Annotated in this window: 56 protein-coding genes and 1 pseudogene (1 of these 57 cut by a window edge); 33 read left to right on the top strand and 24 right to left on the bottom strand. The window is 63.4% G+C overall.

Going from position 1 to position 55,025, the window contains the following annotated elements; all coding sequences use genetic code 11:
- A protein-coding gene (locus U5A65_RS01565; protein WP_321945229.1) for an ATP-binding protein crosses the window boundary here: on the bottom strand, positions 1-967 show its 5' portion. 482 nt of this gene lie to the left of the window's left edge; the window shows 967 of its 1,449 coding nt (coding positions 1-967); the start codon lies at positions 965-967; the stop codon falls past the left edge of the window.
- A complete protein-coding gene (locus tag U5A65_RS01560) occupies positions 964-1,677 on the bottom strand; it encodes a response regulator (RefSeq protein WP_321938117.1) in 714 nt (237 codons plus the stop codon). Before U5A65_RS01560 ends, U5A65_RS01565 begins: the two co-directional genes overlap by 4 nt.
- Before the next feature lie 141 nt (positions 1,678-1,818).
- Here U5A65_RS01560 and U5A65_RS01555 point away from each other — a divergent pair, with 141 nt between their 5' ends.
- The 4 genes from U5A65_RS01555 (at position 1,819) to U5A65_RS01540 (ending at position 6,273) form a co-directional block, all read left to right on the top strand.
- Positions 1,819-3,057 (top strand): ABC transporter substrate-binding protein, encoded by a 1,239-nt coding sequence (locus U5A65_RS01555; protein ID WP_321917108.1) that lies wholly within the window; start codon positions 1,819-1,821, stop codon positions 3,055-3,057.
- A 44-nt stretch (positions 3,058-3,101) separates the two neighbouring features.
- Positions 3,102-4,160: a FecCD family ABC transporter permease gene (locus U5A65_RS01550; RefSeq protein ID WP_415764281.1), complete on the top strand. Its 1,059-nt coding sequence runs from the start codon at positions 3,102-3,104 to the stop codon at positions 4,158-4,160.
- Positions 4,157-4,984 carry an ABC transporter ATP-binding protein gene (locus tag U5A65_RS01545; protein ID WP_321917107.1) on the top strand — a complete coding sequence of 276 codons (828 nt, stop codon included), beginning with the start codon at positions 4,157-4,159 and terminating at the stop codon, positions 4,982-4,984. Before U5A65_RS01550 ends, U5A65_RS01545 begins: the two co-directional genes overlap by 4 nt.
- 149 nt (positions 4,985-5,133) lie before the next feature.
- On the top strand, positions 5,134-6,273 hold the full coding sequence (locus U5A65_RS01540; RefSeq protein ID WP_321945228.1) for a porin: 1,140 nt from the start codon (positions 5,134-5,136) through the stop codon (positions 6,271-6,273).
- A gap of 22 nt (positions 6,274-6,295) precedes the next feature.
- Here U5A65_RS01540 and U5A65_RS01535 read toward each other — a convergent pair whose 3' ends face one another.
- Positions 6,296-6,796: an SET domain-containing protein gene (locus U5A65_RS01535; protein ID WP_321945227.1), complete on the bottom strand. Its 501-nt coding sequence runs from the start codon at positions 6,794-6,796 to the stop codon at positions 6,296-6,298.
- Between the two features lie 249 nt (positions 6,797-7,045).
- Between U5A65_RS01535 and U5A65_RS01530 the strand changes: the two genes are divergently transcribed.
- The 3 genes from U5A65_RS01530 (at position 7,046) to U5A65_RS01520 (ending at position 8,423) form a co-directional block, all read left to right on the top strand.
- Positions 7,046-7,501, top strand: coding sequence for a MarR family winged helix-turn-helix transcriptional regulator (locus U5A65_RS01530; RefSeq protein ID WP_321917102.1), 456 nt, complete (start codon positions 7,046-7,048; stop codon positions 7,499-7,501).
- Positions 7,502-7,765: 264 nt separating this feature from the next.
- Positions 7,766-7,957, top strand: coding sequence for a hypothetical protein (locus tag U5A65_RS01525; protein WP_321945226.1), 192 nt, complete (start codon positions 7,766-7,768; stop codon positions 7,955-7,957).
- A 151-nt stretch (positions 7,958-8,108) separates the two neighbouring features.
- Positions 8,109-8,423 carry a hypothetical protein gene (locus U5A65_RS01520; RefSeq protein ID WP_321917098.1) on the top strand — a complete coding sequence of 105 codons (315 nt, stop codon included), beginning with the start codon at positions 8,109-8,111 and terminating at the stop codon, positions 8,421-8,423.
- 60 nt (positions 8,424-8,483) lie between these two features.
- Here U5A65_RS01520 and U5A65_RS01515 read toward each other — a convergent pair whose 3' ends face one another.
- The 7 genes from U5A65_RS01515 to U5A65_RS01485 form a co-directional block, all read right to left on the bottom strand.
- The gene (locus U5A65_RS01515) at positions 8,484-8,897 is read right to left on the bottom strand and encodes a VOC family protein (protein ID WP_321945225.1); all 414 of its coding nucleotides are present in this window, start codon (positions 8,895-8,897) and stop codon (positions 8,484-8,486) included.
- Positions 8,894-9,427 carry an AraC family transcriptional regulator gene (locus tag U5A65_RS01510; protein WP_321945224.1) on the bottom strand — a complete coding sequence of 178 codons (534 nt, stop codon included), beginning with the start codon at positions 9,425-9,427 and terminating at the stop codon, positions 8,894-8,896. The genes U5A65_RS01515 and U5A65_RS01510 overlap by 4 nt, the downstream gene beginning before the upstream one ends.
- A 99-nt stretch (positions 9,428-9,526) precedes the next feature.
- The gene (locus U5A65_RS01505; RefSeq protein ID WP_321917094.1) at positions 9,527-9,892 is read right to left on the bottom strand and encodes a hypothetical protein; all 366 of its coding nucleotides are present in this window, start codon (positions 9,890-9,892) and stop codon (positions 9,527-9,529) included.
- A 263-nt stretch (positions 9,893-10,155) separates the two neighbouring features.
- Positions 10,156-10,923 carry an ABC transporter ATP-binding protein gene (locus U5A65_RS01500; protein ID WP_321945223.1) on the bottom strand — a complete coding sequence of 256 codons (768 nt, stop codon included), beginning with the start codon at positions 10,921-10,923 and terminating at the stop codon, positions 10,156-10,158.
- A 35-nt stretch (positions 10,924-10,958) separates the two neighbouring features.
- Positions 10,959-11,672: an ABC transporter permease gene (locus U5A65_RS01495; protein ID WP_321938104.1), complete on the bottom strand. Its 714-nt coding sequence runs from the start codon at positions 11,670-11,672 to the stop codon at positions 10,959-10,961.
- Positions 11,669-12,358: an ABC transporter permease gene (locus U5A65_RS01490; RefSeq protein WP_321917089.1), complete on the bottom strand. Its 690-nt coding sequence runs from the start codon at positions 12,356-12,358 to the stop codon at positions 11,669-11,671. The genes U5A65_RS01495 and U5A65_RS01490 overlap by 4 nt, the downstream gene beginning before the upstream one ends.
- 65 nt (positions 12,359-12,423) lie before the next feature.
- Positions 12,424-13,182 (bottom strand): ABC transporter substrate-binding protein, encoded by a 759-nt coding sequence (locus tag U5A65_RS01485; RefSeq protein WP_321945222.1) that lies wholly within the window; start codon positions 13,180-13,182, stop codon positions 12,424-12,426.
- 266 nt (positions 13,183-13,448) lie between these two features.
- On the opposite strand from U5A65_RS01485, the gene hutH reads away from it, so the two are divergent.
- Positions 13,449-14,987 carry a histidine ammonia-lyase gene (gene hutH / locus U5A65_RS01480; protein WP_321945221.1) on the top strand — a complete coding sequence of 513 codons (1,539 nt, stop codon included), beginning with the start codon at positions 13,449-13,451 and terminating at the stop codon, positions 14,985-14,987.
- Positions 14,988-15,052: 65 nt separating this feature from the next.
- Positions 15,053-16,741 (top strand): urocanate hydratase, encoded by a 1,689-nt coding sequence (gene hutU / locus U5A65_RS01475; RefSeq protein WP_321945220.1) that lies wholly within the window; start codon positions 15,053-15,055, stop codon positions 16,739-16,741.
- A gap of 43 nt (positions 16,742-16,784) precedes the next feature.
- On the opposite strand, the gene U5A65_RS01470 is transcribed toward hutU, so the two are convergent.
- A complete protein-coding gene (locus tag U5A65_RS01470; protein WP_321945219.1) occupies positions 16,785-17,426 on the bottom strand; it encodes an XRE family transcriptional regulator in 642 nt (213 codons plus the stop codon).
- Between the two features lie 102 nt (positions 17,427-17,528).
- On the opposite strand from U5A65_RS01470, the gene U5A65_RS01465 reads away from it, so the two are divergent.
- The 4 genes from U5A65_RS01465 to U5A65_RS01450 are packed head-to-tail and all read left to right on the top strand — an operon-like array spanning position 17,529 to position 21,984.
- Positions 17,529-18,815: an MFS transporter gene (locus U5A65_RS01465; RefSeq protein ID WP_321915234.1), complete on the top strand. Its 1,287-nt coding sequence runs from the start codon at positions 17,529-17,531 to the stop codon at positions 18,813-18,815.
- Between the two features lie 26 nt (positions 18,816-18,841).
- The gene (locus U5A65_RS01460; RefSeq protein WP_321945218.1) at positions 18,842-20,368 is read left to right on the top strand and encodes an amidase; all 1,527 of its coding nucleotides are present in this window, start codon (positions 18,842-18,844) and stop codon (positions 20,366-20,368) included.
- A gap of 2 nt (positions 20,369-20,370) precedes the next feature.
- Positions 20,371-20,724, top strand: coding sequence for a RidA family protein (locus tag U5A65_RS01455; protein WP_321915231.1), 354 nt, complete (start codon positions 20,371-20,373; stop codon positions 20,722-20,724).
- Between the two features lie 27 nt (positions 20,725-20,751).
- Positions 20,752-21,984: an FAD-dependent oxidoreductase gene (locus U5A65_RS01450; RefSeq protein WP_321945217.1), complete on the top strand. Its 1,233-nt coding sequence runs from the start codon at positions 20,752-20,754 to the stop codon at positions 21,982-21,984.
- Positions 21,985-22,018: 34 nt separating this feature from the next.
- On the opposite strand, the gene U5A65_RS01445 is transcribed toward U5A65_RS01450, so the two are convergent.
- The 3 genes from U5A65_RS01445 to U5A65_RS01435 are packed head-to-tail and all read right to left on the bottom strand — an operon-like array spanning position 22,019 to position 24,505.
- Positions 22,019-22,807 (bottom strand): MipA/OmpV family protein, encoded by a 789-nt coding sequence (locus tag U5A65_RS01445; RefSeq protein WP_321939539.1) that lies wholly within the window; start codon positions 22,805-22,807, stop codon positions 22,019-22,021.
- Positions 22,807-23,712, bottom strand: a complete 906-nt coding sequence (locus U5A65_RS01440) for an alpha/beta hydrolase (protein ID WP_321915251.1) — start codon at positions 23,710-23,712, stop codon at positions 22,807-22,809. The genes U5A65_RS01445 and U5A65_RS01440 overlap by 1 nt, the downstream gene beginning before the upstream one ends.
- A 16-nt stretch (positions 23,713-23,728) precedes the next feature.
- A complete protein-coding gene (locus tag U5A65_RS01435) occupies positions 23,729-24,505 on the bottom strand; it encodes a DUF4118 domain-containing protein (protein ID WP_321915228.1) in 777 nt (258 codons plus the stop codon).
- A gap of 566 nt (positions 24,506-25,071) precedes the next feature.
- On the opposite strand from U5A65_RS01435, the gene U5A65_RS01430 reads away from it, so the two are divergent.
- Positions 25,072-25,578, top strand: coding sequence for a hypothetical protein (locus U5A65_RS01430; RefSeq protein WP_321945216.1), 507 nt, complete (start codon positions 25,072-25,074; stop codon positions 25,576-25,578).
- Positions 25,579-25,729: 151 nt separating this feature from the next.
- Positions 25,730-25,927: a hypothetical protein gene (locus U5A65_RS01425; protein WP_321915225.1), complete on the top strand. Its 198-nt coding sequence runs from the start codon at positions 25,730-25,732 to the stop codon at positions 25,925-25,927.
- Between the two features lie 7 nt (positions 25,928-25,934).
- Here the strand turns inward: U5A65_RS01425 and U5A65_RS01420 are convergent, their stop codons facing one another.
- A complete protein-coding gene (locus U5A65_RS01420) occupies positions 25,935-26,957 on the bottom strand; it encodes a hypothetical protein (protein WP_321945215.1) in 1,023 nt (340 codons plus the stop codon).
- A 345-nt stretch (positions 26,958-27,302) separates the two neighbouring features.
- Here U5A65_RS01420 and U5A65_RS01415 point away from each other — a divergent pair, with 345 nt between their 5' ends.
- Positions 27,303-28,088: an HpcH/HpaI aldolase family protein gene (locus tag U5A65_RS01415; protein ID WP_321945214.1), complete on the top strand. Its 786-nt coding sequence runs from the start codon at positions 27,303-27,305 to the stop codon at positions 28,086-28,088.
- A 151-nt stretch (positions 28,089-28,239) separates the two neighbouring features.
- On the opposite strand, the gene U5A65_RS01410 is transcribed toward U5A65_RS01415, so the two are convergent.
- From U5A65_RS01410 to U5A65_RS01400, 3 genes and pseudogenes are all read right to left on the bottom strand, one after another.
- Positions 28,240-28,827 carry a YSC84-related protein gene (locus U5A65_RS01410; RefSeq protein ID WP_321945213.1) on the bottom strand — a complete coding sequence of 196 codons (588 nt, stop codon included), beginning with the start codon at positions 28,825-28,827 and terminating at the stop codon, positions 28,240-28,242.
- Positions 28,828-29,243: 416 nt separating this feature from the next.
- Positions 29,244-29,567, bottom strand: a complete 324-nt coding sequence (locus tag U5A65_RS01405) for an HdeA/HdeB family chaperone (protein WP_321915221.1) — start codon at positions 29,565-29,567, stop codon at positions 29,244-29,246.
- A 259-nt stretch (positions 29,568-29,826) separates the two neighbouring features.
- Positions 29,827-29,946 (bottom strand): annotated as a pseudogene (locus U5A65_RS01400) (DUF3300 domain-containing protein); the annotation flags it as partial.
- A gap of 310 nt (positions 29,947-30,256) precedes the next feature.
- Between U5A65_RS01400 and U5A65_RS01395 the strand changes: the two are divergent.
- The 7 genes from U5A65_RS01395 to U5A65_RS01365 all read left to right on the top strand — a co-directional run bounded on the left by U5A65_RS01395 (position 30,257) and on the right by U5A65_RS01365 (position 38,378).
- On the top strand, positions 30,257-31,429 hold the full coding sequence (locus U5A65_RS01395) for a patatin-like phospholipase family protein (protein WP_321945212.1): 1,173 nt from the start codon (positions 30,257-30,259) through the stop codon (positions 31,427-31,429).
- Entirely contained in the window at positions 31,426-32,166 is a 741-nt protein-coding gene (locus tag U5A65_RS01390) for an acetoacetate decarboxylase (RefSeq protein WP_321915218.1), read from the top strand. The genes U5A65_RS01395 and U5A65_RS01390 overlap by 4 nt, the downstream gene beginning before the upstream one ends.
- A 116-nt stretch (positions 32,167-32,282) precedes the next feature.
- Positions 32,283-35,024, top strand: coding sequence for an MGH1-like glycoside hydrolase domain-containing protein (locus U5A65_RS01385; RefSeq protein WP_321945211.1), 2,742 nt, complete (start codon positions 32,283-32,285; stop codon positions 35,022-35,024).
- Positions 35,025-35,230: 206 nt separating this feature from the next.
- Positions 35,231-36,136 (top strand): S1C family serine protease, encoded by a 906-nt coding sequence (locus tag U5A65_RS01380; protein ID WP_321939556.1) that lies wholly within the window; start codon positions 35,231-35,233, stop codon positions 36,134-36,136.
- Between the two features lie 18 nt (positions 36,137-36,154).
- Positions 36,155-36,823: a response regulator transcription factor gene (locus U5A65_RS01375; RefSeq protein ID WP_321939531.1), complete on the top strand. Its 669-nt coding sequence runs from the start codon at positions 36,155-36,157 to the stop codon at positions 36,821-36,823.
- Between the two features lie 342 nt (positions 36,824-37,165).
- Entirely contained in the window at positions 37,166-37,450 is a 285-nt protein-coding gene (locus tag U5A65_RS01370; RefSeq protein WP_321915214.1) for a DUF3303 domain-containing protein, read from the top strand.
- Between the two features lie 115 nt (positions 37,451-37,565).
- Positions 37,566-38,378, top strand: a complete 813-nt coding sequence (locus U5A65_RS01365; RefSeq protein WP_321945869.1) for a class I SAM-dependent methyltransferase — start codon at positions 37,566-37,568, stop codon at positions 38,376-38,378.
- Positions 38,379-38,476: 98 nt separating this feature from the next.
- Here U5A65_RS01365 and U5A65_RS01360 read toward each other — a convergent pair whose 3' ends face one another.
- The 4 genes from U5A65_RS01360 to U5A65_RS01345 all read right to left on the bottom strand — a co-directional run bounded on the left by U5A65_RS01360 (position 38,477) and on the right by U5A65_RS01345 (position 42,872).
- A complete protein-coding gene (locus U5A65_RS01360; RefSeq protein ID WP_321945210.1) occupies positions 38,477-39,613 on the bottom strand; it encodes a branched-chain amino acid ABC transporter substrate-binding protein in 1,137 nt (378 codons plus the stop codon).
- Between the two features lie 181 nt (positions 39,614-39,794).
- Positions 39,795-40,727 (bottom strand): ornithine cyclodeaminase, encoded by a 933-nt coding sequence (locus U5A65_RS01355; RefSeq protein ID WP_321945209.1) that lies wholly within the window; start codon positions 40,725-40,727, stop codon positions 39,795-39,797.
- 11 nt (positions 40,728-40,738) lie between these two features.
- A complete protein-coding gene (locus U5A65_RS01350) occupies positions 40,739-41,797 on the bottom strand; it encodes a proline racemase family protein (RefSeq protein ID WP_321915210.1) in 1,059 nt (352 codons plus the stop codon).
- A 100-nt stretch (positions 41,798-41,897) separates the two neighbouring features.
- On the bottom strand, positions 41,898-42,872 hold the full coding sequence (locus U5A65_RS01345; protein ID WP_321915209.1) for a LysR substrate-binding domain-containing protein: 975 nt from the start codon (positions 42,870-42,872) through the stop codon (positions 41,898-41,900).
- A 249-nt stretch (positions 42,873-43,121) separates the two neighbouring features.
- On the opposite strand from U5A65_RS01345, the gene U5A65_RS01340 reads away from it, so the two are divergent.
- The 6 genes from U5A65_RS01340 to U5A65_RS01315 all read left to right on the top strand — a co-directional run bounded on the left by U5A65_RS01340 (position 43,122) and on the right by U5A65_RS01315 (position 47,020).
- Positions 43,122-43,922 (top strand): helix-turn-helix transcriptional regulator, encoded by an 801-nt coding sequence (locus U5A65_RS01340; RefSeq protein WP_321945208.1) that lies wholly within the window; start codon positions 43,122-43,124, stop codon positions 43,920-43,922.
- A 351-nt stretch (positions 43,923-44,273) separates the two neighbouring features.
- Positions 44,274-44,543: a hypothetical protein gene (locus U5A65_RS01335; protein WP_321945207.1), complete on the top strand. Its 270-nt coding sequence runs from the start codon at positions 44,274-44,276 to the stop codon at positions 44,541-44,543.
- Between the two features lie 205 nt (positions 44,544-44,748).
- Positions 44,749-45,441 (top strand): CBS domain-containing protein, encoded by a 693-nt coding sequence (locus U5A65_RS01330; RefSeq protein ID WP_321945206.1) that lies wholly within the window; start codon positions 44,749-44,751, stop codon positions 45,439-45,441.
- Positions 45,442-45,825: 384 nt separating this feature from the next.
- Positions 45,826-46,230 carry a hypothetical protein gene (locus U5A65_RS01325; RefSeq protein WP_321945205.1) on the top strand — a complete coding sequence of 135 codons (405 nt, stop codon included), beginning with the start codon at positions 45,826-45,828 and terminating at the stop codon, positions 46,228-46,230.
- 86 nt (positions 46,231-46,316) lie between these two features.
- Entirely contained in the window at positions 46,317-46,658 is a 342-nt protein-coding gene (locus tag U5A65_RS01320) for a hypothetical protein (protein WP_321915201.1), read from the top strand.
- Between the two features lie 17 nt (positions 46,659-46,675).
- A complete protein-coding gene (locus tag U5A65_RS01315; RefSeq protein ID WP_321945204.1) occupies positions 46,676-47,020 on the top strand; it encodes a hypothetical protein in 345 nt (114 codons plus the stop codon).
- A gap of 21 nt (positions 47,021-47,041) precedes the next feature.
- Here U5A65_RS01315 and U5A65_RS01310 read toward each other — a convergent pair whose 3' ends face one another.
- Entirely contained in the window at positions 47,042-48,568 is a 1,527-nt protein-coding gene (locus tag U5A65_RS01310; RefSeq protein WP_321945203.1) for an FAD-dependent oxidoreductase, read from the bottom strand.
- Positions 48,569-48,712: 144 nt separating this feature from the next.
- Here U5A65_RS01310 and U5A65_RS01305 point away from each other — a divergent pair, with 144 nt between their 5' ends.
- Genes U5A65_RS01305 through U5A65_RS01295 form a run of 3 tightly spaced genes read left to right on the top strand, consistent with a single transcriptional unit; the run spans position 48,713 to position 54,541 of the window.
- The gene (locus U5A65_RS01305) at positions 48,713-50,287 is read left to right on the top strand and encodes an efflux transporter outer membrane subunit (protein ID WP_321915197.1); all 1,575 of its coding nucleotides are present in this window, start codon (positions 48,713-48,715) and stop codon (positions 50,285-50,287) included.
- A gap of 37 nt (positions 50,288-50,324) precedes the next feature.
- A complete protein-coding gene (locus U5A65_RS01300) occupies positions 50,325-51,476 on the top strand; it encodes an efflux RND transporter periplasmic adaptor subunit (protein ID WP_321945202.1) in 1,152 nt (383 codons plus the stop codon).
- An 11-nt stretch (positions 51,477-51,487) separates the two neighbouring features.
- Positions 51,488-54,541, top strand: coding sequence for an efflux RND transporter permease subunit (locus U5A65_RS01295; RefSeq protein ID WP_321945201.1), 3,054 nt, complete (start codon positions 51,488-51,490; stop codon positions 54,539-54,541).
- A gap of 15 nt (positions 54,542-54,556) precedes the next feature.
- Here U5A65_RS01295 and U5A65_RS01290 read toward each other — a convergent pair whose 3' ends face one another.
- A complete protein-coding gene (locus tag U5A65_RS01290) occupies positions 54,557-54,721 on the bottom strand; it encodes a zinc ribbon domain-containing protein (RefSeq protein ID WP_321915192.1) in 165 nt (54 codons plus the stop codon).
- Between U5A65_RS01290 and U5A65_RS01285 the strand changes: the two genes are divergently transcribed.
- The gene (locus U5A65_RS01285) at positions 54,650-54,889 is read left to right on the top strand and encodes a hypothetical protein (RefSeq protein WP_321945897.1); all 240 of its coding nucleotides are present in this window, start codon (positions 54,650-54,652) and stop codon (positions 54,887-54,889) included. The two genes, U5A65_RS01290 and U5A65_RS01285, sit on opposite strands and share 72 nt — an antisense overlap.
- The last annotated feature ends 136 nt before the right edge of the window (positions 54,890-55,025 follow it).

Genomic DNA, 55,025 nt, shown 5'->3' with positions numbered 1-55,025 from the left:
CGTCTAGCGTGGCGCGCACCATGCCTTCCATGTCTTCGAGGTCGCCGCGCAGGCGCTCGCGCGACGCCGCGTCCGGCAGCATTTCCACGCGCAGCCGCAGCCGCGTGAGCGGCGAGCGCAAGTCGTGCGAGACCGCGCTCAAAAAGCGCGTGCGCGCGGCAAAGCTGTCGATCAACTGCTGCTGCATGGCGTTGAACGAGTGCGCCGCGTTGCGCACTTCGCGCGGCCCCGTTTCCTGCAAGGGCGCGCGATAGATGTTGCGCCCGAGCGCTTCGGCCGCCGCCGCGAAGCGGCGCAACGGCGCAAGCGCAAAGCGCACCGCAATCAACGCGATCAGGCACACGGCGACGAAGCGCAGCGCATAGATGCGCAGCAGGTAATCCATCACGAGCGCGCCGCGCTCGGTATGCATGCCCGCCTGGCCCTCATTCGCGTGGATATCGAGCCACCCTTGACCCGGCACCTCGAGCTGCACGTGAAAGTCGCCGGTCGGCATGCGCGAGTCGAACAGGCTCAGCACGCCGCCTTCGCGACACGCGCCGTCGCGCACCTGGGCGTCGATCAGGTGCACGTCGATGGGCTCTTGCAGGCGCTTGCGAATCACGCCCTCGATCAGCCCGGCGGTGGCGCGCTGCGCGAGCGAAAGCGTGGCGGGCACCGCTAGCGGTGCGCCTTGCACCCACTTGAGGCGGTAACGGTCGTCGCCGAGCGTGCCGACGATCGCCTCGCGCGTCGCGGCATCGGGCGCGCGCTGGATCAGGCGCACCGTATCGGCGAGACGGCTGCCGAAGAGGCGCGCGGGAATTTCGAGCGTGCGGTTGTCGTGCGTTTCGAACCAGATCGTGCTGGTCAGCAACTGACCCGCGAACATGCCCGCCGCGAGAATCACGACGAGGCGCCCGAAGAGCGTATCGGGCCAAAGCGGCCAAAGGCGCAACTTCGATGCGAAACGAGCAAACCGCCTCACGCTTCGTACCCAACGTCGGCCACGAGCATATAGCCCTCGTTGCGCACGGTGCGAATGAGCGTGGCCTCGCGCGCCGAATCCTTGAGCTGCTGGCGCAGCCGGCTCACGCAGACGTCGATGGCGCGGTCGAGCGGCGTCATGCTCTTGCTGAACACCTGGTCGAGCAGAAATTCGCGCGAGAGCGGGCGGTTCGGATGGTCGAGCAGCGTGCGCAGCGTGCGGTAGTCCGAGCCGCCTAGCGAAACGACCACGCCGTCCGGCGAGCACATCTGCTTCATGCGCGTGTCGAGGCGCCAGCCCGCGAAGGTGATGAACGCGTTCGCGTCGGCGGGGCGCGTACCGGGCACCGCGCGCGTGCGGCGCAGGACCACCTTGATCTTGGCGAGCAGCTCGCGCGGATCGAAGGGCTTGGGCAGATAGTCGTCGGCGCCCATTTCGAGGCCGAGGATGCGGTCGAGCAGGCCGCCGCGCGCGGAAAGAATAATGACGGGCGTGTCGTGGACCCGGCGCAGCTCGCGCGTGAGGTCGAGTCCGTCTTCGCCGTCGAGCATGAGGTCGAGCACGATCAGGTCGACCTGGGCGGTGCCGAGTATCTGCTTCATCTGCGCGCCGTTGGTGGCGGCGCTCGCCTGGTAGCCCATCTCGCGCAGGTAGTCGCGCAGCAGTTGCCGGATGTTGGCGTCGTCGTCGACGACCAGTATGTGATCCATCTTTTTTCTCTTGCCGCCGCGGGACTGAAGCCGCGCCAACACATTCCATTACAAAACGGCCGGTTTCAACACATCGCCATTACAAATGACCGTTAAAGTTGCGCTCGCAAATAGCAATCGTTCGCATTTACAGAATATATCATGTTGACCTTTCGATTGATCCCTGGCTTGACCCGCGTGGCGCTGCGGGGCGCCGTATCCGTTGCGACTGCGGCTGCAACTTCGGCCGCCATCGCCTTGAGCTGCGGCGCCACCGCCGCCCAGGCCGCCACGCCGGCGCCCGCGCAGACGGCCCAGGCGCCGCGCGTCGTGACCGATCTCGCGGGCCGCACGGTCAAGGTGCCTGCCGAGCCGCATCGCATTCTGCTTGGCGAGAGCCGTCTGCTTGCGGCGGTCGCGCTGCTCGAGGGTCAGAAGCCGCTCGCGCGCATCGTGGGCTGGCAGGGCGACCTGCCGACCATGGACCCGCAGACTTACGAGGCCTACGCGCAGCGCTTCCCCGAAATTCGCCAGATCCCGCTGATCGGCAAGGCGACCGAGGACAGCATCAGCGACGAGAAGGCGCTCGCGCTCAAGCCCGATGTGGCGATTTTCAGCGTGGCGGGCCACGGCCCGAGCCGTTACAACGCGCTCGTCAAGCAACTGGAAGCGACCGGCACGACCGTGGTGTTCGTCGATTTCCGCGTGCACCCGATGCAGAACACGCTGCCGAGCATCAAGCTGCTTGGCGCGGTCCTGCACCGCGAGAAGGAAGCCGATGCCTATATCCAGTTCTATCAGCAGCATCTCGCGCGCGTGCAGCAAGTGGTGAATGCGATTCCCGAGTCGCAGCGCCCGAAGGTGTTCGTGGACATGCTGGCGGGCGTATGGGACGCGGGCTGCTGCCACACGGCGGGCAAGGGCAACTTCGGCGAGTTCGTGGATGCCGCGGGCGGCCGCAACATCGCAGCGGGCCTCTTGCCCGGCGTGCTCGGCGACATCAGCATGGAGCAGGTGATCGCGGCGCAGCCCGACGTGTATATCGCCACGGGCAGCCGCACGAAGCCCGGCCTCGCTTCGCTGCGCGTGGGCGCGCTCACGAGCGAGCACGATGCCGATGCGAGCCTCGCGCAACTGGTCGCGCGTCCCGGCTTCGACACCATCAAGGCGATTCACGATGGGCGCGTGCACGGCATTTCGCACAACTATTACGACTCGCCGTACAACATCGTCGCGATCGAGGCGTTCGCGAAGTGGTTCTATCCGCAGCAGTTCAGCACGCTCGATGTGCACGCGACCGAGCGTGAACTGTATCGCCGCTTCCTCGCGATTCCCGATACGGGTACGGAGTGGGTCGATGCGCCGTTGCCTGCGGCGCAAGCGCAGCAGGCCGCGCGATGAACAGCGTGCGCCTGGCCGCAGAAGCCACGCGGCCGCTCGACGCGATGTCCGATGCGCACGACGCCAAGGCCCAGATGCGCGCCTACGCGCGCCTCACGCGCCGCCGCGTGCTGTGTCTCGCAGCGGTCGCGCTGCTGATCGTCGCCTCGCTGCTGTTCGACCTCAGCTCCGGCCCTTCGGGTCTGCCCATTGCGACCTTGCTGCGCACGATTTTCCAGCCCGCCTCGGCGGACCCCGCCACTAGCGTGATCGTGTGGCAGATCCGTCTGCCGTATGCGGTCATGGCGCTCGTGGTCGGCGCCTCGCTCGGCATTTCGGGCGCGGAGATGCAGACGATCCTCAACAATCCGCTCGCGAGCCCCTATACGTTGGGCGTTTCGGCGGCGGCCGCCTTCGGCGCGTCGCTCGCCATCGTGCTCGACGTGGCGATCCCGGGTGTCGCGCAAACGTGGATCGTTTCGGCCAACGCATTCGTGTTCGCGTTCGCTTCGGCGCTCATGCTCGATTTCGTCGCGCGCTGGCGCGGCATGAGCACGGCGGGCGTCGTGCTGATGGGCATCGCGCTCGTGTTCTCGTTTCATGCGCTCGTCGAGCTGATGCAGTTCATCGCCTCCGCCGACGCGCTGCAGGGCCTCGTGTTCTGGACGCTCGGTTCGCTCGCGCGCGCCGACTGGCCGAAGATCGGCGTGCTCACGGCGGCGCTCGCGCTCGCCGTGCCGTTCTCGATGCGCAACGCGTGGACGCTCACCGCGCTGCGTCTGGGCGAAGAGCGCGCGGCGAGCTTCGGCATCGACGTGCGGCGCCTGCGCCTGGGCACGCTGTTGCGCGTGTCGGCGCTTTCGGCGCTCGCCGTGTCGTTCGTCGGCACCATCGGTTTCGTTGGGCTGATCGCGCCGCATATCGCGCGCACGCTGTTCGGCGAGGATCATCGTTTCTATCTGCCGGGCAGCCTGCTGCTCGGCGCGCTGATGCTCTCGCTCGCCTCCATCGCTTCGAAGCTGCTGATTCCGGGCGTGCTCATTCCGGTGGGCATCGTCACGGCGCTCGTGGGCATTCCGCTCTTTCTCGGCATCGTCGTGCGCTCGCAGGGGATGTCGCAATGAGCGGGCTGTCGATCCACGCGCTTTCGGTGCACTACGGCAAGCGCGAAGTGTTGAGCGAATTGAGCGCCGGGCCGCTCGCGCGCGGCGAGATCACGGCGCTGCTCGGGCCGAACGGCAGCGGCAAATCCACCTTGCTGCGTACGCTGGCGGGCCTGAACGCGCCGCGCAGCGGCTCGCTCACGCTCGATGGCGCGCCGCTCAAGCTAACTGCCGCGGGCGCTCGCTCGCACAGCGTGGTTTATCTGCCGCAAGCGTTGCCGGCCGGCGTGCGCCTCGCGGTGCTGGAGTCGGTCGTGGTGGCCGCGCGTGCGGGGCGCGATCCGGCGTCGCAGTTTGGCGCGTCGCGCGGGGCGTCGTCCGTGCAAATCGCGCACGCGCATGCGGTGCTCGAGCGGCTCGGCATTGCCGCGCTCGCGGGCCGCTCGCTCGACGAGCTCTCGGGCGGGCAGCGCCAGCTGGTGGGTATCGCTCAGGCGCTGGTGCGCGATCCGCAGGTGCTGCTGCTCGACGAGCCGTGCTCCGCGCTCGACCTCAATCACCAGTTCCAGGTGATGCAGGTGCTGCGCGACGTAACCCGCGAGCGCGCGATCGTCACAGTGGTCGTGCTGCACGACATCAACGCGGCCGTGCGTGCCTGCGACCGCGCGATGCTGCTGCATCGAGGGCGCATAGCGCGCCTGGGCGCACCGGCCGAGGTCGTCACCGCCGACAGCCTCGCCGAAGTGTTCGGCGTTCGCGCGCGCATCGAGCCATGCTCGCGCGGACAGCTTCAAGTTCTGATCGACGGTCTCGCCGGTCAGCAGGGCATCGCCAGCCGCCACTAGCGCGGCCCAGCCAGCCCGTTCAGTCCGCCGTTTCAGCGCGCGTCTTCACGACGCCGGACCGCATTCGCCTTGCGCGAATGCGGGGCCGGTTCGCGCGCTGCGCGGCCATCGCCACACGCAACACTCGTGATCACTCGAAGGAAAAAACAATGAAAAAGACGCTCGTCGCCGCAGCCCTCGCCGCGGCTTATGCATGCGGGGCCCACGCACAAAGCAGTGTGACGCTGTACGGCGTGATCGACGCCGGACTCTCGTACAACAGCAACGCAGGCGGCCATAGCCTCTTTGCGGCCGGCAGCGGCAACGTCACGGGCAGCCACTGGGGCATAACCGGCAGCGAGGACCTGGGCGGCGGCACGCGCGCCATTTTCCGCCTCGAGAGCGGCTTCAGCGTGACGAACGGCACGCTGCGCCAGGGCGGCCGCATGTTCGGCTACCAGGCGTACGCGGGCCTCGAAAACAATCGCTACGGCGCGCTCACGCTGGGCCGGCAATACGACTCCGTGGTCGACTATCTCGCGCCGCTCAGCTTCACGGGGCGTCATCCGGGCGGCAACAATCTCTCGGCTCACCCGTACGACAACGACAATCTCAACAATTCGTTTCGCGTGAACAACGCGGTCAAGTACGCGAGCACGAACTATGGCGGCGCGAAGTTCGGCGCGCTCTACGGCTTCTCGAACGAGGCGGGCGGGTTCGACGACAATCGCCTCTACAGTTTTGGCGCGTCGTACGATTTCGGCGGATTCGAGTTCGGCACGGGCTACCTGCAGGCGAACAACGGCGGCAGCAACAATACGAACGGCGCGCTCACGCTGACCGACCGCACATTCATCGCAGCCCAGCAGCGCACCTATGGCGCGGGCGTGAACTACATCACGCGCAATGCGCGCTTCGGCTTTGTGTGGACGCGCACGCAGCTCGGCGGCCTCGACACGATCAACGGCGCGAACAGCCTTGGCCTCGTGCAGAACGGGCAGGGCGCAAGCTTCAGCAACTACGAGGTGAACGCGAGCTATATGTTCACGCCGCAATTCAGCCTGAACGGCGTGTACACCTACACCCAGGGCGCGCTTTCGAGCTCAGGCGGCGAACATCACCCGCGCTGGCACGAGGTGTCGGTGCAGGCCGACTATTTCCTCTCGAAGCGCACCGACGTCTATGCGCAGGCGACCTACCAGCACATCAGCGCGGATGGCTCGGGTCTGGGAGCGGATATCAGCGGGCAGTCGGCGTCGTCGACGAATCAGCAGACGGTTGTTGCGATCGGCATGCGGCACCGGTTCTAGGCGTGGCGCAGCCTGCCGCAACCTAAAGCAGGCTGGCAACGCTGACGATGCTGCTTGCGCCGGCGTCCGCGCCAACACTGGCGCCGGCGCTGGCGAGCATCGTCCCGCGGCAACCAGGCGTGCCGCAGCGGCAGGTGTATTCGCGGATGGTGTCTTCGCAGGCGTCGTCGGACAATTCGAGCGCGTAGTCGATGAATAGCTCTTCGCCCGGCAGGATGTCGCGGCATGCGTCGATGAATACGTGGCCGTTGATTTCGACGGTTTCGCAGTTCGCCTGGCACGCGTGATTGAGCCAGCGCGCCCAGTTGCCGCCCTGGCCGCCGTCGATCACGCGGCCATCGGACAGGCCGAAGAGAAACGTATGCGCGCCGTCTTCACGCAGACGATAACGCCGGGCCGCGCTGCGCCAGCTCATGATCTTGCCTTTGTATTCGAAGATGCGCTCGCCGGCCCGCAGGGGGCGCAATGCGTAGACGCCTTTTCCGTGCACCGGCGACTGCCGGACAGTCATTCGTTTGCTCATGGCCATCTTCGCGCGCGTTGAACGCGTGCAGTATAAGCGGCCAGTATGAAAGCGAGTGTTGAAAATGCATATGAGCGTCGATGCTGCTTATCGCGCCTTCGCACGTTGCGTGCACCGTGTTGAAGCAGACCGCACTCGACTCGCCGCTGCTGACCCGTGCCTGGCACCCAGTTGACCTCGCGGGCAGGATCAGGGCAACATACCCGGGTTTATTTCTCGGGTTTCCCGATCCAATTCATGAGTGGGCATATGGCAAGCACGAATGAGCCAGGCGCAGAAGCCTCGTTGACCTATCGGCTGAAGGCCTTGACCAAGATCGCCGATCGTATGAGCAGCGAGATGTCGCGCGACAAACTGGGTGTGCCGTATCCGGAGGCGAGCATCATCGCCGCGATCGGCACGTTCGGACCGCAAACCGTGATGGACATCTCGCGGCGCGCCAACCTCGACAAGAGCCAGGCGAGCCGCACGGTCGAGGCCATGCTCGCCAAGGAGATCCTCGCGCGCGCCGGCAACGACAAGGACGGGCGCAGCGTCATCATTTCGCTCACCGCCGAAGGGCGCAAGATCTTCAAGAAGATCGGCCCGACGCTGGAAAAGCGCGACAGCGACCTTTACCACGGGCTGAACGAGGCCGAGCGCGTTGCGCTGCGCTTTTTGCTCGACAAGATCCTCGCGTCACATGGCTGGGACGCCACGCCCTGAGCGCCTGCGCATCCGTGCATGACTTCCCGGCACGCAATCAGTCATTGAATTGTCATCAAACTGCCGCCGCGAGACGTAGCGCGGTTTTGTGGCGGCCTTGGCGTTAACGCTCAGTGGCGCCTGAACATAAAAGAATGGCATTGGAAGCAAAAAGCGCTTCTCTGGATTGCCGTATCGTTCCCTCACATTGAAAACCTGCTGAACGTGCCGTGCAAACGGTCGGCTTCAGCATGCGGATCTAATTTTTCCTTGGAGCGGGACGAAATGAAAGACATCATCGCGGAAAGCCACGAAACAAGCACCCACGATCGCGCGACGAGCACTGTGGCACACACCGGCACGAACCGCGCAAACCACAGCGCCGCAGCGCGCTCGCCGTCGAACTGGGCGTGGGCGACTCCGACCAGCCAGTACGACTGGATGGACGGTCACGCGCCGTTCGCGGTACTCGACTAGCTCAAACGTGTCAATGATCTGGAGTCCGATGCGCTCCATTAAGCTATCGTTTGCGACAGGATGTCGCGAGCCATTGCCTTGTTTCGGTACTATAGTTGACTTGTCATGTAAATGAAAGTCGGCGGCGGGCTGCGCCGGAATGGAGGCAACAATGTTCAAAAACATCGGCGAAACGTATCTGGATCTGGTGGGCGATCGCACGCGCGTGCAAACCTCGCGGGTCACGCAGACGCTATTTGTGATGGACAGGCTGGGCAGCCAGCTTCTGCTGATTTCCCAGCACGGCAAGCCGCAAGCCGCGTTTCCGGCGACGGATCGCAATATCGAGGTCGTGTTGTGCGCGGGCTTGCGCATACATGAGTACGTCATGCTCGACGGCCAGATCGACTATCAGGAAATCGCCGAAAGCCGAGACCATTTCGAAGACGCGGACGAAGGCATGGCCTTCGGCGCCGCGCACGCGTAGTCACCCGCAGTCACCCGCAGTCACCCGCAGTCACCCGCAGTCAGCCGTCGTTGCCCGAAGTCACTGCGGCTTCGGCGCCTGAATCATCTTCCAGCCGTTGCCGGCAGGGTCGCGAAAACCGGCGTCCACGCTGCCATAGCGGTCGACAGGCTCCTGAGTGAATTCCACGCCTAGCGCCTTCAGGCGCTCGTAGCTGGCACGGCAGTCCGCCACGGCGAGCACGAGAGGCGGCATGGCACCCTTGGCGACCATGGCGCGCAGCGTTTGCGTGGTGGCCTCGTCGTGAACGGGCGGCCCGGGCAGAAAGAGCCCGAGCTGGAACGAAGGCTGCTCCGGGTGCTGCACCGTGAGCCAGCGGTACGTGCCATTGCGCACGTCGGTATGCACACGGAATCCCAGCTTGTCGACGTAGAACTTGAGCGCTTCGTCCTGGTCGTCGACGTACAGGCCCACCACATTGATACCTTGGTTCATGTCACCTCCTTGATGGATGGCCGCACTTTAGCCTTGCCCGCGCGCCGGCGCTTCTCCAAAACTGCTGTGGTGAGGTCGGGGCGCTGCGCGGCTTTGAGCACGCAGGCGGGCACGCGGTCGATCTCGGGCAGGTTGGCCCGCACCTGAACGCGCATGGCGCTGGGGCTCAAGCCGGTAACGTCGCGAAATGTGCGGCCAAAGGTGCCAAGACTCTCCCAGCCGGTGGCGAAGGCGATATCCGTGATGTCGAGATCGGAGTCGCGCAACAGGGTGGTGGCCTGCTCGATGCGCCGTGTGAGCAGATAGCGATGCGGCGGGAGGCCGAAGGCACGCTTGAAGGAGCGCGCGAAATGCGCTTCGGAAACGCCGCTGACCTCGGCGAGGCGCTTGACTGGCCACGCCTCGTGGGAGGCGGCGTCCATGCGGTCTTTCGCGCGCAACAGACGGCGCAGCAGGGCCGGGTCCTGGAGGGGGGCGGTGTCGGGCGGGGCAGGCTGCGCGTGGTTGACGGCGGGTGCGCTAGTCGGCATGCATTCGTTTGAAATGGGTGGCATGCCGGTAGTTTAGGGCCCAACAGCGATCGAGAGCCGCTGACTGGCTTGCGATCTGGTGGGCCTGCCAGGCGTTGCTCACTGCGACTCGACGAACTGGATAATCTCGCCGTTGTCGCGCTTGAGGTACAAGTCAGCGCCTTTCATGCGCACCTCGTTGCATGAATACGGCATCTTGCTGCCCTTGCTGCAGATCTTGCCGTCCTCGGCTTGCCAGTTGCCGTGGTCGGCAAAACCTTTGCTCGACTTGAAGTCGTAGTCGCCGTTATTGCCATACTGCACATGCCATGTGCTGCCGTCGGCAATCTTGAGGTCGAACGCCTTGCCTGAAAGGCGTTGCTGGAGGTCGGCCGCGCTGGGGCTCGCGGAACCATCGGGGAAGGCCGCTGCATCTGCGAAAGCCGTAGCGGGAACGATGAGCAGGAGCGCAAGCAGCTTCTTCATGGTAGGTCTCCTGAAAGCCGGATTACTGCCTTGCTTCGACACGATGGAGTGGCGCGTGCGCTCGGGGGATAGCCTTGTGCGTGGCGCGGAGGCGGGCATGGCGCGCCGCTCCGTTCATGTTTTCACTATAGCCCTGCGCGAATGCACAGATGTGGCCCGGCGCACACAAGGTGTGTAACCGATGCCGCACGTCGATGCCAGCGCATCGTTCGGCATGACGCCTCGATGCGCTGGCGGGCCGCGAGTGACTGGCCCCCCGGACCTTACTTCAACCGTCCCGCCAGGAACTGCTGCAGCCGCTCGCTGCGCGGCGCATTGAGCACTTCCTTGGGGTCGCCTTGCTCTTCGATCTTGCCCTTGTGCAGAAACACGACGTGATTCGAAACGTTGCGCGCGAAGCCCATTTCGTGCGTGACGACGATCATCGTGCGGCCTTCCTCGGCGAGCTTTTGCATGACCTTGAGCACTTCGCCCACGAGTTCGGGGTCGAGCGCGGAGGTGGGTTCGTCGAACAGCATCACTTCGGGCTCCATCGCCAACGCGCGGGCAATCGCCACGCGCTGCTGCTGGCCGCCTGAGAGGTGCGACGGGTACTTGTGCTCGACACCGGCAGCGAGGCCCACCTTGTCGAGATACTTGCGCGCGCGGGCCTCGGCTTCGCTGCGGCTCAGTCCAAGCACGCTGACCGGCGCCTCGATGATGTTCTCGAGCACGGTCATGTGCGCCCAGAGATTGAAATGCTGAAAGACCATCGAAAGGCGCGTGCGCATTTTCTGGAGCTGCTTCGGATCGCTCACGCGCAGCGCGCCGCTGCGGTCGGCGCTCGTGCGGATTTCCTCGCCATTGAGCGTGATGCGTCCCGAGCAGGGTGATTCGAGAAAGTTAATGCAACGCAGAAACGTGCTCTTTCCCGAACCGCTCGATCCGATCAGGCTGATCACGTCGCCAGCCTTTGCCTTGAGCGATACGCCCTTCAAAACCTCGTTCTCGCCGAACTTCTTGTGCAGGTCGTCGACAATCAGCTTGTACATACTCGGTTCACTCCATCAGGACTGCAGGAAATTCTTTAATGGCCTTGCGGCTTCAGATAGGCCAGCACACGGGTTTCGAGGCGGCGGAAACCCCAGATCAGGGCGAAGACGATGGACGCATAGAGCGCCGCTGCAATGCCGTACGCCTGAAACGTCATATAGGTGGCGGAATTCGCGTCGCGCGCCACCTTCAGGATGTCGGGCACGGTCGCGGTGAACGCGAGCGTCGTGGCGTGCAGCATGAGGATCACTTCGTTGCTGTACGAGGGCAGGGCGCGCCGCAACGCGGAAGGCAGAATGATGCGCGTGTAGACCTTCGTCTTCGACATGCCATAGGCCTGGGCCGCTTCGATCTCGCCATACGAGGTTTCGCGAATCGCGCCCGCGAAGATTTCGGTGGCGTAGGCGCACTCGTTCAATGCAAACGCCAGCAGCGTGCAATTCATGGCACTGCGAAAGAAGTCGCCAAGCACCGGATTGGCATGCACGAAATGCAGGCTGTAGAGGCCCGTGTAGCACAGCAGCAACTGCACATAGAGCGGCGTGCCGCGGAACACGTAGGTGTAGACCCACACGGGCCGCGAAAGCCACGGGTTGCGCGAAGCGCGTGCAATGGCGAGCGGCACGGCAAGCAGAAAGCCCACTACGATCGAGACGACCAGGAGCCAGAGCGTAATGGCGAGGCCGCTGGTGTTGAAGCCGTCGCTGTACAGATAGTTGGGCCAGTATTGACGAAGCAGTTCGATCACAGCGCTGCCCTCCGCACACCGGTCGAATAGCGCTTTTCGAGGCGGTGCAATGCCAGATTGGAAACCGTGGTGATGGCGAGATAGATCGCGCCGGTCACGAGCGTGAAAAAGAAGAACGCCTGGGTGGCCTTGCCCGCGTCCTGCGCGGCTTTCACCACGTCGGCCAGACCGATGATCGAAACGAGCGCCGTGGCCTTCACGAGCACCTGCCAGTTGTTGCCGATGCCGGGCAGCGCGAAGCGCATCATCTGCGGGAACAGGATGCGCGTGAACACGCGCGTGGAACTCATGCCGTATGCGAAGCCCGCTTCGATCTGTCCGCGCGGAACGGCGAGAAACGCGCCGCGGAAGGTTTCCGTGAAATACGCCCCGTAAATGAAGCCGAGCGTGATGACGCCGGCCACGAACGGGTCGATGTCGATCTGGTCCATGCCCATCATGTCGGTCACGTCGTTGAGCCAGATCTGGATGCTGTAGAACAGCAGCAGCATGAGCACGAGGTCGGGCACCGCGCGAATGAGCGTGGTGTATGCGGTGCCGATACGCGAGAGCATGCGGTTGGGCGAGAGCTTCGCGGCAGCGCCCGCAAGCCCGAGCACAAACGCGGCGCCGAGCGAAAGCACCGCGAGCTTGATGGTTTCCCACGTGCCCGCGAGGAGCAGCGGGCCGAAGCCTTGAAAGACCATGGAAGGATGTCCTCGTTCAGGGGAGCCACGCTCCCCTTTGTGGTTGCAGGAGAAGCCAGCGGCGCTTAGCCGCCGTACACGTCGAAGTCGAAATACTTCGACTCGATCTTCTTGTACGTGCCGTCCTTGATCATGTCGGCGATCGTCTTGTCGATCTTCGCCTTGAGGTCGGCGTCTTCCTTGCGCAGGCCGATAGCAGCGGCGCCGGTGGGGATTTCCGAGCCTGCGAACGCGAAGCCTGCGCCGCGCGGCGTCTTCAGAAAGCCGAGATTGGCCTGCACTTCGTCTTGCAGTGCAGCGTCGAGGCGCCCTGATTGCAGGTCCAGATACACCTGATCCTGGTTCTGGTAAGGAATCACGTTGACGCCCTTGGGCGCCCAGTTCTGCTTTGCGTAGGTCTCCTGAATCGAACCCTGCTCGACGCCCACCGTCCGGCCTTGCAGCGAAGCGACGCCCGGCTGCAGCGGCGAACCCGCTTTCGCAACGAGGCGCGTGGGCGTGTTGAAGAGCTTGGCCGAGAAGGCGATCTGTTGCTCGCGCTGCGGGGTGATCGTGAGCGCGGAGAGCGCACCGTCGAACTTCTTGGCCTTCAGGCCCGGAATCATGCCGTCGAAGTCCTGCTCGACCCACACGCACCTGGCGTTCAGGCGCCGGCAGATCTCATTGCCGAGGTCGATGTCGAAGCCGACCAGCTTGCCATCCGTGGCCTTCGATTCGAACGGCGCGTAGCTTGCGTCGGTGCCGAAGCGGATGGTGGACCAGTCCTTCGCATACGCGCCACCGGCGGCAAGGGCGAGGGCGACACACAAGGCAAGTTTCTTCATGAAGTCTCCGATAGGAATAGTTGGCGTGTGCCCGGTCATGTACTGGAGGTTCGGCCCGGCAAGTTGTCTATACAATTATCGATGTGTCGAAAAGACCGGCAATCGGTGTTATCACCTGGGGATTTCACTGTGTCGAAATCGAAAGATGGCGTAATTCAGGCGTCAGGAAGCGAAACTTCGGGTATACGTGGAGCAGATTGAACTTGTATAGACAAGCTCGCTTCGGTAATCTGATTCCACCTTGTCCAGACAACTTTGACACCGCAATGAACATCAAACTTACTCCCGGCCATCTGACCCTTTCCCAACTGCGCCAGATCGCGCGCGCTGATGAAAACGGCGGCGTGAAGCTCGAACTCGATCCGGCCAGCTTCGCGGCCATCGACGCCGGCGCACGCGCCGTTGCCGAGATCACGGCGAAGGGCGAACCCGCCTACGGCATCAATACGGGCTTCGGGCGTCTGGCGAGCACGCATATTCCGCGTGACCAGCTCGAACTGCTTCAGCGCAACCTGGTGCTTTCGCACGCCGTGGGCGTGGGCGAGCCGATGTCGCGTCCGGTCGTGCGCCTTTTGATGGCGCTGAAGCTGTCGAGCCTGGGCCGCGGCCATTCGGGTATCCGCCGTGAAGTGATGGACGCGCTCATCACGCTGTTCAACGCCGACGTGCTGCCCGTAATTCCGGTGAAGGGTTCCGTGGGCGCCTCGGGCGACCTCGCACCGCTCGCGCATATGTCGTGTGTGCTGCTCGGCGTGGGTGATGTGTTCGCAAAGGGCGAGCGTATGAGCGCGCTGGAGGGCTTGCGTCTCGTCGGCCTCAAGCCACTCGCCCTGCAGGCGAAGGAAGGTCTCGCGCTGCTCAACGGCACGCAGGCATCCGCCGCGCTCGCGATCTACAACATGTTTGCGATCGAAGACCTGTACCGCACGGCGCTCGTGTCGGGCGCGCTCTGCGTGGACGCAGCGGCTGGCTCGGTCAAGCCGTTCGACGCACGCATTCACGAACTGCGCGGCCATCGCGGCCAGATCGAGGCAGCCGCGGCCTACCGCACGCTGCTCGAGGGCTCGGCGATCAATCTCTCGCACCGCGACTGCGGCAAGGTCCAGGACCCGTACTCGCTGCGCTGCCAGCCGCAGGTGATGGGCGCGTGTCTCGACCAGATGCGCCACGCGGCGCAGGTGCTGCTCGTCGAGGCGAACGCGGTGTCGGACAACCCGCTGATCTTCCCGGAAACGAACGAAGTGCTGTCGGGCGGCAACTTCCACGCCGAGCCGGTGGCCTTCGCCGCCGACAATCTCGCGCTGGCCGCAGCCGAAATCGGCGCGCTCGCCGAGCGTCGCATCGCACTGCTGATCGACGCCACGCTGTCGGGCCTGCCGCCTTTCCTCGTGAAGGACGGTGGCGTGAACTCGGGCTTCATGATCGCGCACGTCACGGCAGCAGCGCTCGCTTCGGAAAACAAGACGCTCGCGCATCCGGCCTCGGTGGATTCGCTGCCGACTTCGGCGAACCAGGAGGACCACGTTTCGATGGCGACGTTCGCCGCGCGCAAGCTCGCCGATATCGCCGACAACACGGCCAACATTCTCGCGATCGAGTTGCTCGCAGCAGCCCAGGGCGTGGACCTGCGCGCGCCGCACCATACGAGCCCGGCGCTCGCGCACGTGATGCAGTCGGTGCGCGCCGAAGTGCCGCATTACGATCTGGACCGTTACTTCGCGCCGGACATCGCCGCAATGACGAAGCTCGTGCAGAACGGCGCAATCGCCAAGCACAGCCCGCTCGCATTCGAATCCGAGCAATAAGCCGCAGTCAGCATTCGAGCCTGAATAAAACAGCATTCCTGAATAACATCCGAGACGACGACGTTATGAACCACCCGAACTTCACCGATCCCCGCCTCGACCCGACCCGCACGATCCGCGCGCCGCGCGGCAGCGAGAAGGTGTGCAAGACCTGGCTGGCCGAAGCCGCCTACCGGATGATCCAGAATAATCTGGACCCCGAAGTCGCCGAGCATCCGCATGCGCTCGTGGTGTACGGCGGCATTGGCCGCGCCGCGCGCAACTGGGAGTGCTTCGACCAGATCCTCGCCTCGCTCAAGGACCTGAACGAAGACGAAACGCTGCTGATCCAGTCGGGCAAGCCCGTGGGCGTGTTCCGCACGCACGCCGACGCACCGCGCGTGCTGCTCGCGAACTCGAACCTCGTGCCGCACTGGGCCACGTGGGAACACTTCCACGAACTGGACCGCAAGGGCCTCATGATGTACGGCCAGATGACGGCGGGCAGCTGGATCTATATCGGCTCGCAGGGCATCGTGCAGGGCACGTACGAAACGTTCTATTCGGTGGCGAACCAGCACTTCAACGGCAACCCGAAAGGCCGCTGGATTCTCACGGGCGGCCTCGGCGGCATGGGCGGCGCACAGCCGCTCGCCGCGACGATGGCGGGCTTCTCGATGATCGCGGTGGAGTGCGATGAAACGCGCATCGACTTCCGTCTGAAGACGCGCTACGTGGACCGCAAGGCAAAGACCATCGACGAGGCGCTCGCCATCGTCGAGGAAGCGAAGCGCACGGGCAAGCCGGTTTCGGTGGGCCTGCTCGGCAACGCCGCCGACGTGTTCGCCGAGTTCGTCAAGCGTGGCATCACGCCGGACTGCGTGACGGACCAGACGAGCGCGCACGACCCGATCAACGGCTATCTGCCGCAGGGCTGGACGGTTGCGCAGTGGCGCGAGGCGCAGAAGGTTGCGCCAGAAACCATCGTGAAGGTTGCGAAGGAGTCGATGGCCAACCAGGTGCGCGCGATGCTCACGCTGCAGGAGCGCGGCGCGGCCACGCTCGACTACGGCAACAATATCCGCCAGATGGCGCTGGAAATGGGCGTGGAAAACGCGTTCGACTTCCCGGGCTTCGTGCCGGCGTATATCCGTCCGCTGTTCTGCGAAGGCAAGGGCCCGTTCCGCTGGGTGGCGCTCTCGGGCGATCCTGAGGACATCTACAAGACCGACGCCAAGGTCAAGGAGCTGATCCCCGACGATCCGCACCTGCACAACTGGCTCGACATGGCGCGCGAGCGCATTGCGTTCCAGGGTCTGCCGGCGCGTATCTGCTGGGTGGGCGTGAAGGATCGTTACCGTCTGGGCCAGGCGTTCAACGAGATGGTCAAGAACGGCGAGCTGAAGGCGCCGATCGTGATCGGCCGCGACCACCTCGACACCGGCTCGGTGGCAAGCCCGAACCGCGAAACGGAATCGATGAAGGACGGTTCGGACGCCGTGAGCGACTGGCCGCTGCTCAACGCGCTGCTGAACACGGCGGGTGGTGCGTCGTGGGTGTCGCTGCACCACGGCGGCGGCGTGGGCATGGGCTTCTCGCAGCACTCGGGCGTGGTGATCGTGGCGGACGGCACGCAGGCGGCGCACGAACGGCTTGGCCGCGTGCTGCACAACGACCCGGCCACGGGCGTGATGCGCCACGCCGACGCCGGTTACGAACTCGCGCAGCAGACCGCGCGCGAGGCAGGCCTCAAGCTGCCGCTGCTCGGCCGATGATCGACGTGACGCCGCCGCTCGAAAGCGGCGGCGTCACACTCGCTCAGAGCGTTTCAGGCAACCGGTGTGAGTCGTTGTCTACGCAACAGACCAGCACCTCGGCATCCTCGGCACCTGTGCTGAGATATACGTGCCCCACGGCGCTGTCGAAGTAGAGGCTGTCGCCAGGCGACAGCCTGAAGACCGTGCCGTTTTCAAAATGCAGTTCCAGCTCCCCGCCTAGCAGGAACAGAAACTCCTCGCCGCTGTGGCGGATGTAATCGGGAAACGCGTCCATCGTGCGAGCGTGGATGCGTCCGCGCATCGGCACCATGCGTTTGCCGGTGAGGTCGTTGGCGATCATGCCGTACTCGTAGTTCGGCGTGTCGTAAATCATCTGCTTGCCCGCGCGCGTGAGCGACGGTTTCATTGGGCCGGCCGCCTTGCGCTTCCTGCGTCCGAATATCGTGTCGAAGTCCACGTTCAGCGCGTGTGCGAGCGCCGCGAATTTGTCATACGTGAGCGCAATGTCGCCGCGCTCGGCCTTCGAAATCGTCGAGACGGCGATGCCGGACAACTCCGATAGCTGCATCAACGTCAGTTCGCGCGCCTTGCGCGCTTCGCGCAGACGCGCGCCAACGGCCGCGTGATCGATCTCCGTCGGGGCCTGCTCAGTTGTGATCTCTTGTGCTGCGCGCTTTGCCATGGAAGGGACGGCTCCCGGTTAGGGGTTTTGTCGTATACGAGAATTATTTTTTTCTCGTATATGATAACTCGCATCTCGACTCCCCTTTGAAGGAGCAGCGTCGTGGCCTCAATCGCACTGGGAAAAGCCGGCCTATCGAAGGGCCAGGTCATTGCCGCCACCACACTGGGCACGGCGCTCGAGTACTACGATTTCACGATCTACAGCTTCTTCGCGATCCAGATCGGCAAGCTGTTCTTTCCTTCCGCGTCGCCGGTCAATCAATTCTTGCTTTCCATCGGCCTCTTCGGCGTGGGCTTCGTGGTGCGTCCGCTGGGCGGCATCGTCATCGGGGCCTACGCGGACCGCGCCGGGCGCAAGCGCGCCATGGTGCTCACCATCATGTTGATGGCGCTGAGCTGCGCGCTGATCGCCTGCGCGCCGCCGTATGCGGTGGCGGGCATCGCGGCGCCGCTGATCGTGCTCGCGGCGCGCCTGATTCAGGGCTTCGCTGCCGGTGGCGAGTTCGGCCCCGGCACCACGCTGCTCGTGGAATATGCGAGCGACAACACGCGCGCGTTCTTCGCGAGCTGGAACTTCGCGGCGACGGCGCTTGGCCTCGCGCTCGGCGCGGCGGTCGCCACGCTCGTGAACGTGCTGCTGCCCAAGGAGGCGGTCGACAGCTGGGGCTGGCGCATTCCGTTCCTCGTGGGGATTGTGGCAGCGCCGGTAGGCATGCTGATTCGCCGCCGCCTCGAAGAAACGCTGAGCGCGGCGCCCGCGCACGGCGCCAAGCGTAGCGGCGCATTGAAGGCCGCGCTCACTACGCACCTCAAGCTCACGATACTCGGGACCTTCGCCGAACTCGGCGGTTCGGTGTCCATCTACATCACCGCGTTTTTTCTGCCGAACCACGCTGTGCGCGTGCTTCATCTTTCGTCCACGGCGGCGGTCGCGTCGGGCGTGGTCAGCTCGCTCGTGCTGTTCGTCGCCGCGCCGCTCGTGGGCAAGCTCGCCGACCGCTACACCCGCAAGCGCGTGCTCGTGATCTCGCGCGTCGTGCTGCTGCTGAGCGTGTATCCCGCGTTCGCATGGCTTTCCGCCGCGCCTTCCATGGCGCTGCTCTGCGCGGTCTCCGCTTTCCTCTCCGTGTTCGTGGCGGGTCAGGTCGTACCGGTGCTCGTGATGATCCCCGAACTGTTCCCGCGCGAAGTGCGCGCCACCGGCATTGCGCTCACTTATGTCGTGAGCGCCTCGATCTTCGGCGGATTTTCGCCGCTTGTGGCAAGCTGGATCGTTGCGCGCACAGGTAATCCGCTCGCGCCCGCCTGGTATGTCGCGGCCGCCTGCGCCATTTCGCTGATCCCGCTCGTCTGGCTGCGCGACCGTACCGGCGAGGCCATCGGCTAAACCTCATTTCATCAGGAAACCGAACGATGCTTGACAAGACCGAATTGGTCAGTCTGTCCGCCGTCGAACTGCGCCGCCTGATCGGCGCAAAGGCCATTTCGCCCGTTGAACTGCTCGATGCGTGCATCGAGCGCATCGAGGCCGTGAATCCGGCCGTCAACGCGATTACGGCAACGTGTTTCGACGCCGCGCGCGAAGCGGCCAAAACCGCCGAGCAAGCCGTCATGGACGGCAAGCCTCTTGGCCTGCTGCACGGTTTGCCGCTCGGTGTGAAGGATCTCGAAGATACCGCGGGCCTGCTCACGACCTACGGCTCGCCGATGTCGCGCGGCCACGTGCCGTCTCGCGACGTGGTGCTCGTGGAGCGCTTGCGCGCGGCGGGCGCGATTCTCGTGGCGAAGACGAACGTGCCGGAGTTAGGCGCGGGCGCTAACACGCGCAACCCCGTATGGGGCGCGACGGGCAATCCGTTCAACCCCACGCTCAACGCCGGCGGCTCGTCGGGCGGCTCGGCGGCGGCACTCGCGTGCGACATGCTGCCGGTTTGCACCGGCTCCGACACCGGCGGGTCGCTGCGTATTCCCGCCGCGAAGTGCGGCGTGGTCGGCTTTCGTCCATCGCCGGGGCTCGTGCCCAATTCGCGGCGCCTGCTCGGCTGGACGCCGATCTCGGTGGTCGGGCCGATGGGGCGCGACGTCGCCGAAACAGCGCTGCAACTCGCGGCAACGGCGGGCGAATCGGCGGGCGATCCGCTGAGCTACGCCGTGGACGCCAACGCGTTCGCGTTTTCCCCGCATATCGATCCATCGACGCTGCGCATCGGCTATACCGAAGACTTCGGCTGCTGCGACGTCGACCCGCAAATTCGCGCCGTGTTCCGTGCGCGCATAGCGGCACTCAAACGCATCGTCCACGCGTGCGAGCCCGTGGAGTTCGATCTTGGCGACGTGCATCGCTGCTTCGACGTGATCCGCGCGGAAAGCTTCGTCGCGGGCCTGCATGCCGCGTACACGCGCGACCCCGGCGCGCTCGGCCCGAACACGCGCGCGAACTACGAAATGGGCGCGAAGATGTCGCTCTCGGACAGCGCGTGGGCGCAAGCCGAGCAAACGCGCATCTTCCAGCGCTTCCAGAGCGCATTCGCGCGCTACGACGTGATCGTTTCGCCCACCACGCCGGTTACGCCATTCCCGTGGAGCGAACTGTACGCCGCGCAGATCGACGGCCGCGCGCAGGAGAACTACTATCGCTGGCTCGCGCTTACTTATGTCGTCACGCTCACCACGCATCCGGCGCTCGCGCTGCCGTGCGGCGTGGATCATGCGGGCATGCCGTTCGGACTCCAGATCGTGGGCCCGTTCCGCGGCGACATGAAGACGCTAGCGGTCTCGCAGGCGCTGGAAACGGCGTTTTCCGCGTATCCTGATCTGCGCCGCCCACGCCCCGATCTCACGCGTTTGGCACAAGCCAATCCGGCGCTGACTTCCATCGTGACGGCGCCTCCCATTTACAACCCAACCGGCGGCGACGCTGCTGGTCTTTCGGCGGTATGAACATGAGCAACGACATTCAAAGACTGCAAACCAATGCGCGCATGAGCCAGGTCGTGATCGCGGGTGGCGTGGTCTATCTCTCGGGTCAGGTGCCGGATACGGCAGGCGCGCCGATCGACGTTCAGGCGACCGAAATTCTCACGCGCATCGACAAGCTGCTCGCATCGGCGGGCGTGGACAAGACACGCGTGCTGAGCGCGAATGTGTGGCTGAGCGACCCGAAGCATTTCGACGCCTTTAATGCCGTATGGGATGCATGGGTGCCGCAAGGTCACGCGCCCACGCGCGCCTGCGTTCAGGCATTGTTGATGCGCCCCGGCCTCGATGTCGAAGTGGCTGTCACCGCGCTCGCCTGAGCGCCTTCGAGCCAGGAACATTGCGTGATGAAATTCGATTCGGTCGTGCTTGGCGGCGGTATCGTCGGTGTGTCGGTGGCCTTGCAGTTGCAGCGGCGCGGTCTTGCGGTCGCGCTCGTGGACCGCAGGGCGCCGGGCAATGAAACATCGCACGGCAACGGGGGATTGATTCAGCGCGAGGGCGTCTACCCTTATGCGTTTCCGCGCGAGCTATCCACGCTGCTGCGCTATGCGCGCAACCGCTCGACGGACGTGCGCTATCACCCGGGAGCCATGCCGAAGCTGCTGCCTTTCCTTTATCGTTACTGGCACCATTCGCGCGCCGACCGGCACGCCGAAATTGCGCGCGCGTATGCCACGCTCATCGAGCACTGCGTAACCGAGCATCGCGCACTGATCGAGGCGGCGGGGGCTGAGGCGCTGCTACGCACCAACGGCTGGATGAAGGTGTTTCGCAGTGCGGCCGCCATGGACGCCACGTTGGCCGAAGCGCAGCGCTGGCAGCGCGAGTACGGCGTAGGCCACGAGGCGCTCGACGCCGCGGCGCTGCGTGCCGCTGAGCCCGCGCTCAGTCACGCGCTGGTGGGCGGCGTGCGCTACACCGATTCCGATTCGGTTAGCGATCCGAAGGGACTCGTCACGGCCTACGCGAAGCTCTTCGAACAGCTAGGCGGCCGTGTGCTGGTTGGCGACGCTTCGACGCTCGAACCGTCGTGGCGCGTCATGACGCAAGATGGGCCGGTGCTGGCGAGGTCGGCGGTCATTGCCATGGGGCCGTGGTCGGGCGATCTCACGGCGCGGCTGGGCTACACGCTGCCGCTCGCCGTGAAGCGCGGCTATCACATGCACTATGCGGTTACGAATGGCGCGAAGCTAAACCAGCCGGTGCTCGACGCCGAAGCGGGCTTCCTGATCACGCCGATGCTGCGCGGCACGCGCCTCACGACCGGCGTCGAACTCGGCTTGCGCGATGCGCCCAAAACGCCCGTTCAGCTCGAAGCGGTCGAACCGCTCGCGCGCGGCATCTTCCCGCTGGGCGCGCGGCTCGATGCCGAGCCGTGGCTGGGCCGCCGCCCCTGCACGCCCGACATGATGCCGATTATCGGGCCCGCACCCAGGCACGATGACCTCTGGTTCGCCTTCGGGCATGCGCACCACGGTCTCACGCTTGGCCCGGTCACAGGGCGCCTGATTGCGGAAATGATGACGGGCGCGCCGACCGTGGTGGACCCCCGGCCATTCCGTGCCGAGCGGTTTTGACTCGCAGCGGCGAGGCGAACCCCGGCGTACGCGGTCAGAACCGGTAATTGAGCCCCGCGAAAGCCGTGATTTCGCGGCGGCTTTCGGTGATCGGGCTGTCGGCGGCGTAGTGCTGAAGTCGCCCGAACGTCGCGTTCACCGAGCCGACCCAGTGCTTCGAAAAGTCGTGCGTCATGTAGAACGTCATGTGCACGTCGCGGATGCCCGCGCCGGGCGAATAGGCCGGCAAGCCGGATGCCGCGCTCTGGTCAGGCGTTACGCCGAATAGCGTGCGCATGTACACGCCGTTGGCCCACGTGAGCCCCGGTCCAACCGAAAAGAGCCACCCCGTCAGCGGCAGCGACACGTAAAGATCCGCCGTTGCCGTCGTACCTTGCCCGTGGCCGCTGATGTCCTGATACATGGCCACGGCGCCCGTGAACGCCCACAGCGTGTAGTCGGCGAAGAGGCGCAGCTTCGGGCCGTCGTCGACGTTGCTCAGGCCATGCAGATGCGGGTCGTCCGACACGGTGCGCGACTGGAAGTCGAAGCTCAGCGAAGCGCCCACATGGTAGTTCGGCGCCGAAATCACGTTCACGCCCAGCACGTCCGGCCCTTGCGAGAAGACGCGGTCGCGGTAGGAGATGTCGAGCGACGGGAACGGATAGACCTTCATGTGGCGCGCGCCCGGATACTCAGGCGCGAAATACGCGCCGGGGCCGATCGAGATTTTCCACGGCGAGTCGGTCGTGGCGGTGCTGGACGTATCGGCGTCGGCCCACGCGTGCGAGGCCAGGGTCAGCGCGGCCACGCACGCCAGCCCTTTCAGTGCTACGGCTTGCATCACGTATTTTTCCTTCCCACTGCCGCCAGTTGGCGCAGACGCCGGGCAAGCGCCTTGGAGACGACCGGCGCGTCTTTCGCGCCGCGTGCGACTTCGCTCTCGCGCAGGAACAGGGCCGTTTCGCGCGCAACGATCTCGCGTTCGTTGTCCGAAGTGATCATGTGATAGGAATCGTCGAGCCATAGCGTGCGCAGGAAGTTCGAGCCGATACGGTCGATCACGTGGCGCGGATTGCGCGGACTCGATGTTTCGTCGTCGATCGCGTGGATGACGAGCGCGTCGTTCTCGATGGCGGGAACGTCCTTGCGGGCCGCGCGTGCGAGGCGCAGCGCCTGATGCAGGGCGGGCAGGGCAATCGTCGAGGGGCCGACTTCGCTAAAGTCGCTGCGCTGCATGGCGCGCGCAATTTTCTTGCGCAGCGCTTCGTTACGCACACCGAACGGTTCGGCCTCGCGATAGCGGTAGCGGTGGCGCAACGGCGTGAAATACGCCCAGTCGAGCAGGAAGCGATACCACGGGATCGCCCAGCCGTCGTAGGCGAGCGTGAGCGAAAGCAGGACGAGCGACTGCGCCGCGGGCCGCTCGCGAATCAGACGCAGCGCGAGCGCGCCGCCAATCGAAAGCCCGCAGATCGAGACGCGCTCGTAGCGTGCCGCGAGTGCGTCGAACTCGCGCGCGGCGTTTTCGACCCATTGCTCCATCGGCAACTGGCCCGTGCCGGCGCTATACCCGTCGATCACGGGCGCACACACTGTGAATCCTTCGCCTTGAAGATAGCGCGCGAGATAGCGCAGTTCGATTGGCGAGCTGGACAGGCCGTGAAGCATGAGGACGGCGTGGCCGTCGCCTTCGCAGAAAAAGCGCGTGGATTGCACGGCTGGCGCATCGGTCGCGGCCAGCTCCATTTCGAGCGTGGCCATGTCAGCTCTCCGTGCGCAGCACGAGAAAATCGCCTGCGTGAGTGGTGAAACGTTCGCAGCTGCAGTTAGCGTGACGGTATTCGCGCTTGTGCTGCTCGCTGCGCAAACGCGCGCGATGATGGCCCGGCGAGAGTGCGTGGGTCAGGCGCTGCACGTCGTCGGGATGCAGGGCGTCGAAGAGCGGGCCAGGCGCGACTTCGGCCGCGGCCGGCAGCGCTTGCGACATGCTCTGCCCCACGCTCGCGCGCTGGGCGGCATTACGCTCGAGGCCCTTGATCAGGATGAACCCCTCGTGATGCTGCGCGAGGTGGCGCAGCAGGCGATGCGTCTCGTCGATGGCGCGGCGGGCGAGCGCGCGCTCGTTATCCTGACGCAGCAGCATTTCATAGCGGGACTGCGCGACCGAGGCGATCAACTGCGCGCGGAACTGCTCGCGCCGCAGACGCTCGATCAGCGTGATCACGAGCACCGTGACGAGCGGATACGACACCAGCAGAATCAGATCGTGGGTGTCGAGATACGTAATGTAATTGTAGGGCGGCACGAACATATAGTCCGCAATGGCGAGACCGAGCACCATCACGGTCAGCGCAGGCGCGAGGCCGAGGAAGTATTCGACCAGCGAAGCGGCGATACAGAACGTCGTGCCCGGCATCATCGGGCCGAGCACGGGATGCAGAGCGAAACGGATGGCACTCGCGAGCGCGAGCGCGCCAGCGGCAATACACCAGCGGCGCGGGCCTCTTGGCGCCCACAGGCGGGCGTTACGGACTTTCATGATTTCCCGGGTCGCCCGCCTCGTGACGGGCTGTTGCGCGCGTATTGCGCATGGGCAATCGCAGACGCTCTAGTTGTAAGCAGTGCAAGGAATTCGACAGGAACGGCGGAACGGAGCGGCGGTGACCGACCAATTACTGTCAGTGCTCCGACGGATTTTTTGCGTCCGGGATATTACCACTGTTTACAAGCATGCGATTGGCGACTCCCGACCGCAGGAAACCGCGACGCGAGACAGGCTGGCACGACGGCGGCTCGGGAACGGGAGCGGAGGTCATGCCGGTCGCCACTGTCCATGGCATCGTCACATTGAGAAGACGGGCGAGTTCCAGTCTCGGTAAAGCCGCGAAGTCCGCTCAAATTGATAAGCAGAACAGAGATTCCATTCTGGTGGAGAGAGGCGATTGAAATGAGTTGGCGTGGGCGGCGCCGTTGCCGACGTGAAGATGCGGGCGCAAGACGAGGGAAGACCCCGATTGGTCGTACTTCTGATTGATCTAGACTCCAGGGGCGAGTGCCGCGCATCGATTCGATGCGGCACCAGTTTTCCAACGCAGATTCCGTTCCATGAAGCATCCGATCCAGGGATGGCTTTTGGGTGTCATTCTTCTGGCGCTCGCCAGCGTCTCGGCGGCCGAGCCCGCCAAGGCGGCGCACACCCAGAAGCCTGTCCAGAAGCACGTCCAGAAGCACGCGAGGGGCCACGACGCCCCGAAACACGCCGTCGCGGCCGCGCCTGCGCCGGCGGCGCCTTCAGTCTCCTTGCCCGCCATTGCGAAGCGTTACGAATACCAGTCGCCGTTTGAAAGGCAGTACAACGCGCGTTTGGGGAAAACCACCGCTGCAACGCCTGGCACTCCGGACGACACCAATAGCGCACTCGATGCGGCGGGCAATGGGCTACGCGCGCCCGGAGCCCAGGTCGACAGTAACGGCATCCCGAACCAGGCGCTTCATCCGCAATCGCCGCCGCTCGTCTCGGTTGGCGACTGGGATCTCTCCGCCGATGCGCATCTTCCGCTCACGCGCTCGCACGATACGGGCGCGGCTATCAGCGCGCGGCACGGGTTCTAAAAAATCCCACGCCGCCCACTTCCTTACCGTCGCCAGGTAATCGGTAAGGGATTGCCGTTGTCACACGTTGCTCCCGGGAATGCGGATAAGGCGAGCCAGTAAGCTGACAAGCTCCCATCCCGCAAAAGAATCCTCCCCGGACCCACGCCTTATGTCACAACGACGCCCAACCAGTTCGCGCATCCTGGGTCAACTCCTGCTCCCCGTGCTGCTCAGCTCGACGCTGATGCTGCAAGGCTGCGCCACGACCGCAGAGAACATCGCCCTGGGGTTTGGTATCGGCTCGGTCGGCACCATCTCCGCGCTGGGCTGCCTGCTCGCCTGCCAGATGAACGACGCGCGCTGGTAACCGGCGCTCAGTAGTACATCCACCGCCCGTACTGCGGCGACCAGTACACCCAGCGCGCCGGCGGTTGCTGGTACTGCGAGCCCCACGGTGCGGGCGGCGGGTAGTAAGCGGGCCGAGGCTGCGCGTACATGGGCGGCTGCTGCGGATATTGCTGCTGGGCGTATTGCTGTGCATACACCGGTTGCTGCTGCTGCGCATAGGCGGGCGGTTGCGCGTAGGCCGGCCGCTGCGGCGCATACGCCGGCTGCTGCTGGGCATAACCGTACGGCTGGGGCGGCGGCGCGTATTGCTGGATCTGCTGTTGGGCCTGGACCTGTGGCGGGACGCGTGGTTGCGCCGGTTGGGAATAGGGTTGGGCGTAACCCTGGCCTTGCGTCGAGTAGATCTGCGCGGAGCGCGGCGGCTCCGATTCGTCGACGGCTTCGTCGTTCGCCAGCGACTCCGGCGGCGCAACGTCGTCCTGCGCGGGCGGCGTTGCCGCAACAGCGTGGTGGTTGGCGCCTGCCTGCGCATAGGTGCGAGGCTGCGGCTGCGCTTGCCGGGCAGCCTGCGCGGGCGCTGCGCTGGCGTTGGCAACGTTCGCGTGTGCCGTCGTCTGCGCGGGCGCTACCGCTTCGGCCGGGGCCGCGGCGGTGGAGTCCTGCACGTCTTGCGCCTCTTGTGCTTCCTGGGTTCCTTGCGCGCCTTGTCCGCCTTGTTCATCCGCGAGCGGCTTGACCACCACCGGCACGGTCATGACCGTCGAGACCTCGCCCGCGTCGCTATAAGTGTGCTTGATGTCGAGGATCGGCTTCTGGGCTGCTGCGCCGGCTGCCTTCTTTGCGGGCGCTGTAGCCGGCGCCGCGGCAGGCGCACCCGCCTGCGCCATCTCCTCCCTGGCTGCCTTGTAGCCCCGGTCGTAGGCCGCCTGGACTTCGCGGTCCTGCGCCGCGGCTTCTTCTTCCTTGCTATACGCGTGGGACGCTGCCGATATCGTGCAGCCCACTGCAAGCAATGCGAGGGCTGTAGCGTGCCTTGCGGTCGTGTCCATGGCGGGACCTTTATTTCGTTTTTCGATGATCTAATCGTACTACGCGGCCGATGACATTCAAGCGGCGGGAAACCCCTTGAGTATGCGGCCGAACGCAAGCGCTCAACCCCGGCGACGCTTGCGCCAGCAACCACCGCCGGCACCCGGTCGGGCGGCTCGGCTCGGCGCCGGCTGGATGACGTCGAACACGGGGCCCCGGCAATTTATTTCATTTTCCTTTCGGGTTGGCCGCCGGCGATGCGGGACCACAGGCATTCGCCCAGCGATCCTGGCAGACCGCCTGGCAAGGCCGTCGCGCCATGCATAGACTGATTGGCAGCGAGCGCGTACGTGCGAGGAGCCAGCATGACGACTGCTATTCCGGCGCCTGGTGGCATCAACCGGCTGAAATCGATGTGGCGAAATGGCCAGGCGGCGCTCGGCGCGATCGCGACAGTGCCGTCAGTTCAGACTATCCAGATCATGGCGCGCGCCGGTCTCGATTGGGTCCTCATCGACATGGAGCACGGCGCAATCGATGCGGGCTCGGCGCACGCGATGATCTGCGCGACCTCCGGCACCCCGCTTGTCCCGCTTGTTCGGGTTGCCGCCACCGATGCGTGGCACGCCAAGGTCCCGCTTGACCTCGGCGCTCTCGGCATTTGTTTTCCGATGACGACGACCCGCGCTGCCGCGGAGGCGGCGGTCCGGGCGGTCCGTTACCCGCCCGACGGAGATCGCTTCTGGGGGCCGTTCTACGCGCCGCCGAGATGGGGTTTGTCGATGCGCGAGTATCTGGATTGCGCAGACAAGGAAGTGCTCGCGATTGGCACGATCGAGCATGTCGACGCGATCGGCAATATTGGCGACATCGTCGCGACGCCCGGACTCGACCTTGTCTTCATTGGACCGGGGGATCTTGCAACCAGCATGGGACACCGAGGCAAGACGGATCTTCCAGAGGTGCAAGCGGCGATCGCGCAACTCGAGGCGCCCATATTGAAGAGTCAGGTTTTGCTCGGCGGCGTCGCGCCGAACGCCGACCTGGCGAATGCCATGATCGCACGCGGCTACCGTGCGATCGTCGTCGGTATGGACTGGTCCTTGCTCCAAAGAGGAATCGCATCGGCCGTTGACGGCATTCATCGGTAAAAAGCCTGATGAGCGCAGGCGCCGCTATCGGACCATGGTCCGATAGCGGCGCCTCGCGAACGGGGCGCCATTGCTCGCCTCAGCGTGCCGGCGGCAGGCGCACTTCGGGGGGCAAATGCAGCATGCGCGAAGTGGCTCAGCGCAGCCGTCATCAGATATCCAGGGGCGATACGTTGGTTCCCTGCAGTGACAGATTGGCCATCAGTCCCGCGTTGGTCAGCACAATGCACTCGACGGGCTCCGTAGCCGTGGTCGCGTCGATCATGCCGTTCGCGCCCACCTTCACGAGCGCAACCGACGAATCGACGCCAGCCGTCCAGCCTTTCGAACTACGAAACTTCGCGAGCGCATCCTGAGTCATGAACAGGAAGATAAGCGCCTTCGACTGCGCGCCGACCTCGAAGCCAAACGAACCGGAAACGGTGCTGTAGTAGCCAACCGCGGCGCCGCCGACGCGTAACGCGCCCTCGCCATATCGCGCCCCGACGATGAAGCCGGCTTCGATGATCGATGGAAAGACAAGAATCCCATTCGCCTTGGCAACGAGTTCTCGCGATCCGCCCACCGTGGTGTAGAGCCGGGACATCGTGCCGTCGATGCCCGCATCGATCGATTGACGCTTGTCTGCGTTACCAGCGGCTGTTGGCGCCGAGGTTCCCGTCATCGTGCATCCGGTTAGAGCGAAACCTGAGAGCGCGATCGTGGCCCCAGCGGCACACAGAACATTTCGTCGATTCATTGTCGACTCCTTGGTGCTTCGGTCACGTTTCACGCAAGCCAATCGTGCGAGCGGCGTCACGCCTGCGCCCCAACACGCCTGCTTGAGTCATGGCGGCCGCCCATTGACCGTTGGCGTGCGTGTGGTTGGAAACGTCGATGCCCCGCGCAGGTTTCACCGCGTGATGCTGCGCGTGACAGGCAAGCGCTTTGGGCCCGTGTTCGTTTTTCTGCGAATCCGTCACGGGCGACCGGAAAAACGCGTAGTCCTTATCAACAAGCGATTGCGTGTTGTCGTGATTGGCAAACCCATACCGGAACGACATGAATCGCCCAATGTACGGCAGCCATGGAAGGGCTGTGCGACGGGGCCGTCGATGCAATTCCCGCCGTCAATTCCCGGCAGTCCGGCAACACGTGAAAACCGGAACCGCTCTTTCAATGGTGCTCAAAGAGTTTGATCTGACCACTCTTGTACATCTCTTTGACTTTTGTATGGAGCGATGCCTTCGGCGCCTTCTGGCATTCGGCAACAATTGCGGCCACTGGCGTTGCTGTGTCTTCCACCATGGTGTCGGTTTCCGTGACACCGAGCTTGTCTACTCCGACCAGGTAATAGACGACAGCCGGCCGGTAGACTTCGCCGACGGCAAGGAAGTCCTCGCATTTCATCTTCAGAGGATTGGTTTTTGTGGGCGCCTGAGCCCATGACGGTAGCGCGAGGGCTGAACCCAGTAGCAGGGCAACAACGGTACGGATCATCTTGCACTCCTGGAAGTTTCCACACGAAAAAGCCGGAAACTTTCCGCTGGTGCTCTAAACAACGAGAGAAACCGCGGGAAAGCTGACCCGACCTGTTTCGCAGCAGGTACGCGAAGCCTCTGCTGTTCGTGTCTCTTAGGATGATCAGTATTGACACTTGCACCAAAAGTACAATAGGACCTTAGTCCAACATCATGCATGTTGGGCGCGTAGCTTGAACTTGCTTCGCGCCATGCCATCCTGCACGCAGTCCCGCGCACGCGAGAAACGCGTCGCCAGGTTGTTTGACCCACTCCGGTTTCGAGCCCATCGTGGCAATCACCTGTGCAAAGGCAACGAGCGACTGTACGCTCGGATCCCACGGCTCCGATGCGACCGCTGCGCTTTGCGCGCAGACTTCGGTGGGCAGCATGGCCGCCACGATGAGCAGCGCGCCTGCGAGCGTCGCGCAAAGGAGCGACGCACCGCGGTTCTTCGCGAGCCCCAGGCAGCTATACGTCCGCCTGGAAAGCGGAGAGGCTCGCGGGGATAGGACCAAGGTCCGATTGTTCACGGGCAGGGGGCGACGTAGGCTCTTTTAGCCCCTTGATCGTCGGCGCGATCTGGTGCGGTGACATGTCCATGCAGGCGGCCTTGCCTATGGAGGCCAGTTCGATCGATCGCAGCATCGCCCACCGCCGGGGACCACCATGGCCCGTACACGCAAAGCGGCAGCGCCCATCCCCTCGCTGCCCGTCGTCAAATTCGACAACACGATCCTCGTCCTGCAAGGCGGTGGGGCGCTCGGTGCGTATCAGGCCGGTGTGTTCGCAGGGCTCGCCGAAGCGGGTATCGTTCCCAACTGGGTCGCGGGTGTGTCGATCGGAGCGATCAACGCCGCGCTGATCGCCGGCAATCCGCCCGAGCGCCGCGTCGAGCGACTGCGCGAATTCTGGGAACGCTCCTCGGCATGGGCGCCTTTCAAGCCGCCTTCGTCGCTCGATTCGATGCGCCCCCTCTTCAATCTGTACAGTGCCGCTTCAGCGGTTTCGTTCGGCATTCCAGGATTTTTTTCGCCCCGCATGCTGCCGCCATTCATCGCACCCGAGGGGTCACTTGCGGCGCTGAGTTTCTACGACACCGAGCCGCTCAGGGCCACGCTGAACGAGCTGGCCGACTTCGATCTCATCAACAGCAAGGCGGTGCGCCTGTCGCTCGGTGCGGTCAACGTCTGTACAGGCGAGTCCGTGTATTTCGACAACACGAAAACGCCGCTTGGGCCCGAGCACGTCATGGCGAGCGGCGCGCTACCGCCCGGTTTTCCGCCCGTGCAAGTGGACGGCGAATGGTACTGGGATGGCGGCATCTCGTCGAACACGCCGCTCTGGTACGTGGTCGACGAAGCCTACCGTGAAAGTGGGCTCGTGCTGCAGATCGACGTGTTCAGCGGCGCGGGCGCGCTGCCGCAAAACCTGAGTCAGGTGCAAGAGCGGATGAAGGACCTGCAGTACGCCAGCAAGACGCGCTTTAACGCCGCCCGCGTCAAGCAGCAGGAGGCGTTGCGCGCGTCGCTGCGGCGCGTGCTGGCGATGCTGCCAGAGGAGGCCCGGTCAGACCCGGACGTCGAGCAGCTTGCCGCGGTCAGTACTCGTGGCGAAGTCATGCTCGTGCATTTCACCAACCGCCACGACACACGCTCCTCCGACTTCAAGGACTATGAGTTCTCGCGCGCGACCGTGCTGGATTTGTGGGAAGGCGGCCATAGCGACGTGCGCCACGCAATTGCCACCGAGGCCTGGCGCAATGCAACGGAAATGGCGCAAGGCATCCACGTTTGCGACCTCACACCGACGAATCCTGCTCAACGGGAGCCACCAAGATGACTGAATCCGAAGTGCTGGAGCGTGCATTCGCGATGCCGCTCACGAGCCCGGCGTTTCCCCCGGGCCCCTATCGATTCGTCGATCGCGAATTCCTGATCATCACATACCGAACCGACCCGGACGTGCTCGCTAGCGTCATCCCGGCTCCGCTGGAGATGACGGACCCGATCGTGAAGTTCGAATTCATCCGGATGCCGAACTCGACGGGCTTCGGCGACTATACCGAGAGCGGACAGGTGATTCCTGTGAGGTTTCGCAACGAGTTAGGCGGCTACGTCCACGCCATGTTTCTCGACGACGAGGCGCCGATCGCCGGCGGGCGCGAAATCTGGGGATTTCCAAAGAAGCTCGCGGCGCCAGTGCTGCACGTCGAAAAGGACACGATCAGCGGCGTGCTTCGATACAACAACATCCCGATAGCGGTCGCAACGATGGGCTACAAGCATCGCCCGGTGCCGACCGAAAAGATGCTCGCCTCGCTCACGGCGCCGAACTTTCTCCTGAAAATCATTCCCCACGTGGACGGCACCGTGCGCATCTGCGAGCTTGTGCGCTACTTCTGCGAAGACGTCACGGTGAAGGGCGCCTGGGAAGGGCCGGCCGCGATCGAGTTGTTCCATCACGCGCTCGCGCCGGTCGCGGCGCTGCCGGTGCTCGAGGTGATATCGGGCGTGCATATTCTGACTGACCTGACACTCGGGCTTGGTACGGTGGTGCACGACTATCTCGCCGGGTAACGCGACGGCGGGCGCCGCGCTCGCTGCGTACAGCAGGCCGGCCATCGCCCGGGCGATGCGTGACGCGACGTGAGTCATGTCGGGCGTTCTCAGCGTGCGTCGCGAGGGAGGCAAACATGTGTCCTGCAATGAACGACGCGACAGAAGAAGAAAAGCGTCTGGACGACGCGCGGACTGCGCAAGTGCCGTGGAAGAAGTGGGGGCCTTATCTCAGCGAGCGGCAATGGGGGACGGTCCGCGAGGACTACAGCGCAAACGGTGACGCCTGGAATTATTTCACCCATGATCAAGCGCGCTCGCGGGCCTATAGATGGGGAGAAGACGGAATCGGCGGTCTTTGCGACGACAAGCAAAGGCTGTGCTTCGGGCTGGCGCTCTGGAACGAATGCGATCCAATCCTGAAGGAGCGCCTTTTCGGCATGACCAATGGCGAAGGCAATCACGGCGAGGACGTGAAAGAATATTATTTCTATATCGATAGCACGCCTACGCACTCGTACATGAAGTATCTGTACAAGTATCCGCAGAGGGAATTTCCTTACGGGGATCTGGTTGAGACGAACGGAAAGCGATCGCGAGACGAATTCGAGTACGAACTGATCGATACCGGCGTTTTTAATGATGACCGGTATTTCGACGTGTTCGTCGAATATGCGAAGGCGGCCCCGGAAGATATCTTCATACGCGTTTCGGTGTTCAACCGCGCACGGGAAGCGGGGCGTCTTCGCGTCCTGCCAACGCTATGGTTTCGCAACACCTGGTCGTGGGGCTACGACGATTGCAAACCGTCGCTAGCCGAAGCGGATACCGGTGTGATTCGTGCAACGCATCAGGACTTGGGCGAGTACTGGCTCTATTGCGACGGCGCGACAGAACTGCTCTTTACGGAAAATGAAAGCAACGCACAGCGTTTGTGGAACCAGCCCAACGCATCACCTTATGTGAAGGACGCGTTCCACGCCTATGTCATTGCCGGGCGGCGCGAGGCCGTGAACCCGGCTCGAACCGGGACCAAGGCCGCAGCGCAGTACGTGTGCGATATACCCGGCGGCGGCAGCGCGATCATCAGGCTGCGGTTGTGCGCGGCCAGGCAGGACCATGCGTTCGATGAATTCACACGTACTTTCGACGAGCGTATCGCGGAGGCAGACACGTTCTACGAACGTATTGCGCCGAAGGTGCTGTCCGACGACGAGAGAAGGGTGCATCGGCAGGCCCTGGCGGGCATGTTGTGGAGCAAGCAGTACTACTACTTTGATCTCGATCTGTGGCTGCGCGAGCACCGGAGTCATCCCTTGCTCGAAGCCAGCCGGCACACGGTGCGCAATACCGACTGGTATCACATGCTGAACGCAGAAGTGATCTCCATGCCGGACAAATGGGAATACCCTTGGTTCGCTGCGTGGGACCTGGCTTTCCATACCATTTCTCTCGCCGCTGTCGATTTCGATTTCGCGAAGGAGCAACTGCTGTTGATGCTGCGCATTCTGTACCTTCACCCAAGTGGGCAGATACCGGCCTACGAGTGGAACTTCAGCGACGTCAATCCACCCGTGCATGCCGCCGCGACGCTCTGGCTCTACAAGTATGAGAAAGCGCTGGGACGCGCCGATGCGCGCTTTCTCGAGCGCTCGTTCCAGGGGTTGATGCTCAATTTCAACTGGTGGGTGAACAGGAAGGACCCGTTGGGCCGAAGCGTCTTTGCCGGCGGATTTCTTGGACTCGACAACATTGGCGTGTTCGATCGCAGCGCGCAACTTCCGACCGGGGGCTCGCTTGAGCAGGCGGATGGCACAGCGTGGATGGCGTTTTATTGCCAGTGCATGCTCGAGATGGCGATGATCCTGGCCGAGTACGACCCCATGTACGAGGAACTCGCCTTCAAGTTCGTTCAGCATTTCATGTGGATTGCCTACGCAATGGATCGGCGCGGTAATCATCCGGACGACATGTGGGACGAGCAGGACGGATTTTTCTATGACCTGCTACGTCTGCCCGACGGCCAGACGATGCGTCTGAGAGTCAGGTCCATGGTGGGTTTGCTGCCGCTGTGCGCATCGACGGTTTTCGAGGCCGATGCGCTTTCGCGCTGTCCGAAACTCATGGCGCTGATCGCGCAATTTCGAACGCGCTACCCCGAGCTGGTGAGCCATGTGGCGCCGACCGATGGTGGCTTCACCGGCCATAGAGGGCGCAGACTGCTTTCGATCCTGAATATGCGCAAACTCGAGCGCGTGCTCGGTTACTTGCTCGACGAGAACGAATTCCTGGGTCCGCACGGTATTCGTTCGTTGTCCAGACATCATCTCGACCACCCGTACGTACTCAACGTGAGCGGGCAGGAGTACAAGGTACAGTACCTGGCGGCAGAATCGAATACCGGCATGTTCGGCGGCAACTCGAACTGGAGAGGGCCGGTGTGGATGCCAGTGAATCTCCTGATCGTGAGAGCGCTGACGAATCTTTATGGATTTTTCGGCGACGAGTTCAAGGTTCAGTGCCCGACGGGATCAGGGCAGATGATGACGCTATACGAGGTGGCGCAGGAGATCGTTCGCCGCCTGACGAGTACGTTTTTGCGCGGGCCGGACGGGCGGCGGCCCGTTTATGGCGGAACAGGCAAGTTCCAGAATGATCCGCACTGGCGTGACCTGATTCTGTTCTACGAATATTTTCACGGCGACAACGGCGCAGGCCTGGGCGCAAGTCACCAGACAGGCTGGACAGGGCTTGTCGCGCCGCTCCTGGACCTGTTCAGGCGTATCGACGCCCAGACCGTTCTGGAAAGCGATCGCTGGCGTGTCATGGCAGGCGTAGTCGGGCAGCGGCTGGACGGATCGCAGAGCGAGGGACGTTGAGGTCGGCTGGCGTCGAAGGGTTCTGCTGACGACGCTCACGCATGGGGGCGGCCCGCTTGCCGTGGAGCGTCTTCGGCGACGAATTCCACCACGATCTACCGACTACCCATTTGGGTGGTGCGCGCCGCTTGTCGTTCTGTCATTGTGAACCCGCAAATGACAGGAGACTCGAAATGGAAACCCCTTCCTCGAGCGGAAGTCCCTTGATGGATTTATCGGACAATCTGGCCGGCATTGCCGGGCGAGTCGGGCAGAGTGTCGTGGCAGTACACGGCCGGCATCGCGTGCCCTCAAGCGGGGTAATCTGGCGCCACGGCGTCGTCGTGACGGCTGCACACACGATCCGGCGCGAGGGCGGGATCGAAGTCACACTGAGCGACGGCCGCACGGTCGCCGCAGTCCTCGCCGGGCTGGATCCGGGCACCGATCTCGCCGTGCTGAAGCTGGATGGCGTAGACCTGGACCCAGTCGAAGCCGGCGATGCCCGCTCACTGAAACCGGGTCATCTGGCGCTCGCCGTCGCGCGTACCGACGAACTCGGCATCAGCACGGATTTTGGCGTGATTGGCAGCACCGGCGGCCCCTGGCGCACGTGGAGAGGTGGACAGCTCGATGCGTTCGTGCGACTGGACGGCGGATTGCGCCCAGGTTTCTCCGGGGCGGCCCTTGCGGATATGCACGGGCAGGTCGTGGGCCTCTGCACGTCGGCGCTGGTGCGCGGTCCCGGCATGGTGATTCCCGGGGTGACGGTGGAGCGCGTGACCGACGAACTGTTGGCGAAAGGGCGCGTTTCAAGAGGCTACCTTGGCGTCGGCACTCAGACGGTCCGCCTGCCGGATGCCTGGGTAAGCAAAATGAATCTGTCGCTCAGTAGTGGACTGTTGATCAGTTCGCTTGCGCCGGGCGGTCCAGCAGATCAGGCGGGTGTGCTCATAGGCGATGTGCTGATCGAAGTGAGCGGCGAACCTTGCCGCGACATGGACGATTTGTATGCCGTGCTCGGCTCAGCAAGCATCGGACAGCCGTTGCAGATCGCGTTGATCCGAGGCGGCGAGCGCCATGCGTGTGCGGTCACAGTGGGCGAGCGCCCCCAACGGAATGCGTGCAGGTGAGGTCCCGGAAGCGGCGAAATGTCGGATCGACTGATGGTACCCATGGGCCCGGTGCGGGTCGCAGTGATTGCGGCATCGTCGCAGGTGCGCGAGAACCTGCAAGCGATTGTCGAGGCGCACCCGGCATTCAGCGTCATGGGTAGCGCAGCCGACGCCGACACGCTCGTCGAAAGTCTCGCAGGTTCGGTGCCGGACGTGGTCGTGATCGACAGTGAGCCGGATGAGAGCGACCCGCTCAAGGCACTGTTCGAACGCGAGCACGCACCACCGGGGCTCGTTCTGTTGCTCGACGATCTGGATAGCGACTGGGTCCTTGACGCGCTGCGCACCGACGCGGCCGCGATCCTGTCGCGCAACGTGACGCCCGCCGAAATCGTCGCGTCCATCGAAGCCGTCGCCGCCGGCCTGTGCGTGCTGTCGCCCGACGTCCTCGCAAGGCTGCTGGCCGGGCGAAAACCGTTGCGATGGACGGCGCCCAGCGGGCCGTTCGAAGCGTTGACGTTACGAGAAGTGGAAGTGCTGGCAATGCTCGCCGACGGACTCGGCAACAAGGAGATCGCGCGGCAACTCGACATCTCGGACAACACGGTGAAATCGCACCTCTCCACCATCTTCGGCAAACTCGGCGCGGCCAATCGCACCGAAGCCGTCATGCTCGCGATGCGGCACGGACTCATCATGGTGTAGCCGCGTAGCCAAAATTGCGAGGGCGGGTATCTGAGTGGAACGGTCGTTGCAGACCATCGCCAGGGGGCAGTGATTCGCCTTACCTGAGAACCATCGTCCGATCGCCCGGCAAGTCATCGAATGCGTATGTGCGGTGTCGCACACTTCGCTCACCGGGGTGGAGCCGGGGGCTATCTGGTTGACCTATCCTCGATGCTAGCTCGTGGCTTCGCCCGACGACATGGACAATGCGAAGACTCCATGCGGGCAAGTGGGCGACGAACCGTCGCGATGTCGAGGCGTCCACCACCGTGTGCGGGCGTGCCACGAGCCGGCGTCGCGATCCTGGAGGGGACATTCGCCATGAAATTCATTGTTCAATGGAAAGGTGAGCCGGCAACGCAGCAGGCCGCAATTGAGCGCTTCATGAAAACAGGCGGTCAGCCGCCCGACAATGTCACGATGCTGGGTCGCTGGCATGCAGCCGGCGAGTTCAGGGGCGTGGCCATCGTTGAAGCGGCGGACGCCAGCGCAGTCGCGGCAATGACAATCCAGTGGGGGGATATCTTCTCCTTCACAACGGCGGCCGCACTGACTGACGAGGAACTCGGCGCTGTTTTGGCGTCTCAGCAACGGCCGGCAAACTGAAATCCACAAGCGTTGGATAGCCGGGGCCTGGAGCGCGCCGGAGGGGGCGCGCTCAGGGCATATTCACGTCATGCCTTGCCGCCGGCTGGACGTCCGGCATCAATACGGGAGCACCATGTCTGAGCGCGATAAGGTGTTTGCAGGCTCGATCCCGAAGTTCTACGACACGCTGATGGTCCCACTGATCTTCGAGGACTATGCCGCTGACGTGGCGGAGCTTGTCGCGGCCTCCTCACCCGACGCGGTGCTTGAAACGGCGGCTGGCAGCGGCGTGCTCACGCGGGCGCTTGCGCCAAAACTCCACGCCGGCGCGCGCTACGTCGTGACCGACCTCAATCAGCCCATGCTCGACCATGCCGCCGCCAGGCAGGTGTGTGATAGCCGCATCCAATGGCGGCAGGCGGACGCGCTCGACCTGCCGTTCGAAAGTCGATCATTCGATGTCGTTTGTTGCCAGTTCGGTGCGATGTTTTTTCCGAACCGGATCCTCGGCTATACCGAGGCGCGCCGCATGCTCAGACCTGGAGGGCGCTTTATCTTCAATGTCTGGGACCGCATCGAAGAGAACGACTTTGCCGAAAACGTCACCCACGCCGTAGCCACGGTGTTTCCGCACGATCCTCCGGGATTCCTCGCGCGCACGCCGCACGGCTATCACGATGTTGCGTTGATCCGGGCGGAGTTGAGGCGCGCAGGGTTCGCCGACATCGAGATCGAGACACGCGAGAAAGTGAGTCGCGCGAACTCGGCGCGCGACGCTGCCACCGCCTATTGCCTGGGGACGCCGCTGCGCAACGAAATCGAGGCGCGTGACGCCAACTTGCTTGAACTCGCTGTGGATCGCGCTACGCAGGCTATTGCCCGTGTTCATGGCGAAGGCCCGGTCGCCGGCAAAATCCAGGCGCATGTGATCGTGGCGTCAGGATAGTGGAGTCTCGGCGCGGGCCTCTCGAGCGGTGGCGAGCGCGAACATTTCCAACTCGGGCTTCGGGTACCCTGGCACAGGAGCCTTCGATTCCACCTTGTTCACCTTGCCCCAATGGTTGTTACGGGGACCCATTTGCCGTTTTTAACCTGATAGAGCGTTGAGGTGGGATTGGTCAAATCTCCAATCTTGTCGAATGAAATGTGGCCCGTGATCCCGTCATATTGGGTTGAGCGAAGCGACGACATAAAGACGGCCGGGTTTGTCGAGCCTGCCCTCTTCATCGCATCGATGGCTATCCATGCACAGTCATAGGAGAACGGTGAATATGTGAGGAGATCCGTGCCGAACCGCTTCTTGTATTTCTGGACGAACGCTCGGCCTGCTGGCAGAGCGTCAATCGGGCGTCCATACTCCCACGCCATCGATCCATCCGCAGCATCGCCGGCCGACTGGATAAAAACGGTATCTGCGATGCCTCCACTTCCGACAAACTGGGTGTGCATCCCAAGCTGTTTCATGCGCTTCGCGATCAGGCCGGCTTGGGCATTACTGCCGGAGAAAAATAGCAGATCTGCGTTCGCCGCCTTTATGTTCGTCAACAGCGCGTTAAATTCAACGGCTTTGTCGTTTGTGTATTCAGATGTGACGATCGATCCGCCGGCCGCCTGAACGGCCTTTTTAAACTCTTCGACCGCACCCGATCCAAAGGCAGTTCGATCGTCCATTGTTGCGATTCGCTTTGCCTTTGTTACGGTGACGGCATACTTACCCGCATTGCCCGAGTTTTGAACGTCTGTGGCGATGATCCGGAACACATTCGGGAGTCCGAGGCGCGTGATTTGCGGATTCGTCGCAGCAGGGTCAAGCAGCGGAATACCCGCCTTCGCAAAGATGGGCGCAGACGGCAACGCGACGCCGGAATTGTAGTAACCGATGGTTGCCGCCACGCCGTCGTCGACCAGCTTTTGCGCCACCTGAACACCGATTCGCGGGTCGCCCTGGTCGTCAACGGAATCAAGTTCGAACTTGACCTCTTGGCCGCCAATATGAAGATGCTGTGCATTCGCCTCTTCGACTGCGAGGCGCGCGCCGTTCTCCATGTCCTTGCCATTCGCCGCGCCGATACCGGTGAGCGGCGCAGAGATGCCTATCTTCACGACCTGTTGCGCGAGCGCCCCACCTGTTATCCCGCAGAGGATAGTCGTGACGAGGATGAATAGAAGGGATTTTCGCATGATAGGCACCCGTTCAATCAATGTTCAATTTGCCGAACTCGCGGCATCGTCGCGCCAAATAGCATGGCATACGTACTACTAATGATTAATTTTTTGGCATCCAGTACACCCCCGATGTCACGTGTTTCTGCTCAAGCCGGTGGCTATCCAGTAAAGCGCTCTGATACGACACCGGCCGCCGTTAGCGTGCTTTCAATTGCTCGACAACATACTGACTGACGATCAGGTCCAGGTGCGCGCCGCCGGCATTCTTGTAAACCGTCCGATCTCCGGGCGAGCGATGGAATGCACGCATCCTGCACAGATCGAACAGATCCGCTTCGATGTCGCCCTCCGCAATCACGCCCGCTCGCATAGGGATCTGGATGTCGCCCGATTCGGCAGCATTCTGGCGGTCGTCCACGAAGATCCGGGCACCCCGGAATACATCGCAATCGGCCTCTTGCATGTCGGGCCGGTATCCGCCTACCAGATCCACATGGGTACCGGGACGAACGCCCTTGCCCCGAATCATGGGCGTGGTTGCGCTGGTGGCGGCCACGATGATGTCTGCGCTGGCGACCGCGGCATCGAGGTCCTCGACAATCCGTACCCGGAGGTGTCTCGCTTCGAGCGCGAGGCGTGCCGCTTCCAGCTTCGACGGCGTGCGATTCCACAACAATACGTCGCGGATCGATGGCCGGATGTGCAGGTAAGCGTCCGTCAAGGACCGTGCAACCGGACCCGCGCCCAGGACCAGCAAGACCTCGCTGTGCTCGCGGCTCAACCATCGCGCCGCCAGGGCGGAATCGGCCGCCGTCTTCCAGCGCGTGATTTCGGGGCCGTCCAGCATGGCGACGAGCCCCTTGGTACGCTCGTCCAAAACCAGAAACGCAGCCTGCTCCGTCGGTAGGGGAGGATCCGCAGCGCCGTTGGCCGGATGGATCGAGGCGATTTTGACCCCGGCACCCTTGCCCGGCAGGATCACGCCGCGGCTGAACAGGCCAAAGCTCGCGTCTCCAATGAAATAACCGTCGCCGATGGGCCGGGGTCCGGAATGCCCTTGGCGCAACGCCTCCAGAATGCCGCACCAGTCCAGTACGAACTGGATCTGCTGCGCGGATATCGTCTGCATGGCTAGCGTTCCTACTGTTTCGGCCAGATATCCCCAAGGGTGTAGCCTTCGGGAAAGGGATCGTCATGATCCAGCACGATGGTGTGGATGCCATGGATCCAGCTGGTGCCGGCCAGTGTCGGCACCACGGCCGCCTGCTTGCCGATCCGGGTCGTTTGCTCCAGGCGGCCAGTGAACACCGTACCGAGAACGCCCTGGTGCCGGAAGTCCTGGTGCAACGGCAATTCGCCCTTGGCGTGCAGCACCGCCATCTTGGCGCAGGTGCCGGTGCCGCAGGGGCAGCGGTCGATCGCGCCGGTCCAGGTGGCGGGATCGTCCCATGAGAGCGGGCCGGTGGGCATCGTGACCACGTTCTTCCAGTCGGCCCGCGGGTCGTCGGTGGGTCCCGAGAGCTGGGAAATCGTGATGCCAACTCCTGGATAGTCGGGATGCGCAACCGGTAATTGCTCGATGGCGGCCTGCCGGATCATGGCGCAGACCCGCGCAATCTCCTTGCCATGTTCGGGCTTGAGTTCGAGCCCCGGAAACTGTCGCACGTCGGCAATGGCATAGAACATGCCGCCCCAGCCGACATCCACTCGCACCTTGCCCAGGTGCGGCACGTCGATGACGGCGTCGAGATGCGCGGCGAACGCCGGTACGTTCGTGAACTTCACGCTATTGACCTTGCCGTTCCTGCATTCTGCGGTAATGCGGATCAGCCCGGCCGGCGCTTCCAGCGTCAACTCGGTCACCGGCTCCTGCATCGGAAGCATGCCCATTTCCAGCAGTACGGTCGCCACGGAGATGGTGTTGCCGCCCGACATCATCGGGTACTCGACTTGTTCCAGGATGATGTAACCCGCATCCGCCTCCGGGTGACAGGGAGGCACGACGATGTTGCAGCAGTGGGCCGGATAACCGCGCGGCTCGCGCAGCAGCAGCTTGCGCAGGCCGTCGTCATTGGCCTCGAGCCATTTCATCTTGGCCTGCACGGTGTCGCCGGGAATATGGGGGATGCCGCCAGTCACGACGCGCATCGGGATACCCGAATGGGTCTCCACAGCGTGGATGCTTCTCTTGAAACCCATGAGCTGATTTCCTCTTCCGTATCGCCACTCCTGAGCGGCGTGAAGAGAAATTTAGGCTCGTTTCACCGGTAACGAAAACGACATTTCCTCCGGCATTGCTTCAACTTTTGGTTGAAGAAGGCAGGGTGAGCTGCTGCCTGATCCACCGGCAGAATCGTTCGCACACGCCGGTGTCCGCCTTGTCTTTGCGCACGGAGAGGTAATGACCGCGGTTCCTCATGATCGTCTTGTGCGGCAGCGGACGCACCAGGTCGCCGCTGTCGACCAGGTGTCCGACGAGATGATGCCAGCCCAACGCCACGCCCTGATGTGCGAGCGCCAACTGGACGATCGCCGGATAGTCGTTGCTGGTGAACAGCTGCCGCGGAATGTCGGCACACCAGCTGGTGTACACGTCATGCAGCGCCAGCCAGACTTTCCAGTCGATATGCTCGGAAATCTGCGATCGACCGTAGGCACTGAGGTCCAGCAGCGACATGTCGAGCAGTCCTTCGGGCGCCTCGATCGGGCCGTGCCCCTGCAGGTACTGCGGCGTGCAAACGGGATAGACCTCGTCGTCGAACAGGTGCTCGCTGTCGTATCCGTCGCGCACGCTGGCCAGCTTGGCGATGTACACGTCCGGCTGTACGCCCGCTTCCATCGAGACGAAATTCTGCGTGGCCAGCACGGTGAGTTCGATATCCGGAGCGTCCTGAAGGAATTCGGGCAGTCGCCTGTGGAGCCACAGCGCCGAAAACGCGGGCGAACAGCATACGGTCAGGGTCTGCCTGGCGGGAATTTTCTTGCGCAGGCGTTCGGCGGCTTGATGAAGATTGATCAGCGAAAGCTGGGCGGCATCCTTGAACATCTCCCCGTCGGCCGTCAATGCGACGGTCCTGCCCGAGCGGACAAACAACGTCGTCCCAAGGTAGTCCTCCAGTTCCCGCACCTGCTTGCTTACGGCTGCGGGGGTCACGCTCAATGCATTGGCCGCCCCGGTAAAACTCCTGAATCTGGCAGCAGCGAGAAACGATTTGATGGCCCGCAGCGAAAGCGCACCGACCAGGGTTTCGCTCATTTCGAATTGAGATGCCATGACGATGTCGACCGACCTGGTTGATCACGATAGAGTCCGAAGCAAGGACCCGCCCGAGACTGCATAAGACAACGCGGCCATTCTCATATCGCGACGGGAAATGTTCAAGACAACCATCGCGCCACTGGAGCGGCGCCGGATCGGTGCGGTGGGTGAGGCCAACGAACGGGACTTGCGCTCGAAGTTCCTTGTCAGGCGAGGCCGAAATCACCGAAGATCGGTGAACCGCCGATTCTTCCTGGGGACGACATGCACCCATTCGCGAATTCCGCCAATCCTGCAGTCCAGGAAGACGTCTTTGCACTCTGGGACCGGCTGGCCGGGTTCTCCGCAGCCGATGGCGATGCCGCACTGACCCACTTGCTAAACACGCTCTGTGCGATGGTCGCTGCACAGAATGCGCTTTGGGCCGTCGTGGTGCGATTGCCGTCGCCCGCGCAAAACGACCCGCTGTTCGGCTGGCGTCCACGTCTGGTTCGGCTTCTGCATCCGGTACCCGCGGTGATCGCGTCCGTGCAGGAGCAGTACGACACGCTCTGGTCCGGCAAGGTCGACTCGTCACATGTCGTGGCCGCGTCGGGGAACGAGCCGTTCCTCGCCAACCTGCTCTTCGAGGCGATGCCCGCCGAATGGTTTGAAGGCGAGCACTACCGCCGTCACTACCTCGAAGTGGGTCACGGCGACAGCATCCAGATGCGTTGCGCCCTCAACGACGACGTGCGGATTCATCTCTTCGTGTTTCGCGAGGTACAGGCGCCTCGCTTCACCGCGCCCGATCTCGAGCTTCTCGGCTTCGTGATGCATGGGCTGAGATGGTACTGCCGGCAGCAACTACTCAGCCACGGCCTGCTTATTGCCGAAGCGCCCCTGACGTCGGCCGAGCGCAGGGTGCTGTTAGGGCTGCTCGACGGACTCACGGAAAAGCAGATCGCGCAGACGCTCGACCAGAGCCCGAACACGACGCATGTCCATATCAAGTCGATCTACACCAAATTCAACGTCGGAAGTCGCTCAACACTCACTGCGCTGTGGCTCGGCAAGTTGAGATAGCGAACCGCAGGCGGTAGTGCCGCGGGCAACGATGCCGCGCCTGTCCGAAGCCGACTGGACAGGAGATCGGCACTGGCTGGAAGCCGGTCGCGCGCTCACCTGTTCAGGTTATGTTCGGGTGTTCGCGAAACCTCTACGATTGACTCCATGCCGTTGTATTGCAGCGTGCCCGCTTTGAACGTGCCGCTGGCGACAGCACAGCAGGAGACCATTGAATGCCGTACTCTCCGAGGCGCCGCAGGCGCCAGGGGTATCGTTTGCGTCGCGTTTTGCGAGGCAAATTAGCCGTTTGGCGGAACAGCAATCTGCCGTTACGCGCACTTTTTGAACTGGCCTTTGAGGAGCCTCGACATGAGCTACCTGAGCCGGATCACAACCGTTCTCGCTTATTGCGTGCTCACGGCGATGGCCACCGCCGGGTTCCAGTGCTGCATTGCCGCGACCGGTAACGCCGATTTCGATTCCGGGCTCGATGACTCCGCCCAGGCGCCCCATGCTTCGGGATACACGCCGTTTCCGCGCTTCGGCCCATCGCACATGTCGTTTGCTCCGCAGCCGGCACTGGATAACGCGATTGCCCTTTGCATTCCGGACCTCTATTGCTCGCTAGAAGCCCGGTAGCACCGTCGGCACGGGCGCGCTCAACAACAGGGCAGGCCTGTTAAAGGCGGGGCTTTGCCCACCCAGCGGCGCGCGAGGCCGCAATGAAATCAGGTTGTGGAATCAAGGCGCCTCAGCACCGGGCGATCGGCCCGGGGCGGTCTGCCAAAGCCACGCGAGGGAGCACCCGATGAGGACCCGTCGCGAATACGCAGGAGAAGCCACCATGCGCGCACGAGACATCATGACCGCGTCCGTCATTACCGCCACACCGGATATGACGATCCACGAAGCGGCAACACTGCTGGTCGACAACCATATCGGCAGCATGCCGGTCGTCGACGAGAACGCAGAGGTTGTCGGTATCGTCGGCGAACACGATCTTCTACATCGCGTAGAGAACGGCACCTGCCAGAGTAAGCGCAAGTGGTGGCACGAACTCCTGTTGTCGTCCCCCCGTGCTCAGGCCGCGAGGTATCTGAAGGAGCACGGGCGCGTCGTCGGCGACGTGATGTGCGAAGCGGTGATTTCGATTCCGGGGGATATGCCGCTCCAGCAAATCGTGGACCTTCTGGAGCGTCGGCGTCTCGACAGCGTGCCAGTGCTGAGGGGCGGCAAGCTGATCGGACAAGTCAGTCGTGCGCACCTGGTTCGCGCAATCGCGCGGGCGGCTCCCGTCGTGGCACCCGCTCCGTGCGACGATGCGAGCCTGTGCAACGCGATAGTCCAGGCCATGCACGGGCAGCGCTGGGGGTTGTCCAGACACGGCGTGCGCGTCAAGGACGGTGTCGCGCATCTATGGGGGGTGATCGAATCCATGGAAGAAAAGCGGGCCATCCGCATTGCGGCCGAGAGCGTGCCGGGTATCAAGCGCGTGGTGTCCCATCTTGAGTCTCCAAGCGTGATTCCGGCGCTGTAGTCCGTGTGGTGAACCGGCCCTGATGTGAATGAGCATCTGGAGTCCAGGCAACGGCGCGCTCGGGAAAGTTCTCATCAGATCGCATGATCGGTGCCGCTGCGCACCAGAACCGTGCCGCGCTGCGCCGCCGTGCAGCGCTATCACGCCCGCAACGGGCGATAAGGACTGGCACAGCCCTTGCGTTGCCTTGTGCCGGGGCGTGTCAACGGCGATTCGCTCCATGGCACTGAGCATGACTGAATACTGAACCGCCCGCCAACGGGCTCATTGGACAACGGCGTCCTGCGTAACGGGTTGAAAGACCTGATGTGCAGGACGCCGTTCTCGTTTCCGATCCGCTTGGCCATGCGCGATGGAACGAAAAAACTGGGGCGATAAAATCATATGTTCGAATGGAGTTGTTTTTGCGCGCTCGTGTTGATGACGCTTGCGATCGCTGGCCGGATGATCGTGCTCATTCACCAGGAAAATGACGACACGGCGGCTTTCCTCGACCTGCAGCTGGCGTTGCATGTCGCGTTGATCCTGGCTTTGGCGATGACTTTCGACGTTGGGATCAAACCGGCATTCATGTGGCTCCGCCACGGGTTGCCGCATAGCGGTACGCAGGCAAACCAGACGCTTGCAGCCGTGCTTACCGGATTTGAATGCGTTGTATTCGTATTTGTCGCGCCATGGGCCATGGTTGCCTTCGGACGGTTGCGGCGCGATTTATCGACAGCTCGCCGGGTCACCAACGACCTGATTGATCGACTCCGCGCCGGGCAGAAAGCGTCGGCGCTGATGTGACGGCTGGCACACGCACCCTCGCTGGCAGAAGTGATAGATTGTCGATTGACTCATCGTCGCGAATCAACGGCGGTAAGAAGATCCTCATGAAAGGAGCTGCCATGTGCCGTCGATACATCGTTGCCGCTGCCTTCCTCATCCCCACCTTGTCGCAAGCGTTCCAGCCTGTGGCAATTCCCGAATGTCATGCAGCCGGCCCTGATGCTTCAGTTCAGGAAACGATAGACGCCGCAAAATGCCGGGCGCGATGGCTGCTCGCTGGCGCCTACAACCGGACGGAAGGAGACGCGATGAGCGCGGTCTCGCAGTGCGCCGGGACATTCGACGAGGTGCTCAATCATCGGTTGACCGAGGGTGTTTCGCACGACAAGCTGGTCGTCATGTGTGCGGACACCGCGATGCACATGGGCATCATGAAGCTCGACTAGTCGCCGATGCCAAATAGATGGGAACCCGCACTGTCCCGCCCAAGGGTGAACGCTTCTACGTGCTCGACGCAAAGAACAGACCTTTCGAGGTGTTCGACCGCAGCGAGTGGTCGCGCTGGATGGCGGAGAACGAACTGATCTTTCGCCGCACGTTGCTCGAAAAGTCGGGCGTGACGGTCACGACGCGCTTTCGCGGTGTGGCCGACACGAAGGCAGGGGAACCCGCGCTCTTCGTGACGCGTATCGCCGGAATGCAAGCGCGAGACGACAACGAGAGCTATGGCGCGCGCACACTCGAAGAGGCGCTCGCGCGGCACGAGCGCATCGTTCGGAAAATCCTCAAGAGTCTGACCGGGCGGTGACCGGTGCGATGCGTTCCGCCGTCAACGCATGTCGCGCTCCATTTCGACTTCTGCCCGCAGACTTTCTGCATCGCGATAGATAGAGGCCACGGCGACGACGCGTCCGTCTCGCTTGTAGCGCAGGAAGCAGTCGCGTCCTGCGATATCCCCATCAACCGAGATCTCGTCCCAGCTCTCGGCGTGCCCGAGATAATTGATCGGGACATCGTAATGCTGGCTCCAGAAGAACGGTACGGCGTCGAACGTCTCGCGTCCGCCAATCAGGTTCATCGCCGCAGTTTGTCCCTGGCGCTGCGCGACAACCCAGTGCTCCACGCGAATTGCCGTGCCACTGTGCGGATCGGGCCAACGCGCGATGTCGCCGGCAGCGAACACGCCAGGCACGCTGGTCTGCAGGCAGGCATCGACCACCACGCCGCGGTCAATCGCGAGGCCGGCTTGCTCGGCCAGTGCCAGTCTGGGCCGCACGCCGACGCCGACCACCACCAGATCAGCCGCCAGGTTGCCGCCCGCCTTGAGCGATACCTGCTGCGCATCGATCGCGCTGGCGGTGTTCCCGAGGTGGAAGACGACGCCGTGTTCTTCATGCAACCGCTGCACGAATTCACCCATCTGCGGCCCCAGCACACGTTCCATCGGACGCTGCTCCGGCGCCACGACGTGGACCTCGAGTCCACGCGCGCGCAATGACGCCGCCGCTTCGAGCCCGATGAAGCTGGCTCCGATGACAACCGCGCGCCGCGCGTTCGCCGCGCGAGCGATGATGGCGCGGCTGTCGGCCAATGTGCGCAAGGTATGCACGTGCGGCAAGTCCATGCCGGGGATCGGCAAGCGGACCGCTTCGGCTCCTGTGGCCAAAAGCAGGCGGTCGTAGGGCACCCTGCTTCCATCCGCGAGTTCCACTTCCTGCGCGGCGACGTGAAGGCGGGTGACGCCGGCGTTCAGCCGCAGATCGATGCGTTGATCGGCGTAGAAAGCGTCGTCGCGAAGCGGCAGCCAGTCCTCGGGCGCGCTGCCGGCCAGATAGTCTTTGGACAGGTTTGGCCTGTCCACCGGCGGGGCGTCGTCGTCGCTCAGCATCGTGAGACTGCCCGCGTAGCCGAGGCGCCGCAGACGCTCGGCGGCAGCAAAGCCTGCAGCCCCTGCGCCGACGATCACGATCTTCTGTGGCGCATCGGCCGGTGCGGTCACGGAACGCGCGGGCGGCGCTTTCTTGTGCAGCACGACAAGCTTGTCGCCACGGATCTCCGTAGACCAGCACGCGACCGGGCTGAGCGCAGGCGCGCGCACCGCTTCCCCCGTGCGCAGGCTGAAACACGCGTGATGCCATGGGCACCGTACCGTTTCCCCGACGATCAGCCCTTCGGCGAGCGGGCCGTAGTAGTGCGTGCAGGCGGCGTCGATCGCGAAGAATTCATTGCCGAGCCGTGCAATGAGCACGGCGTCGTTACCGACGTGTCCGGACAACATGCCCGCTTCACCGAGAGATTCGATGGGTACGCCTTGGGCCAGATCGGGACCGTTTTCATTCGATGCGTCACTGCTCATGTCGACCTCCGTGGGCACGCCGCCAGCAAGAGCGTAGATCCCATGGTAGTCCACGTCGATCAGACCCGCGCCACCTGTGGCATGATTTCAAGCTCTGCATCTGCCGTTTCGTTCGTTTTCCACGCAGTGAAACAAGGTGGATCGATGATCGACGACGTCAACCACGGTTTCAGTCGCAGCCGCCTGCACTGGCATTCGCGCAGTGCATCTCGCCGCAATGCAGCATGCGAGACGGTTACGCGTGCTGCATGGGTCACCGTCCTGATCGCCTTGTCCGGCTGCACGGTCGGCCCGAATTACCATACGCCCGCGCCGCCCGCCACCGGCGCTTACACGTCCACGCCGCTGCCCGATCAAACGGCCTCGGCGCCGGGCGCTTCGGGTGTCCCGCAACATTTCGTGGCCGCACAGGACATTCCCGCGCAGTGGTGGACGCTCTTTCATTGCGAGCCGCTCGACGCGCTGATCCGCGAAGCGCTCGCCAACAGCCCCAATGTCGCCGCGGCGCAAGCGGCGCTCAGGCAGGCCGGTGAAAATCTTCGTGCGCAAATCGGCACCACGCTGTATCCGTCCGTCGATGCAACGGCCAATGCGACGCGCGAGAAGTTCAGCGGTGTCACGTTCGGCGAGCCGCAACTCACGGAACTGCTGAACCTCTATAACGCTTCGGTGAACGTGTCGTACAACCTCGATGTGTTCGGAGGCGGCAGGCGCCAGCTCGAATCGCTGCGCTCCCAGGTCGATTACCAGGGCTTCCAGTTGCAGGCGGTGTATCTCGCGTTGACCGCGAATATCGTGACGGCGGCCATCAAGGAAGCCTCGCTGCGCGAGCAGATCGAAGCGACCGCGCGCATCGCCGACGACGAAGACGCGCAGCTTCGCATCATGCGCCAGCAGCTCGAACTGGGCGGCATAAGCCGCACTGCGGTGCTAGCGCAGGAAACGCTCGTGGCGCAAACGCGCGCAACATTGCCGCCGTTGCGTCAGTCGCTCGACCAGACGCGTCACCAGCTCGCGGTCCTGGCGGGCAAGCCGCCGAGCGATACGGACGTGCCGGAGTTCAGGATGTCGATGTTCACGTTGCCGCAAACCTTGCCAGTGAGCGTGCCGTCTTCGCTCGTGCGGCAACGCCCCGACATTCTCGCCGCCGACGCCACACTGCATCAGGCGAGTGCCCAGGTCGGCGTAGCGACAGCGAACCTGTACCCGCAGCTCACGCTCTCCGCGAGTTACGGTCCGCAGGCGCTGACGCCCGCGGGCCTTCTTAAGTACGCCGACATGATCTGGAGCATCGGCGCAGGCATCACGCAGCCGATCTTTCATGGCGGCCAGTTGAGCGCGCAAAAGCGCGCGGCAGAAGCGGCGTTCGACGAGGCCAACGCGCAATACCGCCAAACCGTGCTGCTCGCATTCCAGAACGTCGCTGACACGTTACGCGCGCTCGAACACGACGCAACCGGCCTGAGTGCGCAGACGCAAGCATGGCGCGCGGCCGGCGATTCGCTCGACCTGACGCGCGGCCAGTTTCGCATCGGCGGAGTCAGCTATCTGGCGCTGCTCGATGCACAGCGTCAGTACCAGCAGACCGTCGTGAACCTCGCGCAGGCGCAGGCCGCGCGCTATGCGGACACGGCGGCGCTGTTTCAGGCGCTCGGCGGCGGCTGGTGGAACGACACGACGAGCCAGGCAGCCGAGCCCGCGCCGGCCGCGCCGAAATGAAACGGTGCGCAATGGCCGCCCTTGCCAGGACATGACGATGACGACGAAAAAACCGATGGCAAAGCGGATGATCCTCATGCTGATCTGCGTGGGCATACTGCTCGCAGCGCTGGTCGGCTTCAATCTGTTCAGGGCGCACATGATCAAGCAGTTCATGGCGAGCAACGCCGCGCCGCCCGCCACCGTCACGGCCGCTATCGCAAGCTATCAAACATGGCAGCCGCAGCTTGCCGCAGTGGGTAGCCTGCGCGCGGTGCGCGGCGTTGACGTGACGACGGAAGTGGCCGGGCTCGTGCGCGAGATCGCGTTCAACTCGGGCCAGGAAGTGAAGACGGGCCAGGTGCTCGTGCGCCTGAACGACGACTCGGACCGCGCGCAGCTCGCGTCGCTGCGAGCAGCCGCGGACCTCGCGCAAACGGTCTACAACCGCGACAAGGCGCAGTTCGGCATTCAGGCGATTGCGAGGGCGCAACTCGACGCCGACGCCGCGGACCTCAAGAGTAAAAGAGCCCAGGTCGATCAACAGGCCGCGCTCGTCGAAAAGAAGACGATTCGCGCGCCATTCGCGGGACGCGTGGGCATCACGACGGTCAATCCCGGCCAGTATCTCAATCCGGGAGACGCCATCGTCACGCTGCAAGCCATCGACCCGATCTACGCCGACTTCTTTCTGCCGCAGCAGCAACTCGGCCAGTTGCAGGTTGGCCAGGCCATCGTCGTCAATACGGATGCGTTCGGCAACCGCACGTTCGACGGCAAGATCCGCTCGATCAATCCGCGCGTGGACAGCACGACGCGCAACGTCCAGATCGAGGCGAGCGTCGACAATCGCGAGCGCAAACTGTTGCCCGGCATGTACGCGAACGTGAAGATCGACGCGGGCGGCGCGCAGCGCTATCTGACCTTGCCGCAAACGGCGATCACCTATAACCCTTATGGCGCGACCGTGTTCATCGTGAAGTCCGGCGAACAAAAGAATGCGCAAGGCAAGATCATGCCCGTCGCGCAACAGGTGTTCGTCACGCCGGGGCCGACGCGTGGCGACCAGGTTGCGATTCTCAAGGGCATCAGCGAAGGCACGCAGGTCGTGACGAGCGGACAGTTGAAACTGAAAAACGGTACGCCGCTCGTGATCGACAACCGCGTGCTGCCTGCGGACAGCGCGAACCCGACGCCTCAGGAACAATAGAAGAGCGCGCGATGAAATTCACCGACATCTTCATTGAACGCCCGGTGCTCGCATCGGTGGTGAGCTTGCTGATACTCGTGCTCGGCTTGCGCTCGCTTGCGGCGCTCAAGGTCAGCGAATATCCGCAAACCGAAAACGGCGTGGTGACGATCACCACCGCGTACTACGGCGCGAGCGCCGACACGATGGCCGGCTTCATCACGCAGCCGCTCGAAGCCGCGATTGCACAGGCACAGGGTATCGACTACATGTCGTCGACGAGCACGACGGGCGTTTCGACGATCACCGCGACGCTGCGCCTCAACTACGATTCCAATCGCGCGCTCACGGAGATCAACACGCAAATCGCTTCGGTGCGCAACCAGTTGCCGCCGCAGGCGCAACAGCCGGTGCTGACCGTGCAAGTGGGTCAAACCACCGACGCGATGTACATGGGTTTTTACAGCGACGTGCTGCCGAGCAACAACGTCACGGATTATTTGCTGCGTGTTGTGAAGCCGAAGCTCGATTCGGTCCAGGGCGTGCAAACGGCGGAAGTGCTCGGCGGCCGTCAGTTCGCGCTGCGCGCATGGCTCGACTCGAGCAGGCTCGCCGCACACAACGTGACGGCCGCCGACGTCTTCACGGCGCTTGGCAACAACAACTATCTGGCGACGCTTGGCACGACCAAAGGCCAGATGATCAGCGTCGATCTGAATGCGGGCACCGACCTGCATTCTGTCGAAGACTTCAGGAAGCTCGTCGTCACGCAGAAGAACGGCGCGATCGTGCGCCTCGAAGACGTCGCGAACGTCGTGCTCGGCGCGGACAATTACGACTTCAACGTCGCATTCAGCGGAAGGCGATCGGTGTTCATCGGCATCAAGGTGGCGCCCGATGCGAACGTGCTCGACGTCGCGAAGCGCGTGAAAATCCTCTTCCCGGACCTGCAGAAGCAGTTCCCGACGGGCATGACCGGCGACATCGTCTACGACGCGACCGACTTCATCAACACGGCGATCGAAGAGGTGGTGAAGACGCTCGTCGAGTCGCTGCTGATCGTGACCGTCGTGATCTTCCTTTTCCTTGGCAGTTTTCGCGCGGTAATCGTGCCCGTGATCGCGATGCCGCTCTCGATGATCGGCACGTTCTTCGTGATGCAGGTGCTTGGCTATTCGATCAATCTGCTGACACTGCTTGCGCTCGTGCTCGCCATTGGCCTCGTTGTCGACGATGCGATCATCGTGGTCGAGAACGTCGACCGGCATATGAAGGAGGAGGGCAAGCAGCCTTTCGACGCCGCACTGATCGCCGCGCGCGAACTCGGCGGCCCGATTCTCGCGATGACGGTCGTGCTGATTGCCGTGTACTTGCCCATCGGCTTTCAGGGCGGACTGACGGGCGCGCTTTTCACCGAATTCGCGTTCACGCTGGCGGGCGCCGTCACCGTATCGGGCGTGATCGCGCTGACGCTTTCGCCGATGATGTGCTCGCGCTTTTTTCGCACGGACCAGCAGTCGGGCCGCTTCGCGCGCTTCGTCGACCGGCAGTTCGAGCGGGTGCATCACGGCTACGGGCGCCTCTTGCATGCGATGCTCGACACGTGGCCTGTGTTCGTCGTGATGGGCGCGCTGCTGCTGTGCGGCACCGTCTATCTCTTCATGACGTCGCAATCGGAGCTTGCGCCGCAGGAGGACCAGGGCATCGTGCTGTCCCAGGTGCTGGGGCCGCCCGATGCGACGATCCAGCAGATGCAAACCTACGCGGATCAGGTCTTCGAGATCTCGAAGCAGTTGCCCGAATACGCACAGATGTTCCAGCTCACGGGCGTGCCGACGCTGAACCAGGGCATCGGCGGCGTGCTCTTCAAGACGTGGGACCAGCGCAAGAAGGGCGCAACGCAATTGCAGCAGGAATTGCAGCAGAAGTGGAACGGCATCGCGGGCGCGCGTGTCGCGGCATTTCAGTTTCCGCCCCTGCCGGGCGCGCAAGGATTACCCGTGCAATTCGTCATCAGCACGACAGAGCCGTTCGAGAACCTGAATGAAGTGTCGCAAGCCGTGCTGCAAAAGGCGCGTGAAAGCGGCATGTTCTTCTTCGTCGACAGCGATCTGAAGATCGACAAGCCGGAAAGCGTGTTGCTCGTGGACCGCGACAAAGTCGCATCGCTCGGCCTGACGCAAAGCGATATCGGGCAGACGCTGGGCGCGGCGCTCGGCGGTAACTTCGTCAACTACTTTTCGATTGCCGGCCGCTCGTACAAGGTGATTCCGCAGGTGCTCCAAACGGACCGGCTGAACCCGTCGCAAGTGCTCGACTATTATTTGCGCACGCCCGACGGCAGCGTGATTCCCGCATCGACGGTCACGCATCTGAAGCGCAACGTCGTGCCCGAGTCGATCAACCACTTCCAGCAGCTCAATTCGGCAACGATTTCCGGCGTGCTCGCGCCGGGCATCTCGCAGGGCGAAGTGCTCGACTTCTTGCGCCGGGCCACCACCGACGCCGCGCCGACGGGCTACACGGCCGACTATTCGGGTTTGTCGCGCCAGTTCGTGCAGGAATCGGGCGGCTTCGTGACCACGCTGCTGTTGGCGACGATCATCGTGTTTCTCGCGCTTGCTGCTCAGTTCGAGAGCTTTCGCGATCCGGTCGTGATTCTCGTGTCGGTGCCGATGGCGCTGTTCGGCGCGCTGATCTTCATCAACGTGGGCCTGACGACGCTCAACATTTACACGCAGGTGGGCCTCGTCACGCTGATGGGCCTCGTCAGCAAGCATGGCATTCTGATCGTGCAGTTCGCGAATGAACTGCAACGCGCGGGGCGGCGCAAGCGCGAGGCACTCGAAGAAGCGGCTGGCGTGCGCTTGCGGCCGATCCTGATGACGACGGCCGCGATGGTGCTGGGCGTCGTGCCGCTCGTGATCGCATCGGGTGCGGGCGCGGCCGGCCGCAACGCGATGGGACTCGTGATCTTCACGGGGATGTCGATCGGCACGTTGTTTACGCTGTTCGTCGTTCCTGCGATGTATATGTTCCTTGCCGCGGACCATCATCGGGACAGGGTGCAACCGGCACAGACCTGAGCGACTGAAGAGATTTCACGACTTTCTGGATGTTTTCGCCACAAAGGGTGTGGGTATGTGCTGAACCTTTTCGCTGCCGCACTTGGGGCAAGGCGGATGAGCGGTTGCATGTTCGGCAAGATGCTCGGCATGCTCGAACATCTCGCCGCACTTCTCGCACCGGTACTGGTAAGTCGGCATGGTATTCCTCTAAGGAGAACACTAGTGCTTGCGATGCATCCAGCTCATATGGTGCGCGTCGAGCCACTGGGTCAGGCTCTCTCCCGGGTGATCGCGCCTATAGCGACGGGACAGGGCCATGGCAATGACAACGAGAACCACAAGGCCAACCCAAAAACTGATCATTGACTGAGTCATGGCAGCCTCCTTCGGGAATGCGACCATGTCTGAATTCTAGTGCCGGGGCGGCGGATTTTGCCCCGAAAGTTGGCGCGCCGATCACTTTCGACCGGCGCGTGCTGCAGGGGGCGTGTCCAAGGGGCCC

Origin of the sequence: Paraburkholderia sp. J10-1 (assembly GCF_905220165.1) — a bacterium.
GTDB lineage: Bacteria > Pseudomonadota > Gammaproteobacteria > Burkholderiales > Burkholderiaceae > Paraburkholderia.
The sequence above is the reverse complement of the archived record's forward strand: the minus strand, read 5'-3'. Positions and strand labels throughout refer to the sequence as shown.

Bases quoted from the DNA above. Each gene is read 5' to 3' on its own strand.
- U5A65_RS01560 (WP_321938117.1), bottom strand. From the start codon at position 1,677: ATGGATCACATACTGGTCGTCGACGACGACGCCAACATCCGGCAACTG.
- U5A65_RS01520 (WP_321917098.1), top strand. From the start codon at position 8,109: ATGTTCAAAAACATCGGCGAAACGTATCTGGATCTGGTGGGCGATCGC.
- U5A65_RS01490 (WP_321917089.1), bottom strand. From the start codon at position 12,358: ATGGTCTTTCAAGGCTTCGGCCCGCTGCTCCTCGCGGGCACGTGGGAA.
- U5A65_RS01505 (WP_321917094.1), bottom strand. From the start codon at position 9,892: ATGAAGAAGCTGCTTGCGCTCCTGCTCATCGTTCCCGCTACGGCTTTC.
- U5A65_RS01300 (WP_321945202.1), top strand. From the start codon at position 50,325: ATGACGACGAAAAAACCGATGGCAAAGCGGATGATCCTCATGCTGATC.
- U5A65_RS01390 (WP_321915218.1), top strand. From the start codon at position 31,426: ATGACTGAATCCGAAGTGCTGGAGCGTGCATTCGCGATGCCGCTCACG.
- U5A65_RS01420 (WP_321945215.1), bottom strand. From the start codon at position 26,957: ATGGACACGACCGCAAGGCACGCTACAGCCCTCGCATTGCTTGCAGTG.
- U5A65_RS01540 (WP_321945228.1), top strand. From the start codon at position 5,134: ATGAAAAAGACGCTCGTCGCCGCAGCCCTCGCCGCGGCTTATGCATGC.
- U5A65_RS01425 (WP_321915225.1), top strand. From the start codon at position 25,730: ATGTCACAACGACGCCCAACCAGTTCGCGCATCCTGGGTCAACTCCTG.
- U5A65_RS01405 (WP_321915221.1), bottom strand. From the start codon at position 29,567: ATGATCCGTACCGTTGTTGCCCTGCTACTGGGTTCAGCCCTCGCGCTA.
- U5A65_RS01315 (WP_321945204.1), top strand. From the start codon at position 46,676: ATGGGAACCCGCACTGTCCCGCCCAAGGGTGAACGCTTCTACGTGCTC.
- U5A65_RS01320 (WP_321915201.1), top strand. From the start codon at position 46,317: ATGAAAGGAGCTGCCATGTGCCGTCGATACATCGTTGCCGCTGCCTTC.
- U5A65_RS01485 (WP_321945222.1), bottom strand. From the start codon at position 13,182: ATGAAGAAACTTGCCTTGTGTGTCGCCCTCGCCCTTGCCGCCGGTGGC.
- U5A65_RS01440 (WP_321915251.1), bottom strand. From the start codon at position 23,712: ATGGAGCTGGCCGCGACCGATGCGCCAGCCGTGCAATCCACGCGCTTT.
- U5A65_RS01500 (WP_321945223.1), bottom strand. From the start codon at position 10,923: ATGTACAAGCTGATTGTCGACGACCTGCACAAGAAGTTCGGCGAGAAC.
- U5A65_RS01455 (WP_321915231.1), top strand. From the start codon at position 20,371: ATGAGCAACGACATTCAAAGACTGCAAACCAATGCGCGCATGAGCCAG.
- U5A65_RS01345 (WP_321915209.1), bottom strand. From the start codon at position 42,872: ATGGCATCTCAATTCGAAATGAGCGAAACCCTGGTCGGTGCGCTTTCG.
- U5A65_RS01435 (WP_321915228.1), bottom strand. From the start codon at position 24,505: ATGAAAGTCCGTAACGCCCGCCTGTGGGCGCCAAGAGGCCCGCGCCGC.
- U5A65_RS01555 (WP_321917108.1), top strand. From the start codon at position 1,819: ATGTTGACCTTTCGATTGATCCCTGGCTTGACCCGCGTGGCGCTGCGG.
- U5A65_RS01410 (WP_321945213.1), bottom strand. From the start codon at position 28,827: ATGAATCGACGAAATGTTCTGTGTGCCGCTGGGGCCACGATCGCGCTC.
- U5A65_RS01330 (WP_321945206.1), top strand. From the start codon at position 44,749: ATGCGCGCACGAGACATCATGACCGCGTCCGTCATTACCGCCACACCG.
- U5A65_RS01510 (WP_321945224.1), bottom strand. From the start codon at position 9,427: ATGCCGACTAGCGCACCCGCCGTCAACCACGCGCAGCCTGCCCCGCCC.
- U5A65_RS01290 (WP_321915192.1), bottom strand. From the start codon at position 54,721: ATGCCGACTTACCAGTACCGGTGCGAGAAGTGCGGCGAGATGTTCGAG.
- U5A65_RS01545 (WP_321917107.1), top strand. From the start codon at position 4,157: ATGAGCGGGCTGTCGATCCACGCGCTTTCGGTGCACTACGGCAAGCGC.
- U5A65_RS01350 (WP_321915210.1), bottom strand. From the start codon at position 41,797: ATGGGTTTCAAGAGAAGCATCCACGCTGTGGAGACCCATTCGGGTATC.
- U5A65_RS01360 (WP_321945210.1), bottom strand. From the start codon at position 39,613: ATGCGAAAATCCCTTCTATTCATCCTCGTCACGACTATCCTCTGCGGG.
- U5A65_RS01295 (WP_321945201.1), top strand. From the start codon at position 51,488: ATGAAATTCACCGACATCTTCATTGAACGCCCGGTGCTCGCATCGGTG.
- U5A65_RS01530 (WP_321917102.1), top strand. From the start codon at position 7,046: ATGGCAAGCACGAATGAGCCAGGCGCAGAAGCCTCGTTGACCTATCGG.
- U5A65_RS01450 (WP_321945217.1), top strand. From the start codon at position 20,752: ATGAAATTCGATTCGGTCGTGCTTGGCGGCGGTATCGTCGGTGTGTCG.
- U5A65_RS01460 (WP_321945218.1), top strand. From the start codon at position 18,842: ATGCTTGACAAGACCGAATTGGTCAGTCTGTCCGCCGTCGAACTGCGC.
- U5A65_RS01310 (WP_321945203.1), bottom strand. From the start codon at position 48,568: ATGAGCAGTGACGCATCGAATGAAAACGGTCCCGATCTGGCCCAAGGC.
- U5A65_RS01285 (WP_321945897.1), top strand. From the start codon at position 54,650: ATGTTCGGCAAGATGCTCGGCATGCTCGAACATCTCGCCGCACTTCTC.
- U5A65_RS01515 (WP_321945225.1), bottom strand. From the start codon at position 8,897: ATGAACCAAGGTATCAATGTGGTGGGCCTGTACGTCGACGACCAGGAC.
- U5A65_RS01550 (WP_415764281.1), top strand. From the start codon at position 3,102: ATGTCCGATGCGCACGACGCCAAGGCCCAGATGCGCGCCTACGCGCGC.
- U5A65_RS01385 (WP_321945211.1), top strand. From the start codon at position 32,283: ATGTGTCCTGCAATGAACGACGCGACAGAAGAAGAAAAGCGTCTGGAC.
- U5A65_RS01470 (WP_321945219.1), bottom strand. From the start codon at position 17,426: ATGGCAAAGCGCGCAGCACAAGAGATCACAACTGAGCAGGCCCCGACG.
- hutH (WP_321945221.1), top strand. From the start codon at position 13,449: ATGAACATCAAACTTACTCCCGGCCATCTGACCCTTTCCCAACTGCGC.
- U5A65_RS01415 (WP_321945214.1), top strand. From the start codon at position 27,303: ATGACGACTGCTATTCCGGCGCCTGGTGGCATCAACCGGCTGAAATCG.
- U5A65_RS01395 (WP_321945212.1), top strand. From the start codon at position 30,257: ATGGCCCGTACACGCAAAGCGGCAGCGCCCATCCCCTCGCTGCCCGTC.
- U5A65_RS01525 (WP_321945226.1), top strand. From the start codon at position 7,766: ATGAAAGACATCATCGCGGAAAGCCACGAAACAAGCACCCACGATCGC.
- U5A65_RS01305 (WP_321915197.1), top strand. From the start codon at position 48,713: ATGATCGACGACGTCAACCACGGTTTCAGTCGCAGCCGCCTGCACTGG.
- U5A65_RS01380 (WP_321939556.1), top strand. From the start codon at position 35,231: ATGGATTTATCGGACAATCTGGCCGGCATTGCCGGGCGAGTCGGGCAG.
- U5A65_RS01445 (WP_321939539.1), bottom strand. From the start codon at position 22,807: ATGCAAGCCGTAGCACTGAAAGGGCTGGCGTGCGTGGCCGCGCTGACC.
- U5A65_RS01370 (WP_321915214.1), top strand. From the start codon at position 37,166: ATGAAATTCATTGTTCAATGGAAAGGTGAGCCGGCAACGCAGCAGGCC.
- U5A65_RS01335 (WP_321945207.1), top strand. From the start codon at position 44,274: ATGAGCTACCTGAGCCGGATCACAACCGTTCTCGCTTATTGCGTGCTC.
- U5A65_RS01340 (WP_321945208.1), top strand. From the start codon at position 43,122: ATGCACCCATTCGCGAATTCCGCCAATCCTGCAGTCCAGGAAGACGTC.
- U5A65_RS01375 (WP_321939531.1), top strand. From the start codon at position 36,155: ATGTCGGATCGACTGATGGTACCCATGGGCCCGGTGCGGGTCGCAGTG.
- U5A65_RS01365 (WP_321945869.1), top strand. From the start codon at position 37,566: ATGTCTGAGCGCGATAAGGTGTTTGCAGGCTCGATCCCGAAGTTCTAC.
- U5A65_RS01325 (WP_321945205.1), top strand. From the start codon at position 45,826: ATGTTCGAATGGAGTTGTTTTTGCGCGCTCGTGTTGATGACGCTTGCG.
- U5A65_RS01355 (WP_321945209.1), bottom strand. From the start codon at position 40,727: ATGCAGACGATATCCGCGCAGCAGATCCAGTTCGTACTGGACTGGTGC.
- U5A65_RS01535 (WP_321945227.1), bottom strand. From the start codon at position 6,796: ATGAGCAAACGAATGACTGTCCGGCAGTCGCCGGTGCACGGAAAAGGC.
- hutU (WP_321945220.1), top strand. From the start codon at position 15,053: ATGAACCACCCGAACTTCACCGATCCCCGCCTCGACCCGACCCGCACG.
- U5A65_RS01430 (WP_321945216.1), top strand. From the start codon at position 25,072: ATGAAGCATCCGATCCAGGGATGGCTTTTGGGTGTCATTCTTCTGGCG.